This window comes from Nitrospirota bacterium (genome assembly GCA_016214845.1).
In the GTDB taxonomy this organism is placed as follows: domain Bacteria; phylum Nitrospirota; class Thermodesulfovibrionia; order UBA6902; family UBA6902; genus SURF-23.
In genome coordinates, this window is the sequence record JACRMS010000010.1 from 1 (window position 1) to 50,926 (window position 50,926).

General features: G+C 46.0%; 43 protein-coding genes, 6 tRNA genes and 1 other RNA gene. 16 read left to right on the forward strand and 34 right to left on the reverse strand.

What is annotated here, in order from left to right; all coding sequences use genetic code 11:
• The 7 genes from tuf to HZB61_02615 form a co-directional block, all read right to left on the reverse strand.
• Nucleotides 1-141 (reverse strand): elongation factor Tu (gene tuf / locus HZB61_02585; protein MBI5055496.1); only part of this gene is annotated, 141 nt, incomplete at its 3' end.
• 130 nt (nt 142-271) lie between these two features.
• Nucleotides 272-344, reverse strand: a tRNA-Thr gene (locus HZB61_02590).
• Nucleotides 345-439: 95 nt separating this feature from the next.
• Nucleotides 440-514: transfer RNA gene (locus tag HZB61_02595), tRNA-Gly, on the reverse strand.
• Nucleotides 515-622: 108 nt separating this feature from the next.
• Nucleotides 623-707: transfer RNA gene (locus tag HZB61_02600), tRNA-Tyr, on the reverse strand.
• Nucleotides 708-802: 95 nt separating this feature from the next.
• Nucleotides 803-878: transfer RNA gene (locus HZB61_02605), tRNA-Thr, on the reverse strand.
• Between the two features lie 306 nt (nt 879-1,184).
• Nucleotides 1,185-2,204 (reverse strand): flippase-like domain-containing protein, encoded by a 1,020-nt coding sequence (locus HZB61_02610; protein ID MBI5055497.1) that lies wholly within the window; start codon nt 2,202-2,204, stop codon nt 1,185-1,187.
• Between the two features lie 37 nt (nt 2,205-2,241).
• Complete coding sequence (locus HZB61_02615; protein ID MBI5055498.1) at nt 2,242-2,958, reverse strand: creatininase family protein; 717 nt, start codon at nt 2,956-2,958, stop codon at nt 2,242-2,244.
• A gap of 139 nt (nt 2,959-3,097) precedes the next feature.
• Between HZB61_02615 and HZB61_02620 the strand changes: the two genes are divergently transcribed.
• Together HZB61_02620 and HZB61_02625 are read left to right on the forward strand one after the other, a co-directional pair.
• Complete coding sequence (locus HZB61_02620) at nt 3,098-3,844, forward strand: MBL fold metallo-hydrolase (protein ID MBI5055499.1); 747 nt, start codon at nt 3,098-3,100, stop codon at nt 3,842-3,844.
• 81 nt (nt 3,845-3,925) lie between these two features.
• The gene (locus HZB61_02625) at nt 3,926-4,777 is read left to right on the forward strand and encodes a histone deacetylase (GenBank protein ID MBI5055500.1); all 852 of its coding nucleotides are present in this window, start codon (nt 3,926-3,928) and stop codon (nt 4,775-4,777) included.
• Nucleotides 4,778-4,879: 102 nt separating this feature from the next.
• Here the strand turns inward: HZB61_02625 and pyk are convergent, their stop codons facing one another.
• Together pyk and nadB are read right to left on the reverse strand one after the other, a co-directional pair.
• Complete coding sequence (gene pyk / locus HZB61_02630) at nt 4,880-6,292, reverse strand: pyruvate kinase (GenBank protein ID MBI5055501.1); 1,413 nt, start codon at nt 6,290-6,292, stop codon at nt 4,880-4,882.
• Nucleotides 6,293-6,467: 175 nt separating this feature from the next.
• Nucleotides 6,468-8,051, reverse strand: coding sequence for an L-aspartate oxidase (gene nadB, locus HZB61_02635; protein MBI5055502.1), 1,584 nt, complete (start codon nt 8,049-8,051; stop codon nt 6,468-6,470).
• Between the two features lie 100 nt (nt 8,052-8,151).
• Here nadB and HZB61_02640 point away from each other — a divergent pair, with 100 nt between their 5' ends.
• Nucleotides 8,152-10,986, forward strand: a complete 2,835-nt coding sequence (locus tag HZB61_02640) for a PAS domain S-box protein (protein ID MBI5055503.1) — start codon at nt 8,152-8,154, stop codon at nt 10,984-10,986.
• A 75-nt stretch (nt 10,987-11,061) separates the two neighbouring features.
• Nucleotides 11,062-11,523 (forward strand): hypothetical protein, encoded by a 462-nt coding sequence (locus HZB61_02645; protein ID MBI5055504.1) that lies wholly within the window; start codon nt 11,062-11,064, stop codon nt 11,521-11,523.
• On the opposite strand, the gene HZB61_02650 is transcribed toward HZB61_02645, so the two are convergent.
• The 4 genes from HZB61_02650 to HZB61_02665 all read right to left on the reverse strand — a co-directional run bounded on the left by HZB61_02650 (nt 11,506) and on the right by HZB61_02665 (nt 14,481).
• Nucleotides 11,506-12,708 carry a peptidoglycan DD-metalloendopeptidase family protein gene (locus HZB61_02650; GenBank protein ID MBI5055505.1) on the reverse strand — a complete coding sequence of 401 codons (1,203 nt, stop codon included), beginning with the start codon at nt 12,706-12,708 and terminating at the stop codon, nt 11,506-11,508. The genes HZB61_02645 and HZB61_02650 overlap by 18 nt on opposite strands.
• A 1-nt stretch (nt 12,709) precedes the next feature.
• On the reverse strand, nt 12,710-13,594 hold the full coding sequence (locus HZB61_02655; protein MBI5055506.1) for an ABC transporter permease: 885 nt from the start codon (nt 13,592-13,594) through the stop codon (nt 12,710-12,712).
• On the reverse strand, nt 13,591-14,253 hold the full coding sequence (ftsE, locus tag HZB61_02660; GenBank protein ID MBI5055507.1) for a cell division ATP-binding protein FtsE: 663 nt from the start codon (nt 14,251-14,253) through the stop codon (nt 13,591-13,593). The genes HZB61_02655 and ftsE overlap by 4 nt, the downstream gene beginning before the upstream one ends.
• 153 nt (nt 14,254-14,406) lie before the next feature.
• A tRNA-Val gene (locus HZB61_02665) sits at nt 14,407-14,481 on the reverse strand.
• 275 nt (nt 14,482-14,756) lie between these two features.
• Here HZB61_02665 and pilM point away from each other — a divergent pair.
• The 9 genes from pilM to HZB61_02710 all read left to right on the forward strand — a co-directional run bounded on the left by pilM (nt 14,757) and on the right by HZB61_02710 (nt 25,135).
• The gene (pilM, locus tag HZB61_02670) at nt 14,757-15,809 is read left to right on the forward strand and encodes a type IV pilus assembly protein PilM (protein MBI5055508.1); all 1,053 of its coding nucleotides are present in this window, start codon (nt 14,757-14,759) and stop codon (nt 15,807-15,809) included.
• A complete protein-coding gene (locus HZB61_02675) occupies nt 15,810-16,340 on the forward strand; it encodes a PilN domain-containing protein (protein ID MBI5055509.1) in 531 nt (176 codons plus the stop codon).
• 5 nt (nt 16,341-16,345) lie between these two features.
• Nucleotides 16,346-17,002, forward strand: a complete 657-nt coding sequence (gene pilO, locus HZB61_02680) for a type 4a pilus biogenesis protein PilO (protein ID MBI5055510.1) — start codon at nt 16,346-16,348, stop codon at nt 17,000-17,002.
• The gene (locus HZB61_02685) at nt 17,002-17,529 is read left to right on the forward strand and encodes a pilus assembly protein PilP (GenBank protein ID MBI5055511.1); all 528 of its coding nucleotides are present in this window, start codon (nt 17,002-17,004) and stop codon (nt 17,527-17,529) included. Before pilO ends, HZB61_02685 begins: the two co-directional genes overlap by 1 nt.
• A 3-nt stretch (nt 17,530-17,532) precedes the next feature.
• On the forward strand, nt 17,533-19,272 hold the full coding sequence (pilQ, locus tag HZB61_02690; GenBank protein ID MBI5055512.1) for a type IV pilus secretin PilQ: 1,740 nt from the start codon (nt 17,533-17,535) through the stop codon (nt 19,270-19,272).
• A gap of 91 nt (nt 19,273-19,363) precedes the next feature.
• Nucleotides 19,364-19,828, forward strand: a complete 465-nt coding sequence (locus HZB61_02695; GenBank protein ID MBI5055513.1) for a hypothetical protein — start codon at nt 19,364-19,366, stop codon at nt 19,826-19,828.
• 519 nt (nt 19,829-20,347) lie between these two features.
• The gene (locus tag HZB61_02700) at nt 20,348-22,099 is read left to right on the forward strand and encodes a hypothetical protein (protein ID MBI5055514.1); all 1,752 of its coding nucleotides are present in this window, start codon (nt 20,348-20,350) and stop codon (nt 22,097-22,099) included.
• Between the two features lie 144 nt (nt 22,100-22,243).
• The gene (aroC, locus tag HZB61_02705) at nt 22,244-23,500 is read left to right on the forward strand and encodes a chorismate synthase (protein MBI5055515.1); all 1,257 of its coding nucleotides are present in this window, start codon (nt 22,244-22,246) and stop codon (nt 23,498-23,500) included.
• Between the two features lie 63 nt (nt 23,501-23,563).
• Nucleotides 23,564-25,135, forward strand: coding sequence for a 3-dehydroquinate synthase (locus HZB61_02710; GenBank protein MBI5055516.1), 1,572 nt, complete (start codon nt 23,564-23,566; stop codon nt 25,133-25,135).
• A gap of 1 nt (nt 25,136) precedes the next feature.
• On the opposite strand, the gene HZB61_02715 is transcribed toward HZB61_02710, so the two are convergent.
• From HZB61_02715 to HZB61_02785, 15 genes are all read right to left on the reverse strand, one after another.
• Nucleotides 25,137-28,400 carry an efflux RND transporter permease subunit gene (locus HZB61_02715; protein ID MBI5055517.1) on the reverse strand — a complete coding sequence of 1,088 codons (3,264 nt, stop codon included), beginning with the start codon at nt 28,398-28,400 and terminating at the stop codon, nt 25,137-25,139.
• Complete coding sequence (locus tag HZB61_02720; GenBank protein MBI5055518.1) at nt 28,397-28,798, reverse strand: four helix bundle protein; 402 nt, start codon at nt 28,796-28,798, stop codon at nt 28,397-28,399. Before HZB61_02720 ends, HZB61_02715 begins: the two co-directional genes overlap by 4 nt.
• A 55-nt stretch (nt 28,799-28,853) precedes the next feature.
• Nucleotides 28,854-29,996, reverse strand: coding sequence for an efflux RND transporter periplasmic adaptor subunit (locus tag HZB61_02725; protein MBI5055519.1), 1,143 nt, complete (start codon nt 29,994-29,996; stop codon nt 28,854-28,856).
• A 25-nt stretch (nt 29,997-30,021) separates the two neighbouring features.
• Nucleotides 30,022-31,362: a TolC family protein gene (locus HZB61_02730; GenBank protein MBI5055520.1), complete on the reverse strand. Its 1,341-nt coding sequence runs from the start codon at nt 31,360-31,362 to the stop codon at nt 30,022-30,024.
• Nucleotides 31,352-31,750, reverse strand: a complete 399-nt coding sequence (locus HZB61_02735; protein MBI5055521.1) for a FixH family protein — start codon at nt 31,748-31,750, stop codon at nt 31,352-31,354. Before HZB61_02735 ends, HZB61_02730 begins: the two co-directional genes overlap by 11 nt.
• Nucleotides 31,751-31,856: 106 nt before the next feature.
• Nucleotides 31,857-32,450 carry a recombination protein RecR gene (recR, locus tag HZB61_02740; GenBank protein MBI5055522.1) on the reverse strand — a complete coding sequence of 198 codons (594 nt, stop codon included), beginning with the start codon at nt 32,448-32,450 and terminating at the stop codon, nt 31,857-31,859.
• A gap of 176 nt (nt 32,451-32,626) precedes the next feature.
• Entirely contained in the window at nt 32,627-32,956 is a 330-nt protein-coding gene (locus HZB61_02745) for a YbaB/EbfC family nucleoid-associated protein (GenBank protein ID MBI5055523.1), read from the reverse strand.
• A 59-nt stretch (nt 32,957-33,015) separates the two neighbouring features.
• Complete coding sequence (gene dnaX / locus HZB61_02750; GenBank protein ID MBI5055524.1) at nt 33,016-34,719, reverse strand: DNA polymerase III subunit gamma/tau; 1,704 nt, start codon at nt 34,717-34,719, stop codon at nt 33,016-33,018.
• A 121-nt stretch (nt 34,720-34,840) separates the two neighbouring features.
• Nucleotides 34,841-34,939, reverse strand: an RNA gene (gene ffs, locus HZB61_02755) — signal recognition particle sRNA small type.
• A gap of 90 nt (nt 34,940-35,029) precedes the next feature.
• Nucleotides 35,030-35,120, reverse strand: a tRNA-Ser gene (locus tag HZB61_02760).
• A gap of 161 nt (nt 35,121-35,281) precedes the next feature.
• Nucleotides 35,282-36,295: a tyrosine-type recombinase/integrase gene (locus HZB61_02765; protein ID MBI5055525.1), complete on the reverse strand. Its 1,014-nt coding sequence runs from the start codon at nt 36,293-36,295 to the stop codon at nt 35,282-35,284.
• A complete protein-coding gene (locus HZB61_02770) occupies nt 36,292-36,579 on the reverse strand; it encodes a helix-turn-helix domain-containing protein (protein ID MBI5055526.1) in 288 nt (95 codons plus the stop codon). The genes HZB61_02765 and HZB61_02770 overlap by 4 nt, the downstream gene beginning before the upstream one ends.
• A 282-nt stretch (nt 36,580-36,861) precedes the next feature.
• Nucleotides 36,862-39,129, reverse strand: coding sequence for a hypothetical protein (locus HZB61_02775; protein MBI5055527.1), 2,268 nt, complete (start codon nt 39,127-39,129; stop codon nt 36,862-36,864).
• A gap of 121 nt (nt 39,130-39,250) precedes the next feature.
• Nucleotides 39,251-39,529, reverse strand: coding sequence for a hypothetical protein (locus tag HZB61_02780; protein MBI5055528.1), 279 nt, complete (start codon nt 39,527-39,529; stop codon nt 39,251-39,253).
• A gap of 168 nt (nt 39,530-39,697) precedes the next feature.
• A complete protein-coding gene (locus tag HZB61_02785; GenBank protein ID MBI5055529.1) occupies nt 39,698-40,342 on the reverse strand; it encodes a hypothetical protein in 645 nt (214 codons plus the stop codon).
• Between the two features lie 1,302 nt (nt 40,343-41,644).
• Here HZB61_02785 and HZB61_02790 point away from each other — a divergent pair.
• Nucleotides 41,645-42,667 carry an HD domain-containing protein gene (locus tag HZB61_02790; GenBank protein ID MBI5055530.1) on the forward strand — a complete coding sequence of 341 codons (1,023 nt, stop codon included), beginning with the start codon at nt 41,645-41,647 and terminating at the stop codon, nt 42,665-42,667.
• Between the two features lie 315 nt (nt 42,668-42,982).
• Here the strand turns inward: HZB61_02790 and HZB61_02795 are convergent, their stop codons facing one another.
• Nucleotides 42,983-43,288 (reverse strand): hypothetical protein, encoded by a 306-nt coding sequence (locus HZB61_02795; GenBank protein ID MBI5055531.1) that lies wholly within the window; start codon nt 43,286-43,288, stop codon nt 42,983-42,985.
• A gap of 172 nt (nt 43,289-43,460) precedes the next feature.
• On the opposite strand from HZB61_02795, the gene HZB61_02800 reads away from it, so the two are divergent.
• Nucleotides 43,461-43,661, forward strand: a complete 201-nt coding sequence (locus tag HZB61_02800) for a helix-turn-helix transcriptional regulator (protein MBI5055532.1) — start codon at nt 43,461-43,463, stop codon at nt 43,659-43,661.
• 76 nt (nt 43,662-43,737) lie between these two features.
• Here the strand turns inward: HZB61_02800 and HZB61_02805 are convergent, their stop codons facing one another.
• From HZB61_02805 to HZB61_02820, 4 genes are all read right to left on the reverse strand, one after another.
• On the reverse strand, nt 43,738-44,583 hold the full coding sequence (locus tag HZB61_02805; GenBank protein MBI5055533.1) for a hypothetical protein: 846 nt from the start codon (nt 44,581-44,583) through the stop codon (nt 43,738-43,740).
• A 31-nt stretch (nt 44,584-44,614) separates the two neighbouring features.
• On the reverse strand, nt 44,615-45,676 hold the full coding sequence (locus HZB61_02810; GenBank protein MBI5055534.1) for a hypothetical protein: 1,062 nt from the start codon (nt 45,674-45,676) through the stop codon (nt 44,615-44,617).
• Between the two features lie 256 nt (nt 45,677-45,932).
• Nucleotides 45,933-47,417 carry a TM0106 family RecB-like putative nuclease gene (locus HZB61_02815; protein MBI5055535.1) on the reverse strand — a complete coding sequence of 495 codons (1,485 nt, stop codon included), beginning with the start codon at nt 47,415-47,417 and terminating at the stop codon, nt 45,933-45,935.
• Nucleotides 47,418-47,608: 191 nt separating this feature from the next.
• Nucleotides 47,609-48,472 (reverse strand): hypothetical protein, encoded by an 864-nt coding sequence (locus HZB61_02820; GenBank protein ID MBI5055536.1) that lies wholly within the window; start codon nt 48,470-48,472, stop codon nt 47,609-47,611.
• 407 nt (nt 48,473-48,879) lie between these two features.
• On the opposite strand from HZB61_02820, the gene typA reads away from it, so the two are divergent.
• Nucleotides 48,880-50,688 carry a translational GTPase TypA gene (gene typA / locus HZB61_02825; GenBank protein ID MBI5055537.1) on the forward strand — a complete coding sequence of 603 codons (1,809 nt, stop codon included), beginning with the start codon at nt 48,880-48,882 and terminating at the stop codon, nt 50,686-50,688.
• Between the two features lie 64 nt (nt 50,689-50,752).
• Here typA and HZB61_02830 read toward each other — a convergent pair.
• On the reverse strand, nt 50,753-50,926 hold a 174-nt coding region (locus HZB61_02830), incomplete at its 5' end, for a hypothetical protein (protein MBI5055538.1).

The following is a 50,926-nucleotide window of genomic DNA, read 5'->3' on the forward strand; positions in this document are numbered from 1 at the left end:
AAAGGCACGGTATGTTGCCTTGCCCTTCATCGCTAAATATTTTGTTATCGCCGCTGTCAAGGATGTCTTGCCATGGTCTACGTGACCGATCGTTCCTACGTTGATGTGCGGCTTCGTTCTTTCAAATTTTGCCTTTGCCATAAATCCTCCTGATTTTAGGTCATTAAAACATTTTTGTATATAAAATCAATGGGTCTTAAATTTCTTAAGTCCATTATACTATACGATTGCTTATGTATTACTCAATCAATTAATTTTTGCCTTTTGGCAAAGCCCATGACCGGGATTGAACCGGTGACCTCATCCTTACCAAGGATGTACTCTGCCAACTGAGCTACATGGGCACATAAAGCTGTAAGCTCTAAGCAATCAGCATTTAGCAAAAAAACCAAAGCCATCCAAGCTGATTGCTTAGAGCTTACAGCTTATTGCTGTCTTTTGGAGCGGGAAACGGGATTCGAACCCGCGACCCTCAGCTTGGAAGGCTGACGCTCTACCACTGAGCTACTCCCGCATCTCTCTATCCACAGATTTCACAGATTACACAGAATAAAATACATTCGACTTTTTTCTTCTCCCATCTGTGTCATCTGCGCAATCTGCGGATGATGCATTTATTCACTGGTGGAGAGGGGAGGATTCGAACCTCCGAAGGCTTCGCCGGCAGATTTACAGTCTGCTCCCTTTGGCCACTCGGGAACCTCTCCGTTTATAAGCTGTCAGCAATTAGCTTTCAGTTTTCAGCTAAAATTTTTTTCTTCTTTACTGACTGCTGACAGCTTATGGCTGTTCACTGTCTTTATGGAGCCGATGAAGGGATTCGAACCCCCGACCCTCTGATTACAAATCAGATGCTCTGCCAACTGAGCTACATCGGCGCTTTTATTAATTAATTTAATCTCAATTTTATTAGCGGCAGATGTGTATTGAGGCTTCCTTTATAACTTTTCTCGGCCGATCCCGACCTTCTATTCTATTAATAGAATAGATAATATAAATAATTAGTTCCTATTTGGTCAACCAGTAATCATAACATTTATTTTTTTTCTTTTACAATGCCCCATGTTAAGAGCTCCGGACCAAACCCAAGATGACTTCTTTTGTCGTTCTCCGGCTAAGCGATCTGCCGATTCATTACAGAGAAAAATCAATGTGAGGGACGCCGGGGTAATATTAAAGAAGGGTTAATCAGCCTTTTCTTTGCCTGCCGAAAATTCACCGAAAGAGACATTTTCTTTAATGGCAAAGATTGCTCCCAGGACGACGGTAGTGCCCATTGATACGAACCATGAAACAATGCCGTAACTGAAAGCGACCTCTTGAGGGATGCCGAATATCCCGTGCAGGGCTGCCACACAAGCCAAATGGTATGATCCAAGAAACCCTGGAGTGGGAGCCGCTGTAATAAAAATGGCTACCGTTAAACAAAGTATTACAAGCGAGGAGACAATGGGCAGATCCGCTTCAATGCCGAATGCCAGATAGAGAGGATAATAGGTAATGATAAATGAAGCCCATATTAAGATTGAAAGGAAGACCGTAGCCACAAATCCGCGTTTGTCTCTGATGATGCTAAGTCCGTCTGTAAATGAATGCACTAAACCGGTGATCTTTTCCTTCCACTTTTGCGGGAAAGGTTTAACGAAAAAACCCACAACCTTCATGGCCCAATCATTCTTAAACTGCAGAAAAGCGGAAAACAATAGGATCAATACAAACAAAATCAAACTTGCCGAGCCAAAATAAATCATTTTGTTATGAGTATCACCTGTTCCAAAGGCGTCTCCCATGAAAAGCAACACCCAGCACAGCAAAAAAAGTATAAGTGCAAGATCAAAAAGTCTCTCTATAACAATGGAGGCGAATGACGCGCTGAAGCTGATGTTTTCTTTTTTGGAAAGGAGATAAGGCCTGACAACCTCCCCTGCCCTGGCAGGGAGCATGTTTGCCATAAAGCCAATCATCAATGGAGACAAGAGGTCCATTGTTTTAACTTCTTTTATCGAACGGACAAGATAGCGCCATCTCATGGCCCTGAGCAGATAACTTATAATAACCAGGACAATCGCGGGGAAGATGTATAAATAATGCACCGATTTGAGGGCAGTTACCAGTTTATTAAACTCAATATCCTTTGTGGCGTAGTATAAAGAGAAGACAATGATGACAATGCCGATGAGCAGATGAAGAAGTTTTTTGTGCATGAATTGTTGATAGTATAGCCGTTAAATAAATTAACAATCAAGCCTTCTCCTTCGCCATATCGATAATTTCGATTACCCTGTCAACTATTAATTGGATGACCTGTTCGCCCTTTGCCCTGCTTGCCTTTGCCGGGTTTCCCCACACACCGCCGCGCCAGTATTTAAGTTTGTCTTTCACAATAAACGGTCCCGGCAGCTTCGGATATTCTTCTTTTGAGCTTCCCTTTACAAGCTCAGGCGCAAGGTAAAGAACAAGAGACGTCTCGATTTCCCCCGCGTGTGAATCATTCGGAGTTTCCGCGATCGCTGAAAGCTCTTTGCGGAGGACGTCATAAGGGCAGAGTACCGCAATCTTCATTCCCTTTAACTCCTCAATCAGCGTTTCTGCCGCTTCCTTCAGGGCGTACGAATGCAGGCCTCCTCCATGGCCCGTGACAAGATAAAAGTTCCTGAGACCTTTTTTATATGCGTCTCTTACAATATCGCAGGTAAGTCTCCTCAGGGTTTCTGGAGTAATGCTTATCGTCCCCGGATGCTGGCTTGTAGAGGTACACACTCCGTAATAAATCGGCGGCGCGAGAAACACTTTTCTCTTCTGGACAACACGCTTGAGCGCTTCATATACGATCAAAGTGTCCGTGTTTAAGGGGAGATGATTGCCGTGCTCTTCAACCGTGCCGAACGGGAAGATCATGGTTTTCGTTTTCTTCAGATATTTTTTAAATTCAGCCATGGTAATATTTTCGAGCAACATTGCCGCCTCCTGTTTGATAAATTGACTGGATTTATTATACTTGTTGTGAGGCATGAAATATCATTGCGGGTATTGTGGACCAATCCATTGTTCTGGCTTACAGCTGTTAGCTGATAGCTGCAAGCTTACTTTTTAATACATGAAACTTATTATTCTTGGAAGCGGCACCTGCGTGCCGTCCCTGAAAAGAAACGCCCCCGGATATTATCTGGAGGCAGAGGGTTTTCAAATTCTTGTCGAATGCGGCAGCGGCACACTGCTTCAGCTTGAGAGGGCGGGGAAGAGTTACAAAAACATTGACGCCGTATTTATCACCCACAGGCACCCTGACCATTTCGCGGATTTGATGCCCCTGATCCAGGCCCTTCTTGCCACTCCGAAATTTAAAAGGGAGAAGGACCTTTTTATCGTAGCGCCTCGCGGCTTCATCTCATATTATGAAAAGGCGATTGCCTCCATTTTGGGTAAACCGAAGGATTTCAACATTCAGCTTATAGAGATTGAGGACAAACTCGAACTCGGCCCCTTCAATATTTTTACCGCGGAAACCGTCCATTCATCAGACAGCATTTCCTTCAGGTTTGAACATGGAGACAAGGCCATCGTCTTTACAGGCGACGCGGATTATGATCAGGGGATTGTCGAGCTCTCAATCAAAGCCGACCTCTTGATCGCAGATTGTTCCTTCCCTGATTTAATGAAGGCAAAGGGGCATCTGACTTCAAAAGAATGCGGCCTTGTCGCAAAAAGGGCAGGCGTGAAAAAACTCCTCCTGTCTCACCTCTATCCCGCTGATGTACCCGATATTGAGAGAGTCAATGAAGCCCGGGAAGTCTTTGACGGGGATGTGTTACTGGCAGAGGACCTGATGGATATGGAGATTTAAATGAAAAAATACGATATAGATTTTTTATTTGAGATGTTGATAATAAACCTGGTCTTATTTAAAATTTGGTGAGGCTTAAGCATGAAAATATTTTATTCCCCTAAGTGTCTTGAATATTCCCAGCCCGGCCATCCTGAGTCCCCTGAAAGGGTGCGCGGCACTTATGAGTATTTAGAACAGAAAGGTTATGAATTCACAGGCCCCAAACCCTGCACGGATGAAGATATTCTTCTGGCCCACTCGCAAACGCTTCTTGACAGCGTCAGGAAAGAAAAATTCTTCGACTTTGACACCCCTTCATTTCCGGGCATCTTCGATATTGCCAAGCTGTCGGCGGGAAGCGCGATTGAAGCGGCCATGCATTGCCTGACAACGGGAGAAAACGCTTTCTCCCTTATGCGTCCGCCGGGGCACCACGCGACAAGGGGCAATCTCGGGGGGTTCTGTTATTTCAACAATATCGCCATTGCCTCATTGAAGGCAAAAGAAAAAGCTGGGAAAGTGGCCATCGTGGATTTTGACTGCCACCACGGAAACGGAACAGAAGACATCCTGCACGGCAAACAGGATTTCTTGTACCTCTCCCTGCATCAAAGCCCGCTGTATCCCGGCACTGGATTAAGGAGCAGGGAGAACTGCATTAACTATCCCATGCCTGCGGGCACAACGCCGAATGAATATCTCTCGGCATTTCAGGAAGGACTGCAGCAGGTTGAAGAATTCAGCCCCGATGTCCTGGCAATCTCCGCAGGTTTTGATACGTATAAACTCGACCCGATCACCAGCCTCACGCTTGAAAAAGATACTTACCGGAAAATAGGTACTTTGCTTGCAGATTTAAAGAAACCGGCCTTCGCTATACTTGAGGGCGGCTACAGCAAAGACCTTCCCGAATGCGTTTATCAGTTTTTAACCGGGCTGGGAGAAAGATAATTTTCATCCGCAGATTGCACAGATCAAAGAAAATTAATTTAAGAAATCTGCGTGCATCTGAGTCATCTGTGGATTAATTCCCTCTTGTTTCCCTCATTTATTTTACGCCCCCACCCTGTGCAGTTTCATGATGTTGCTTTTGCCGCCGAGGGCGAATGGAGAAGCGGCGATTATCGCGACCGTATCGCCTTTTTTTACGATGCCTTTTTTAAGAAGGGCCTTTTCCGACTCGGAGATCATTTCATCGGTGTTGTTCGGGAATTTCATGACAAGCGGAGTGACCCCCCAGTAAAGGTTCATCCTCCTGTAAATATTTTCCCTGTCGGTGAAACATATGATCGGAACACGGGGCTTGAACTTGGATACAAGCAATGCGGTAAATCCGCTCCTGCTGAAAGCAACTATTGTCTTCGCTTTTATGTTCATCGCGGATGAACATGCGGCCCCGGCGATAGCGTGCGCGAAAGAAGATAATCCCTCGCTCTCTTTCGGGAGAATAAAGGGATTGCTGTTTGCTTCGGTATAACTGATTATCCTGTCCATCATCTTCACTGCCTCTACGGGATACTTGCCGGCGGAGGTCTCTGCGGAAAGCATGAGCGCGTCAGCGCCGTCAAGCACACCGTTTGCAACGTCAGTCGCCTCAGCCCTTGTAGGACGCAAATGCCCTGTCATCGACTCCAGCATTTGGGTCGCAATGATCACAGGTTTCAGTGCGGAATTGCACATCGCTATCAGCCGCTTCTGGATTATCGGGACTTCCTCAGCCGGGACTTCCACCCCAAGGTCTCCCCTTGCGATCATAAGCCCATCCGAGGCGTCAATGATCTCCTCTATATTATCAAGCGCCTGCCTGGTTTCTATTTTTGCGATTACGGGAATGCCGGCGTTCTGCTTTTTCAGGTACTGTTTGACTTTTAAAACATCGCGTCCCGAACACACAAAAGAAAGCGCTGCATAGTCAACGCCGAGTTTTATCCCGTATGCGAGGTCAGCCATGTCTTTTTTGGTAAAAGTGCAGGTGGAAATTTTGACATCCGGAAGATTAACGCCTTTCTTCTCTTTCAACATCCCGCCCTCTATCACTTTTGTTATCAGCCTGTCTTTTTCCTTCCTGACGACTTTTAACTGGATCAATCCGTCGTCTATCAGGATTGCACTGCCGGTGTGTAAGTCCTTAATGAGATGCGGATACTGGACCTGTATTTGTTTGCTGTCGCCGGTGATATTCCTTGTAGTAACAGCAAGCGCGGAGCCCTTTTCGATTTTAACAGCGCCGCCTTCAACGGCCCCGATTCTTATCTTCAACCCTTTTAAATCCTGAAGTATCGTAACAGGGGATTTGTGCCGGCGCGCGCCTGCCTTAATGAGCTCAACCGCTTTTTTATGCGTCTCATAAGTCCCGTGCGAGAAATTGAGTCGCGCCACATTCATCCCTGATGCGATCATTTGATGAATAACTTGACTTGAACTGCTCGCCGGACCTATTGTGCAGACTATCTTTGCCTTGCGCATATTATTGCTCCTCTAAGAACAATCCGCAGATTACACAGAGATTAAAAAGAAGTTGAGAGGATAAGAAGATAGGAAGCTGAGAAAAAGCAACTATTCTTCCTCATCTTCTTAATTTCCCAACTTCTCATCTTCTATTCTTCTCCATGTCCTCTGTGGTTGTTTTTCGAAATTCCCCTCAATCGGTCCACTCTGGGATCTTGCCCCTCAAACATGCTGTATGCCTCTGCCAGTTTTCGCCTTTATTTTTGAAATCGGAGCGGAAGTGCGCGCCGACGCTTCCTTTTCTTAGAAGGGCCGAATCGGTAATTAGATTTGCTACGGTCAAAATGTTTTTCAGTTCAAATCCACGCCTGTCATTAAATTGCGTGTCCATGAGAGAATGCTTCTTATCAAGCCATTTTCTTGCAATGGAAAGCGATTCGTTACACCTGATGATCCCAACCTTGTTCCACATGATCTGCCTGATGGTGCTCCTTGTTTTTTCGATATCAATGGATGACAATGGCCGCGCCTCTTCATTAAACCCTTCATGCCCGACCTCGGCGGCGGCTGTATCAGTTTTTTCTTCCCCGACATACCTGATGGCCCTTTTCCCGGTCCTCGCACCGTACACAAGTCCCTCAAGCAGGCTGTTTGATGCGAGGCGGTTTGCCCCGTGAACTCCGGTGCAGGCGACCTCTCCCGCGGCAAAAAGCCCCTTGATGCTTGTTTCGCCTTCCGTATCGGTCTTGACGCCGCCCATGATGTAATGCGCAGCCGGGGACACGGGTATCATGTCCTCGGTAATATCAATGTCATACTGAAGGCACGTGGCGTAAATCAGGGGGAACCGGTTTTCCACAAAATCCTTCTCAAGATGCGTGAGGTCGAGATAAACGTGCCTTGAATTTGTCTTGACCATTTCAGAGACGATGGCCCTTGTCACCACATCCCTCGGGGCCAGTTCCGCCTTCTCATGATATTCGGGCATGAACCTTTTGCCGTGTATATTTTTTAATACCGCTCCTTCGCCCCTCATGGCCTCGCTTAGAAGGAACTGAGGTGCCGCAGGTGAATAAAGCGTGGTCGGATGGAATTGAATAAATTCCATATCGGAGATCAAAGCGCCAGCCCTGTAGGCTATCGCAATGCCGTCGCCTGTTGCGATCGTCGGATTTGTCGTCCTTGAAAAGACCTGGCCCGCGCCGCCCGTGGCGAGAATCACTGCCTTTGCGAAAATATTTATAAGCGCGTGGCCTCTCAGCACGGCAGCTCCGACACACCTGTTGCCTTCAATAATTAGATCGAGAGTAAACGCGTAGTCATATCTTGAGACGGAGCTGAAAGAACGGGCCTTGTTAATGAGTACGCGCTCGATCTCCTTGCCTGTTGCGTCACCATGGGAATGGAGGATCCTCCGCCTTGAGTGCGCGGCCTCCATTGTAAAAGCGAGTTTGCTCCCCTCTTTATCGAATTCAGCCCCCCACGATATAAGTTCAAGGATGAGGCCAGGGCCTTCCTCAACCAGGATCCTTACCGCATTCTCCCCGCAAAGCCCGTCGCCCGCTTTTATTGTGTCTTCATAGTGGATGCCGACTTCATCTTCATCGCTGAGGGCGACTGCGACTCCTCCCTGCGCATAGCCTGTGCTGCTTTCAGTTACTTTGTCTTTGGTGAGGACGATCACGCTTCCTCTTGGGGCAAGTTCTATAGCGGCCCTGAGACCTGCAACACCGCCGCCGATTACAAGGAAATCCACCGTTTTTACGGAAGGCTTCATGATGGAAAGAATATAAAGCATTTATGAGGTGAAGTCAAATAAGCAAACAGCATTTCAAATAACATGAAGTTGCTTGACAGTTTTGTGGTAAAATTCTTTTATGGTTGAAAAAGGGGATCCCTGCCGGAAGGTTTTAAACACTATTAAAAATTTCGATAAAGAGCTGGCGCGCCTGCGCTTTTCAGAGATCACCCCGAGTGCATTAAGTTTTATCCAGCGACGGCTTGGAATTGAACACGCCTCGGTCGCCCTCCTTCAGGAAGAAAAAAACGGCTTTTTGATCTATGACGCTGTAACCGGGACCAAGACGCTGGGGTCCGGAGAATTTCTGCGTTTTACAGATACCCCGATCACTGAAGCGGTCAAGCTTGCAAAACCGTTTTACTGCCCTGACATTAAAAAGCAGGACAGCAAATATGAGGTTGACAGGATACTTCTTCAGGCCGGCTTCAGGTCCTATTTCCTTGTCCCGCTCATTGTCAATGATAAATGCGCAGGCACTCTGAATACAGCATCTAAAAAAGTAAACGGTTTTTCTGATAGTAAACGCCAGGTCCTTCAGTTTCTCGCGCCCCGCCTTGCCCAGGCGATCCAGACCGCCTTATATATTGAGGAACTTGAGAAGAATAAGAATGCCCTGAAAGACTCCTTGTCCCAATGGCAGGCGACCTTTGACACCGTCACCGACAGCATTTGCCTGCTGGACAAAGAGCAGAAGATACAGCGCTGCAATAAGGCCATGCTGAATTTCCTGAATAAGAGCGAGGCAGAAGTAACAGGGCGGCCCTGCTGGGAGATCGTTCACGGCGTATCAAAACCGATACCTGAGTGTCCCTGCCTGCGGAAAACACGGCAGAGAGAATCTCTGGAGTTGAATGCCGGGGAGCGATGGCTTGAAATTACGGTTGACCCAATACTGGACAAATCCGGTTCCTTCACAGGGGCAGTTCATATTATCAGGGACATCACTAAACGCAAACGGGCGGAGGAGGCGCTGCTGGAAAGTGAGCAGCGATATAGAAAGCTCATCAGTTCAGTGACTGATTATATTTATACTGTAGAGGTCAAAGACGGCAGGCCCGTTTCGACAAGACACGGGTCTGCCTGCGTTGCCGTGACCGGCTATACATCGGAAGAATATGAATCCGATCCCTATCTCTGGTTCAGGATGGTGTATGAGGAAGACAGGGAACAAGTGATAAGGCAGGCGGAGAGAGTGCTTTCCGGCGAAGACATACAGCCTCTGGAACACAGGATCGTCCATAAAAACGGCCAGGTCAAATGGGTGAGAAATACGCCCGTGCCGCTCTATGACCAGGAGGGAAGGCTTGTTGCATATGACGGCCTTATTGTAGACATCACGGAACGCAAGAAGGCGGAAGAAGCGCTGCAGGCAAGTGAGAGAAAATTCCATTCCCTTTATAATTCCATGACCGAACTCATGGTGCTCCACGAGATAGTGTTTGACAGTTCAGGCAATGCCGTGGATTACCGCTTGCTGGACTGTAATCCGTCTTTCACGAAGATCACCGGGATCACACGGGAGAAGGCCGTCGGCGCTCTCGCATCACAACTTTACGGTTCAGGAGAAGCCCCTTACCTCGACATCTATGCGCATGTTGCTGAGACAGGCGAACCAGTGCATTTTGAGACCTATTTTCCCCCGATGAAAAAGCACTTCACGATCTCTGTTTTCTCCCCGGCTAAGGGATATTTCGCCACGGTTGCCAGCGATACCACCGAACGCAAGGAGGCCGAAGCAGAGAAGCTGAAACTGCAGGAGCAATTGATCCAGGCGCAAAAGATGGAAGCGATCGGAATGCTTGCGGGAGGGGTCGCCCATGACTTCAATAATATTCTTACGGCAATTATCGGTTACGGAAATCTTGTAAAAATGAAACTGGCAAAAGACGACCCGCTCAAAGTGAACCTGGACCACATCCTCGCTTCATCTGAGAGGGGCGCAAATCTGACGCAGAGCCTTCTCGCCTTCAGCCGGAAACAGCTCATCAGCCCGGCGCCCGTTGATCTGAACCAGGCCATGAGGAACATGCAGAAGCTTTTGGGCAGGCTGATCGGTGAAGATATTGAACTGAAATTGGTCCTTGACGAAAGGCCTTTGACAATACTTGCGGACAGCGGGCAGATAGAGCAGATATTGATGAACCTCGCTACCAATGCGAAAGACGCGATGCCGGACGGGGGCTCGCTGATCATAAAAACGGAGATGACGGTTATTGACGAGCAATTCATGAAAGAGCACGGGTTCGGTATCGAGGGGCCATACGCCATGCTATCAGTAACGGACAGCGGCACAGGGATGACGGAAAAGACCAGAGAGAGGATCTTTGAGCCTTTCTTTACGACAAAAGAAGTGGGCCGGGGCACAGGGCTTGGGCTGGCAATGGTGTACGGCGCAATAAAACAGAATAACGGTTATATCACCGCAGACAGCGAACTGGGGAAAGGCACGACGTTCAGGATTTACCTGCCGTTAATCAAAGCGGCCGGGAACGAGGAAAAAACCGCCGAACCTCTTGCCTTAATAAAAGGGGGCGCTGAAACCATACTGATGGCGGAGGATGATGAATCATTAAGAAAGCTTGTTAGCTCAGTGCTTCAGGAATTCGGTTATAGCGTTATAGAGGCGAAAGACGGCGCTGACGCAATAGAGAAATTCAAGGAACACAAAGAAGATATTAAACTTGCGGTCCTTGATGTAATAATGCCTAAAAAAAACGGAAGGGAAGTCTACGGAGAAATCAAAAAAATAAATCCCGGCATAAAGGCATTGTTCATCAGCGGCTATACCGCTGACTTGATGCATGTAAAAGGGATAATTGATCTAAATCTGAATTTCCTCGCAAAACCTGTTTTGCCAAGCGAGCTATTAAAAAAGATCCGGGAGATTCTCGATGAAGCTGCAAAAAATTAATTCTAAAACCATTTTTTTTGTTATATAATTTTCAATAGAAAAGATGTCCTTCTAATTTATAGAAAGGAGCAGAAGATGAAAACTTATGTATGCCGGGTTTGCAGTCACATTGCCTTTGATCAGGCGCCTGTTGATTGTCCTGTCTGCCGGATGCCGATAGAGAATTTTGAAAACGACCCCGACGCGGTCAAAAAACCGTCAGACCCCGAAAATCTCACTGAAGAAGACAGGAAACATCTTCCCGTGATACAAGTCAACAGGGAGTGCAGCTTGAACCCAGGCTCAGGATGCACGGACGTAAATATCAAGGTAGGCGAGATTGAACATGAAATGACCTCGGAACACCTTGTCAACTTTATAGATATATATTTAGATAAAAAATTCTTAATGAGGACGATGCTGACCCATCGCAGGGTCCATCCGGCAACGGCCCTGTGCTTAGCTGTAAATTCCGGGACACTTACGGTAATTGGAAATTGCACGATGCACGGAAGCTGGATGAAGAGGGTCAACCTTTCCTTACCCTTTACTGCCTAACCACTCCATGGGATCAACAGGCCTCCCTTTGTATCTGATCTCAAAGTATAGCGTGGGCGTGTTGAAGAGCTTGGATCTGTTTACCTTCCCTATATCCATTCCTTTAATAAGGATGTCGCCTGTCACAAGCTGGGTCTCGGCAAGATTTCCGTAAACACTGTTATAGCCATTACCGTGGTCAATGACCAATAACATGCCGAACCCCTCAAACTTGTCGGCGTATATCACCCTTCCCCCCGCTATTGCCTTGGGCGTATCTCCGGATTTTGCCTCGATCTCTATGCCGTTTTTGACGACAGGCTTATTGAATACAGGGTCCTCATATTTCCCGTACGGCACTAACACCTTGCCGTCAACAGGCCAGGGGAGGGTTTTCTTTAAAGAGCTGAACCCGGCGCCGAGAACTACCTGCGGGATATCTTTTGTCTTCAGTCCCGAGATCATGTCCTGGAGTTTCCTGGAAGACTCTTCGAGCTCTTTGACATTGTTTTCAGATGAAATCCGTTTGCCTCTTACCGAGGCAAGCATCTCGTCTTTCTTTTTCCGCTCCGCCTGCAATTCTTTTTCTTTACCCCGCGCATATTCCTTATCAGCATTCAGGTTTTCATGCAGGGCTTCAAGTTCCTTCTTTTTCAGGCTTATCTCCTGCAATTCCTTACTGTACTTATTCAATATCTTGCTGTCATGGTAAGCAACGAGGCTGAGATACCTGCTCCTCTTGATCAGGTCCTGGTAGTCCTCCGCGGATATGAGTGCAAGCGCGTTGCCGCCGTACTGCTGCTTATATAAAGCGTTTATGTGGTCTTCGAGGTATTGCTTCCTGTTTCCCAATTTGTTTTTAAGCATGTCTATTTCTTCCGAGAGATTATTGATCTCCGATTGTGTCTGCGATATGCGCCTTTCGTAAAGCCTCAGTTCCCCTTCCTTTTTTTTGATGCCGTTGTTGATTTCCTCGATTTTTGAAAGGATGGACCCTTCCCTCTTTTCAGCGTCCTTGACCTTGCCCAGTTCATCAATAAGCTTCTGCTGGATTTCTGAAAGTTTATTTATCGGATTTGCAGCGTGAATGGAGGCGGAGGGCAGAGGGCAGAGGGAAAAAATTAATATAGAGCACAGAGCACAGAGCACAGGATTAATCCTTTGCCCTTTGCCCTCTGCTTTACGCTTTTTGCCCTTTGCTCTCATTTTAATACTTTATCTTCCCTACTGCTATAAAACTTCCCGCCACGCTTAAAAAGGCCCCGGCAAGAGGGATTTCAATATAAGCGCTTAACGGCAAAGAAGTCAGGTTTGATTTCATCGACGGCATGAACTCAACTATCTTTAAAGAAGCAAAAGAAGACGCTGCGGATATCAGCGCCACGCTGATGATGCCCCCTATCAGGCCGATAAAAATACCTTCAATAAGAAATGGAAGCCTGATGAATATCTTTGTTGCGCCTAACAATTTAAGCGTCTCGATCTCGTCCTTCCTTCTATAAAAGAAGATCTTGATGGTGCTGAAAGTTATGAAGGTAATGGCCGCGAATACCGCGCACCCGAAAAATAAAGTGCCCACCTTCATGGCCTTTGAAATGGCGTACAGGGACGACAGCCATTTTTCTCCGTACTGGACTTCCTCAACACCCTGCATCTGTTTTATATGCGCCGCTTTTTTCCCGGCGAGCGCGGGGTCCAGCAAGTCGCTTTTTAATGTAAGTTCAAGAGAGGCCGGGAGCGGGTTTTCGTCAAGGCCTTCAAGGATGAGGGCGTCAGAACCCAAAGTATGTTTGACTTCATCAAGGGCCTTGTCCCTTGATATGTATTTTACTTCTACGATATCGGTGTCCCGCTGGAAGTGTTGTTTCAACGATTCTTCCCTTCCCGGGTCCACCTTTTTGTCCAAATATACGACCATGCCGAAGCTCTTGGCCCAGCGCTGCACCACCGAGTCCGTGTTCCTCGATACCATCACGAATGAGCAGAGTATTGACAGCCCTATGCTGACGGAAAGGACCGTGAGAAAGTTGATCCACTTTTCACGCCAGATGCTGTTAAATGCGGTCTTCAGAGCATACCTTAGGATTATCACGCCACCATCTCCTTCTCAATGTATTTATTGTTTATGTAAAAAACCCTGTTCCCGGTTTTGCGGAAGAGCCCCTCGTTATGCGTTGCGATAAGCACTGTTGTGCCCCTTGCGTTAATCTCCCTGAAAAGCTTCATGACCACCTCGGAATTGTCGTCGTCGAGATTGCCCGTGGGTTCGTCCGCAAGCAGGACGATCGGCTTTGCCACCATGGCCCTTGCAACCACGACCCTCTGTTGTTCACCCCCGGAAAGGTGCGGGGGAAAAATGTTTGCCTTGTGTATGAGGTTTATCTCCCTCAACACCGCATTCACGCGCTCTCTTATTTCATGGGGGTGTTTTTTGTGAATGGTCAATGCAAGGGCGATATTGTCAAACACTGTTTTGTTGTCCAGCAGCTTGAAGTCCTGAAAAACCACCCCGACATTTTGCCTCAGCGACGGGATGGCGTTTTGTTTCATCTTGCTAACTATCCAGTCCGAGACAACAATCTGCCCGGCGTCGGGGCGCTCCGCTCCGTAAATGAGTTTCAGCAGCGTTGTTTTTCCCGCCCCGCTCGGCCCCGTAAGAAATGCGAACTCTCCTCTTCCCATTGAAAAGGAAATATTTTTGAAGACGACTTCTTTATCGTATGTTTTTGTTACTTCGTCAAATAATATCATCTATATAAAACTCCTTTCTTCTGGCTCTATTTTAAAAATGAAAAAATTTTCTTAATGTGATTGCCATCACTACCTGTTATCGGGTTCTTGTGTAAAATACTAAAATGAATTTGCGGTATGGAAGAATGGATTTTCATAGAGAGGAACGGAGGATGGTAGGCGATGCTGGGATTGAACCAGCGGCCTCTTCCGTGTGAAGGAAGCGCTCTCCCACTGAGCTAATCGCCCTCAGGGGAAATTATAAAAAAAATATGTTTATTAAAGCAAATGATGTGATATAATGTTGCCAAATAAAAGGATGCATGCTTAATTTATTTAAGCAAAGCAGAACATGTGGATTAAAGTATGTTTTGATTTTTGCCGAATGTATCCATTATAAATGGCAACGCAAACCATTTATCAGACAGGCGGGCGGGAAAGGTTATAAGATTTATGATTACTCTGATGCTAAAAGCAGCGAATAAAATAAACCATATTATTTCAGCAGAGATAATTCATTGTCTATGATTTTTGGCAAAAAAGGCATAGTGGGTCTTGATATCGGCTCCAAGAATATCAAGGCCGTGCAGCTTAAAGAGTCAAAAAGCGGTTACCAGCTTGAACGCCTGGGCATAGCCCCCCTCGAACCGGAATTAATAGTAGACGGTTCCATCCTCGACTCTTCCCGTGTTGTCGGGGCAATTAAAGGACTGATTTCAAGCACCGACATTAATACCAGGGACGTCACCCTCTCAGTATCAGGCCACTCATCCGTTATCATCAAAAGAGTATCGCTCACCCAGATGTCAGAGGATGAATTGGGCGAATCAATAAAATTTGAGGCGGAGCAGTACATCCCCTTTGATATTGAAGACGTCAATCTCGACTTCCAGATACTTGGCCCGTCAGGGAAAGAAAACATGATGGACGTCCTCATCGTCGCAGTCAAAAAAGAGAAGATAAACGAGTACGTCACTGTTGTAAAAGATGCCGGGCTTAACCCGGTGATCGTCGACGTTGACGCCTTTGCCCTTGAAAACATGTACGAGCTTAACTATGAAATCAAGGAAAACGAGAATGTCGCGCTCGTTAACATCGGGGCGGGCATGATCAATATGAACATACTCAAAGGCGGAAGTTCGGTTTTCACCAGAGACAGCGCAGTAGGCGGGAATATGCATACCGAGGCCTTGCAAAAGGAATTTACCATTTCTTACGCAAACGCCGAAAAGCTGAAACTGGAAGGCTCCAAAGAAGGTATCTCGCCGGAGGACATGGCAGCGGCCCTTACCTCGGCCTCGGAAGACATCATCTCGGAGATCTCCAGGTCGTTTGACTATTTCAGGGACACTACAAATTATGAGAGCATTAATGAAATAATCATCAGCGGAGGCGTGGCCCTGACCGCCGGTTTCGTTTCTCTGTTATCTGAAAGGTCGGGGATAAATGTCCGGGTTGCTGAACCGTTCAAAAGCATCCGTGTCCCTGAGACGTTTGATAAGGAATATTTAAAGAAAGTCGAGCCTGTTATCGCCATTGCCGTAGGCCTGGCATTAAGAAGGGTGGGAGACAGATAAATGATAAGGATCAATCTGCTTCCCACAAAAAAGGCATTGAAGATACCTCCTGTTTTTATTTACGGCACAATGGCGACCGCTGCCCTGATCGTAGTGCTGATTATGTTTACATTTTATTTATTCGGCAAGGTCTCCGCGATGCAGACCGAAATATCCAAAAAGGAAAAAAGGCTGGAAGAGTTAAAAATAATGATAAAGGAAGTCCAGAACTACGAGAAGGACAACGAGGAATTCAGGAAAAAAACCGAGATCATTGAACAACTGAAAAAGAACCAGATCGTGCCCTTGCGGCTGCTCGACGAGGTAAGCGGAATGCTCCCCAAGGGCGTATGGCTGACCATCCTTAACGAAAAGAGCGGCGTTACAAATATAGAAGGCTACGCGCATACAAACAACGATCTTGTCACTTATGTCCAGAACCTGAAGGGTTCGAAATATTTGACAGACGTCATGCTGATCGAATCGCGGCAGACCACAATTGATGAGTTTGAGGTGTATAAATTTAAACTCACTTTTAAAATCAGGATATAGGATTTATGACAGCGACCAATATCATAAACAGGCTAAAAAATCTTTCATCACGCATGCAGCTTGTCATAGCGATACTGCCCTCTTTACTGCTGCTCATTTTATTTGTCTTCCTTGTGCTGCTCCCTAAAAACAGCGAAATAAAAATACTCGATACCAAACTTACGAAGCTGAACCAGGAAATACAGAGCAGCGAGGCAAAGGTCAAAAAGCTTGATATGCTGATAGCCGAAAATAAATTATTGAAGGCAAAGCTTGCAAAATTGCAGGAACAACTGCCTGAAGAAAAAGAGGTCTCCGTGCTGCTTAAACAGATATCCGATTCGGGACTGCAATCAGGACTTGAAATACTCTTGTGGAGACCGGAGGCAAAAAAGACAAGCCCCGATAACCTGTATGTCGAAATCCCGGTCAAAGTTGAGGTCCAGACAGGCTATCACAACCTCGGGGTATTTTTCAGCCATATCAGCCGGCTGCCGAGGCTTGTAAATATATCGGACATAGACCTTCGCGTTAAAGAAAAAAAGGGCAAGGAAGGCGCCGGTCTAATTGGCGCTACTTTTACGGCACGCACCTTCGCGTCCATGAGTCCTGAAGATGTAGCTGAGCCGAAAGAGGAAAAAGCAAAAGGACAAAAAGAGCAGCCGAAGGAGAAAAAAGAATAATGAAATTTTCAGCGTCTTTTTTTGCCGCGATAGCATTTATACTATTTGCCTTCTACGGCTGCAAGGAGCAGCCCGCTCCTCCCGCTAAGACAGCTAAGCCCAAGGCTGAGGCGGCCGCAAAAACAGAACCTGCCGCCGGGCAAACTCCGGTAGCTGCACAGGAGACCCCGCCGGAAGAAGGTTATGTGTACCAGCCGGGAGACAGGCGCGACCCTTTTGTGCCGCTCATAGTGACCACGAAAAAAACTGCGAGGAAGACTGCAGGGCGGCCCGGCACGCTTGAAAGCTATGATATAGGCGAATTCACGCTTCTGGCCGTTGCAAAAAAAGGAGACCAGTATTACGCGCTTCTTGTTACGCCTGACAACCGGTCCTTTTCAGTTAAAAGAGGGACCGTCATCGGTTATAACAATGGGAAGGTCGAAGAGATCACAAAAAATAAAGTAGTGTTAGTGGAATATTCGAAGGATTTTAAAGGTGACCTCCAGCCCAAGAGAATAACCTTAGAGTTTCAAAAGGAGAGATAGATAATGCTAATCAGAAAATTTTTTCTACTTCTAACGGTCTTTCTTATTTGCAGCCAGGCGCTCTATGCCCGGGCTGAAGAGCAGGCTTCGGCAAAACCGGAAATTACCGGGATAAATGTAACGGACAGGAACGGAACAACGGAGATCGAAATAAAATGCAGCGCCCCTTTCAATTATACAATCTACAAGCCGTCCGACCCGTATCAGCTTATAGTCGAACTGCAGAATACGGAGCCGGGCCAATTCAATACAAAGCTGACCATAGACAGGGCGGGAGTTCTGGATATAGTCCCTGTAAAGGAAAAAGGCGCTGTTGACGTTACGAAAATCATGATTGCGCTCACAGTGCCCGTTGACGTAACTCCCGAATACAAAGACAATGCCCTGATTATCGCCTTTAATAATCCCGAAGCAGGGGAAGCAGCCAAAGCAGAAGATAAAGCGACTGAAGAGGCCGCCCCCGAAGCTGCAAAATCCGACGCTGAACCGATTGCGCAAATGGAGTATTCAGGAGATAAAATATCCATCGATTTTCAGGACGCGGACCTTACACATATATTCAGGCTCATCTCAGACATAAGCGGATACAACATAGTCGTCAGCCCTGAAGTTAAGGGCAAGTTTTCAATGAAGCTCATTGACGTGCCGTGGGACCAGGCCCTCGATGTCATTCTAAGGAACTACGGTTTATCAAAATCCGTTGAAGGCAACATCATCCGCATAGCTCCGACCTCGGTGCTGGCCAAAGAAGAGGAGGACATTGCCAGGGCCAAAGAGTCCCAGGAAAAATCAGGAGACCTTGTTACAAGAGTTTATCCGATCAATTACGCCAAGGTTGATGAAATAAAAAAGGCGATTGACACTGCCAAGCTTCTAACAGCAAGGGGCTTCATCAGCGTTGATGAAAGGACCAGCTCTGTCATAATAAAAGACGTTGATAAAAAACATGAAGAATACACAAGCATCATAAAAGCGCTCGATGTGCCTACGCCTCAGGTGAATATTGACGCAAGAATAGTCGAGGTAACGACAAACTTTTCCAAAGAGCTCGGCATCCAGTGGGGCGCTCTTATAAAGCCTTCCCCTCAGACACAAATATCCGGCATCACTACTCCTTTGCCCGGCAATGTGGGCAGCGATGGCTTCTTTTCCAGTAACCCTTTGCTGGTAAATCTTCCCGCCGCTGTCGGCCAGGGGGCCGGAGGCTCATTAGGCATCGGCTATATAAGCGCCAAGACACTGAGGGCGCTCGATATCCAGCTTTCCGCCATGGAAGCCACAGGAAAAGGCAGGATAGTCTCCAACCCCAGGGTCATGACAATGGACCATCAAAAAGCAAAGATCCTGCAGGGCAAAAAGATACCTTACCAGACCACCTCTCAGGAAGGCACACAGACGGCCTTTGTTGATGCGGCCATTGAACTCACAGTAACACCGCATATTACTCCCGAAGGGACCATCCTTCTGACTATAGAGGCCAAGAAAAACGAGGCCGATTTCAGCCAGGTCTCTTTCAGCGGCGTGCCTACGATTAATACAAATGAGGTAACAACTCAGGTTTTGATAAAGGACGCTGATACCCTGGCGCTTGGAGGGATATTTAAAACTACCATTTCCAAAAATAATGCGGGCGTACCAGCTCTAAGCAGAATACCCGGCCTCGGATGGCTTTTTAAAACCCAGAAAGACGTTGAAGATACAACCGAACTGTTGATCTTCATAACGCCGAGGATCGTGAAGTAATAATATAGTTAAGAGTAAAGAGTGAAAGAAATAAAGTTGATGAAAGTTTATGACGATAAATAATCATACACGCCAAGACGCAGGAGGACTAATGAGAATTAATTTTTTCTTTCTAATGATAATAAGTCTGTTTTTTGTGTTGTCAGGCTGCGGAGGAGGCGACCCGCAGGGCGGTGGAAGCGTTGACGCGCCTGCAGATGGTACAATTACAGTTGGCCTGTCGAGCGCATCCATCACCGACACAAGCGCTGCAACTTCAACAGAAACATTTTGTTGTCTTACTGTAGTTGTGAAAGATGCAAACGGCATCCCCCTTAGAGATGTAAATGTATCCATTGCATTTCCTTTTGCTGTGCCTGATTCAACAGGACTGGTGCAGCTTCTTGACAGCAATACCCCAAAGGATTCTCCTTTGTCCGTGACAACGGATGAAAACGGAGCATATTACCTCAGCTTCCAGTATAAAAGAGGCGGCGGGGCAAGCTATAAAGGTGATTTCCTGGTTACGTCGGGCGCATTGTCCGCAACCGCGACATTTGAAGTAAAGGCCGAGTAACATATCGCCGTTTCCCCAAGCTGAAATAGATTTGCACTCTACTAAAGACTTCTTCTGAAATCTCTCTCAATTTCAGAAGAAGTCTTTTTCGTATTGCTTCATTCCTTAAATCATGATCTGCATTCCATTGTCACAAGCTAACGACCTATACAAAACAAAAGTCCTGCGCCACGACTGTCACTCCCGCTTGTCGGGAGTCCTTCCGCAATATAGATTCCGGACAAGCCGGAATCACAAGGTTACAGTTTACATAGGACATCTACGGTCTTCATTAATTCCGTGACGCAGGATACATAATTTTCTATGCCCTCATACAGCTATTATCACTGTATGAGGGCATGGAAAAATATCCTGCTGTTATTTAAGTTGCAGCCACATCCTGACGATAAGTAATCATGCAAAATGCAAGAAGCAAGAAAATGTATTAAGGACATTTAAGTTGAAGTGGGGTTTTGACGATAAGTAATCAACAAATAAATTTGGCAAGATGGCTGAATGGTATTTAAGGAGGATTGATTCATGAAAAAAAGTTTTTATCTGGTATTCGTAATAATTATTTTTTTAACATATGCATGCGGCGGGGGAGGCGGAGGCAGCAGCCTTCCGAAGAGCGGAGATACTGTAGGTGGCAGCACGGGTGACAGTACAGGCGGAGGCACAGGCGCAACTGCCCCGTCAAGCGTAAATGCCGTTGCTACACCGGCAACGATAACCGTACAAGGCACATCAAGCGTTTCCGTCACTGTTCTTGACAGCACCGGAGCAAATGTCCCTGATGGAACGGTGGTGACTTTTTCAACAACTTCCGGCTCTATTACACCTCAGGCAACTACTGCCAACGGCGTAGCTACCGCGACGTTTACAGCAGGAAGCACTGCGGGTAATATTACAATCACTGCAACCGCTGGAAGCAAAAGCGATCCTGTTACAATAACCATTTCAGCGCCGGACACAGGTAGTATTATGTTTACATCTGCCACTCCTTCGGTTATAGGAATCAAGGGGTCAGGGCAAACAGAGGTATCACTTATTAAATTTTCAGTAAAAGACATTAATGGCAACGCAGTTGTAGACGGGACGTCAGTTGATTTTGTCATGAGCGGCCCCGGAGGTGGCAGACTGCCTTCTAATGGAGGCGAATATATCGGCGATTCAGATACCTCGCCGACAACAGCAAGCGCGTCAACGGTAAGCGGCGTAGCGTCTGTATATTTAAACAGCGGCATGATTGCCGGTCCCGTTATTATCACAGCTACAGTTGCAGGGACAACCATGTCCTCTTCCTCTACTACTATATCTATAGGCGGCGGAGTCTCTAATGACGCTCACTTAACACTTGTTACAGACAAGTTCAACCTTGAGGGACTTGGATGGGCAAACATTCAGGCAAATATATCTGTGTTCATGGCTGACAGGTTTGGAAACTATAACGTGCTTCAGGGCACTACGGTTTCCTTCTATTCCGAATCAGGCGCTATTGATAGAAACGACATAACAGACGCAAACGGTTCCACATCTGTAGTATTCAGGACCCAGAACCCGATTCCATATGACGTTGCGCCGGTGGCTTGGGAAAATACATTGTGCAACAGTTTAGAAACTACTTACGGCATAGATGTATATGACGCCGGAACGTCCAAGTGTAAATCTGGACATCCCAGAGACGGATGGGCGACTATTATGGTCACAACGAGAGGAGAAGAAGCCTTCAATGATACAAATGGAAACGGTATGTACGGCACTGGTGAAAGTTTCACAGATACATCTCAGGAGGCATATCTTGATGCGAATGATAATGACGCATGGGATGACGGTAGCAGCGATCCTGAAGAATTGTATATAGATGACAATGGAAATAGCACTTGTCAGGATACAGGCAACAGCTCATGGGATTCCGACAAAACTATATTCAAGTCTCTCAACTTGCTGATCACAGGCAGTCCGTATTATATGGATATTGCTCCAAATACCATTACTGTTCCAAACGCCGGATCTCAATCATATAAATTCTTAGTGACAGATATAAACCTTAATTCTCCGATTGGCGGCACGAAGGTATCTATCTCAACAAGCAAAGGAACGCTTTCAGGAACTACTTCATACACCTTTCCCGATTTGCCTCCTGATACCAATGGTCCTATTGAACTTTCATTTACCCTTGAAGATTCAAACAAGACAGATACCGATCTGCCGGAGTTTACCACAATCACGATAAAGGTTACATACAAGGGCGTTGATTATTACCTGCCTGTTACCGGCACTGTAGATTAGCAGGTTAATTTTGATAAGACTCAACAATAAAGAACACCCCCGAAGTTTAGGGGGTGTTTTTTATTGTTTTATTTCTTTACTTCCCTTTCTTTTTTTAATAACATAGTAGCATGAAAAAACTGGATGTCGAAAGTTACATCAACAATGCTTGAAAAACTAAGATACCTCACATCAGGTGAATCACACGGACAGGCGCTGACATGCATTATTGACGGCGTTCCTTCAAATCTTTCGCTGTCTTCAAAAGACATTGATAACGACCTTGCCAGAAGACAGAAGGGCCACGGCAGGGGCGGCAGGATGAAGATAGAAACAGACCACGCGCAAATCCTCTCAGGAGTGCGGCACGGAAAAACCCTCGGCTCGCCGGTAACGCTTTTGATAGAGAACAAGGACTGGCAGAATTGGTGTGATGTTATGACCCCCGAACCTGCGGCACGGCGCGCCGTGTCCCTGCGTTCCCAATCCCCAATCCCCAATCCCCAATCCCTTTCTGTTACTCATCCGCGTCCGGGACATGCTGATCTCGCTGGCGCGATTAAATACAGCACGCACGATATACGGAATATCCTTGAACGTTCAAGCGCGCGGGAGACTGCCGCGAGGGTCGCCGCAGGCGCCGTGGCAAAGAAGTTCCTCTCTGAATTTAATATTCAAGTGATAAGTTATGTAACCGAGATAGGCGGGATCAGAAGACAGAACACAGAAGACAGAGCACAGAGCACAGACATAAAAACAATTTTATCCTTATTCAAAAAAGCTGAGGCATCGCCTGTGAGATGTCCGGATGAAAGCGCTGAAAAAAAGATGATCAACAAAATAACTAATGCGATGAAAAAGGGAGACACCCTCGGCGGAGTGTTTGAAGTCATTGTGCTTGGCGTGCCTGCCGGGCTTGGCAGTCACACCCAGTGGGACAAAAGACTCAATGCGAAACTCGCTTCTTCAATAATGGGAATTCAGGCTATAAAGGGAGTCGAAATAGGGCTTGGTTTTGAGATGAGCAAGAGGCACGGCTCGGAAGTGATGGATGAAATTTTCTACAACGCAAAGGGCAAAGGGCAAAGGGCAGAGAGCATGGGATTCTACAGGAGGACAAATAACGCCGGAGGCATTGAGGGCGGGATGAGCAACGGGATGCCAATTGTGGTCAGGGCTGCGATGAAGCCGATACCGACATTGAAAACACCCCTCGCCTCAGTTGATATTATCAGCAAAAAACCCTTTAAGGCGGCATATGAAAGGTCCGATGTGTGCGCAGTGCCTGCGGCATCGGTCATCGGCGAAGCGGTTACAGCCCTTGCAATCGCTGATTCTTTCCTTTCCAAGTTCGGCGGCGACAGCATGGAAGAAGTGAAGAGAAATTATAAGGGATACCTGAAGCAGATAAGTGAATTCTGAAATGTATTTCATGGCCAATGACGACTAACCAATAACCTGCTATAATTTAATTCAAGGTAACTAATGAAAATCGTACTTACAGGCTTTATGGGAACAGGCAAAACTTCTGTCGGCAAAGAGCTGAGCAGAAAGCTCGGATACCAGTTCATTGACACCGATGTGCTGATTGAGGAGCGTGAGAAAAAACCGGTCTCTCTCATCTTCAAGGAAAGCGGCGAGGAGTATTTCCGCAAGGTTGAACAGGCCGCGGTTGAAGAAGTCTCCCGGATGAACAATGTTGTAATCGCCACAGGCGGCGGCGTTATCAAGAATAAAAAAAATGTAGAGAACCTCGGCAGAATGGGTATTATCTTCTGGCTTCAGGCAGACCCGAAGATTATTCTCAAGAGAGTAATGCTTGAGGGAGGCAAAAGGCCGCTGCTTGATGTTGAGGAGCCCCTGCAGGAGATCAACAAACTGCTAACAGAGAGACTTCCGCTTTATCAGCAGGCTGATGCCTCAATTGATACAAATTATATTACGCCTGAAGAGACCGCACACGAAATAATTGAAATGTTAGGGCTTGACACGCAGGTCGTCACCGTTGATCTGAAAGAAAGAAGTTACGACATTGTCATCGGGAGCAAAGTCCTCCGGAGACTTGGCCTCAGGGTGAAAGAATTCAGGCCGTCCAAGGTCGCCATCGTCAGCAACAAAACGATCTTCCCTCTATATAAAGAAACGGTCCTTAAATCGCTGGAAGAGTGCGGCATAACGCCCACCGTCATTCTCATCCCCGACGGAGAGGAATACAAAGACTTCATGTGGACCTACCACATACACGGCAGGCTCCTAAAGGCAAAGTTTGACAGGGACGGACTGCTCATTGCCTTTGGCGGCGGGGTCATCGGAGACATTACCGGCTTTGTGGCGTCAACTTATATGAGGGGCATAAGGTGTATCCAGGTCCCGACTACCCTGCTTTCACAAGTCGACAGCTCGGTTGGCGGCAAGACCGGGGTGAACCATCCGCTGGGTAAAAACATGATAGGCACTTTTTATCAGCCGTCGCTGGTCATGATTGATATTGATACATTAAGGAGCCTCCCGAAAGGCGAGTTTTCATCCGGCCTTGCGGAGATTATCAAATACGGCGTTATCGCCGACAAGGAACTCTTTGACAGCCTCGAAAAAAACAGGGAGGACATCCTCACTCTCGGCGACAGCATTATAAAAACCATCAAACGTTCATGCGAGATCAAGGCCGGTATCGTATCAAAAGATGAAAGGGAATCCGGCCTGCGCGCGATCTTAAACTTCGGGCATACGATCGGCCACGCATTGGAAACCGCCACCGGCTATAAAAAATTTCTTCACGGAGAGGCGGTCGCAATCGGCATGTGCGCGGCAGCGGACCTTGCGGTAAAAATGGGTATCTTCAAAAAAAGAGAGGCGGGGCGGATCAAGGGCCTCGTTGAATTATACAAACTGCCGGGCGCAATACCCGATGGAATAAATGCCTCCGATCTCATCTCCGCCATGGAGCTTGATAAAAAGGCCAAGGCAGGCAATATCAGGTTTATCCTGCCGGAGTCCATAGGCAAAGTCAGGATAGTGGACAGTGTCGACATGGAATTGATTAAAGGTGTTTTGTAAATTACGCCTTAAACTTCCTTCTCTTCCAGATCAAATAAATAGCCGGATAAATTGTCAGTTCAAGTATCTCAGAGGTGACAACGCCGCCGATCATCGGGGCGGCTATCCTTTTCATTATGTCCGAACCAGCGCCGTGGCTGAACATGATGGGGACAAGTCCGGCGAGTATCACGCTGACAGTCATGAGTTTAGGCCTTATTCTCTTGACAGCGCCGTGCATGATGGCGTCCTTAAGGTCTTCAAGGTTATTCATCCTTCCTTCTTTTTTCCACTGCTCATAAGCCAGGTCCAGATACAGGAGCATAACCACGCCTGTCTCCGCGTCCAGCCCGGCAAGGGCTATCATCCCGACCCAGACCGCGATGCTCATGTTGTAATTGAGCATATACAGAAACCAAAAGGAGCCCACCAGGGAAAAAGGCACGGCAAGAAAGACGATCATAGTTTTTGTCGTGGATTTTGTATTTAAATACAGGAGCACGAATATTATTAGAAATGTAAGAGGGATTACGAGCTTGAGTCTTTCATGCATCTTGACGAGGTATTCATATTCCCCACTCCATACAAGACGGTAACCGGCAGGCAGCGTTACAGCGGATGCCACTTTTTTTCTGGCGGTCTCGACATAGCCGCCGAGATCGCTACCTGAATAATCGACATAAATATAATTTGTAAGAAGCCCCTCCTCGCTCCTGATAGTTGTGGGGCCTTTTGTAATATTAATGTCTGCAAGCTCGCCAAGAGGGACCTGAAGGGATTGGGGGTTAGGGGTTGGGGATTGGATAGACTGACCCATTCCTTCCTGCCCTTTGCCCTCTGCCCCTTGCCCCATCGCTACCGGGACCAGTATCCTCTTTATCTTTTCAATGTCATTTCTTAACTCTCTTGGATAGCGGATGTTGACAGTATACCGCTCCCTGCCTTCCACAGTGGAGGTAACATTCATCCCACCGATCGCAGTCTCTATCATGTCCTGCACGTCGTCCATTGACAGGCCGTAACGCGCTATCTCTGTTCGCCTGGGCTTAATATCAAGAAAGTATCCTGTCGTTACCCTTTCGGCATAAGCGCTTCTTGTGCCGGGGATGCTTTTGATCGCGTCCTCAACCTCCCTTGATATTTTCGCTATTTCTTCCAGGTGCGGGCCGATGACCTTCACCCCTACATTTGTTTTTATGCCTGTCGCATTCATGTCAATCCTTGCCTTGATAGGCATGGTTATGGAATTTGAAACTCCAGGGATGCTCAGCGCGTCGTTCATCTCGTTCCTGAGCTTAGTCATGTCCATCCCCTTCCGCCACTCTGATTCCGGCTTGAGATTTACAACGGTCTCAAACATTTCAAGAGGGGCCGGGTCCGTGGGGGTCTCCGCCCTTCCGGCCTTGCCGAAGACCTGGTACACTTCCGGGATACTCTTTAGAAGCTTGTCCTGGATCTGCAGGAGTTTTGAGGCCTCGGATACAGACGCGCCGGGCACGGTAACAGGCATATAAAAGAGCGACCCCTCATTTAATGGCGGCATGAATTCCGTGCCGAGCTTCATGGAAGGAAAAACTGTAATGTCGAACATCGGCAATATGAATATAACGGCGGTAATGAGGACAATTATCAAAGAAAACCCAATGATGGTCTTGCTGTATCTCAGGGAAAATGCCACTCGCGGCCTGTACAGTTTACCCAGGAAATGGACAATAGGATTCTTTTCCTCCGGCCTTATTTTTCCTCTTATAAAAAGAGTCATCAGGACAGGCGTAAGAGTAATCGCGAGGAAGGATGAAAAGAGCATCGCAAAGGTCTTCGTATATGCGAGGGGCTTAAACAGCCTGCCAGCCTGCGCCTGAAGTGTGAACACCGGAAGAAAGCCCACCGTGATCACGAGCAGCGAAAAGAACAATGACGGGCCGACTTCCTTAGCCGCCTCGATGATTACGTCGGCTCTTGTCTGTTTTCTGTCTTCTGTCTTCTGCCCTCTGCCCTCTGTCCTCTGTCCTTCATGTTCCCACTCCTCTAATTTCTTATGCGCGTTCTCAACCATTATTATTGACGCATCAACCATTGCTCCTATCGCAATAGCGATGCCGCCGAGGCTCATGATATTGGAGGTGACGCCGAGGTAATACATGCAGATGAATGAAATGATGATCGCAACAGGCAAGGTTAGAATTACGACAAGCGCGCTCGGAAGATGGAAGAGAAATACTATGCATACCGCGCTGACGGCGACGGAAAGCTTGATGATTTCCTCTTTGAGCGTGTCAATTGAGCGGTGGATGAGATCGGTCCTGTCATATGTTGTGATGATCTTCACTCCCTTTGGCAGGGAGGGCTGGATGTCCTTTTCTATCCGCTCCTTTACGCGCTCTATAACGCTAAGGACATTTTCTCCGAAGCGGACCACGACGATGCCGCCTGTTACCTCGCCTTTTCCGTCAAGCTCGGCAATGCCTCTCCGTATCTCAGGGCCTAATTGTATCTGAGCTACATCACGAAGGAGTATGGGCGTGCCGGTGTTGTTTGTTCCGACAGAAATATTTTTCAGGTCATCTATGCTCTTTATATAACCGCGCCCTCTTACCATGTATTCGGCACCGGAGAATTCAATAACTCTGCCTTCAACGTCTTTGTTGCTCTTTCTGACAGCATCGATGACCTTCATGAGAGACAGGTTGTAAGCAGCGAGACGGTTAGGGTCTGTTGTTATCTGGTATTGTTTGACAAACCCGCCGACACTGGCCACCTGTGAAACCCCGGGGACGCTCTCAAGGGCAAGTTTTATATTGTAGTCCTGCATAGTGCGGAGCTGCGAAAGATCGTGGCTTGCGGATTCATCAACGAGCGCGTAACTGAAACCCCATCCAAGACTGGTGGCATCAGGCCCGAGCACGGGGTTTGCTCCTGCCGGCAGTTTCCCTTTTACGATCTGAAGATATTCGAGCAGGCGGCTCCTGGCCCAGTAGATGTCCGTCCCCTCTTCAAAGATCACATATATGAAGGAGCTGCCGAGAAATGAAAACCCGCGCACTGCCTGGACCTTTGGCGCGGCGAGCAAAGATGATGTTATCGGGTATGTTATCTGGTCTTCCACAAGGTCAGGGCTTCTGCCTTCCCACGACGTGAAGACTATGACCTGCGTGTCGCTCAGATCAGGGATGGCGTCGAGCGGCGTATTTCTAAGCGCCCAGTATCCCCACGCGCAGAGGAAGAATATCATAAGAAATATGATGAACTTGTTCCTTGCGCTGTATTCGATAATTTTAGAAATCATGATTTCCTGGGGGTTGGGGATTGGGGGTTAGGGTTTAGTTTTGAGACAAGACTTCTGATTTGTCTGCCAATCACGGTTATACGTTCTATAATTTTCTCTTTTGATTCTTCATCCATGTAACCTAATTCGCTTGCTATTATCATCTGTGTTTCCAATTCTGCTAAAGAACCTAATGCGATAAATAAAAATTGTTTAAATTCTGCTCTATGGTTTCTAATATGTCCTTCAGCAATATTAGATGGTACTGAAACAGCAGCACGACGAATTTGACTGGTTAAACCATAGGTCTCTGCGCTTGGAAAAGTTTTCGTTGTTTCATAGATAACTTTTACAAGTTTTATTGCATCCTGCCAAATTGTTAAATCCCTAAAACTTTGTATTTTGCTGTTTGTTCCCATAACCAAGACCCAATCCTTTTTTTCTTTTCCGTCACCAACCCCTAACCCCCAACCTCTAATCCCTTTTTTTAATCGGCGTTATTCCTTTCAACTGCGCTTCCGAATCAATGAGGAATGTTCCTGATGAGGCGACTTTTTCTCCTGCCTTTAATCCGTCAATGACCTCTGCCATTCCGTCAGCTTTCAGCCCTAATGAAACTTCCCTCGGCTCAAAATAGCCCTCTCCTTTATCAACATAAATTATCTGCCTTGCCCCTGTATCAATTACTGCGCTGTCCGGGATTACGAGCCTCTTGCCCATGTCGATCCTGATTTCAACATTTGTGAACATCTGGGGCTTCAGTTGAGCTGACGGGTTGTTTATGGTGAATCTCACCTTGGCCGTACGTGTTTCACCTGCAAGTGAAGGATAGATGTAATCGACAGATGATGAAAAGACCTTGCCGGAGAAATAACTGAGGCTGATGTCAGCGGCCTGCCCTATCTTGATAAACGGTATTTCATATTCATAAATGTCCGATATGACCCAGACGCTTGATAAATCCGCAAGGTCAAAAAGTTTTTCACCCGGCATCACACGCATCCCCTGCAGCACGGCCTTCTGAACGACATACCCGTTTGCGGGGCTGTAAATCGTCAGGGTCCTTACCGGCTTTCCTGTTTCCTCTATCGTCTTTATCTGCTCATCGGTTATGTCCCATAATTTCAATCTCCGCCGGGCAGCATCAACCAAACTTCCAGCATCTTTTGACAGCATTGAGCTGATTGCTGACTGCTGACCGCTGACCGCTGATTGGTTCCACTTCAGCACATTTATAAATTCCTGCTGGGTCGCCACAAGCTCGGGGCTGTAGAGCTCCGCGAGCGGCTCGCCTTTCTTCACATACTTCCCGGTGTAATCAATGTAGAGTTTTTCTATCCATCCTTCAATTTTTGTATTTACAGTGGTAAGCATTTTTTCGTTATATTCAACGCGCCCCACGGTCCTGATGATCTTCTGCATCGGCTTCACAGCAGCCTCTGTTGTTTTAACGCCGATCAATTGCTGTTTTTCAGGCTCGATCTCAACAGCCGGGGCCTCCTCCTCTGCCTGCGGCGCTGCCGCTTCATGCTGGTGCTGGGAATATGATGGAGAGGTGCTGAGAAAGGCTAATAAAAAAATTATCAATCCGGGGATCATTAAGGCTTTTGTTTTCATTTTTCTTTTTCTCCTTTACTACCAACTACGGGCTACTAACTACCGGGCTAATTACCGCCGTCAATGCCTCCAGCCTTGCAATTGTCTTTTCCCTCTCCGTGTATTGTTTCCAGTAGAGCGCTTCATAGTCAATAAGTGATTTAAGTCTTGTTATGACGGTCAGGGCCTCAACTTTTCCGTTAGTGTATTCGGAAATGGCTGATTCAAAATCCTGGTAGGTCTTGGGTATCAAGCCGTTTTTATACAAGTCCATCAGTCTCTCCGAAGACTTGAGCATGGAGTAATTATCTCTTATGCCCGAGGAAAGCATGACTTTTGTGTCGGCAAGCTCATGCTCGGTCTCCTCAAATGACGCCTTCGCCTCAAGCACCGCCTGCCTTTGTTTCGTCTTATAAAAGATCGGGACATTGAACGTAGCGGTCAGGCTCCACATGTCTTCAAAATATTTGTTTTTTGCGAAATAGCCCGCGTTGACCGTGAAATCCGGGTAGTATTCTTTTTCAGCCATGCGGACTTTTGTCTTTGCCCCTTCGAGCATTTTCCCCCTGGCCTTTATGAACGGAGAATTTTCAAAAGCTGTTTCAATAAGTTCATTCATCTCACGGTTGAATAAAGTGGGGGCGGCATCAGACGGCCTTCCGAGCGGTGAATTAATGTCCCTGCCGATTGCGGCATTAAGCATCGCCTCAAGGGACTGTATCTTTTGCTTCAGCATCTCCTCCTGTTCAAGAAGCATATATTTTTCGGTCTGCGCCATTATCACTTCCTGCTGCGGCGCCATCCCGGTTGAATACCTGGCAAGGGCCGCGCTTTCTATCCTTGAAAAAAGCGCTGTCTTGTCCTTGATGAGGTCGATATTCTTGTATGAAAAAAACAGGTCGTAATAAAGTTCTTTGACCCTCTCTATTGTTTTTAAACGGGCTGAGTCCGTCAGGGCCTTCAGGCTTTCCGAGTCCCTTGCAGCCATTTGGCCTTTTAATGAGAGCTTGCCGGGATACGGGAACATCTGCGAGACAGAGAACATCCACATGGAATCCGAGGCCATCTCCTCGTCAAAGGTGTACGGGTCCCTGATTCCGTCATTCTGGTAGCCGAACATGAACATCGGGTCGGGAAGGCTCTCCGCCTGGGGTATCCTGAATCTTGAGGCGGATTCCCTCGCATTCAGCATGAGGACTTCATGATTGTTTTTCAGCGCCTCGTCGATCAGCGGCTGCAGTTGAAGCTCTTCGGCGAAGGCCTCAGGTAGAAGACAGAAGACAGATAACAGAAGACAGACAAAATTGCACACAAAGCAGATTGAGAAATCTGTGCTCTGTCTTCTGCCTTCTGACTTCTGTCTTCTGACTTCTGTTTTACTGTGCATCTACGCTGAATTTGACTTTTGATGTCTTGTCGCCGCGGGTTATCTTTACAACGACATTCCATGAGCCGGACATTGAAAGGTCCATGACCGCCTTATATTTATTTTCCTTCAGCTCAGCATCGGCCTTGTAATCCATAGCGGGCATTCCCGGCATTGCCGGCATGGAGTATTCAACCTTCACCTTTACGTCTGTCACAGGCTTACCTGAAGCGTCTTTGACTTCAATTTCTATATTGTTTTTGCCAACCACCGGTGGATTTTTATCTATCTTGATAGCCACATCAAGATCGCCGGCCTTCTTCGTTACCTCATAATCTTTGGCGTAAGCTATTCCAAAGAGGAACAGTCCTGCCATCATGACCAGCAAAGCTTTTCTAATATGTTTCATTGTGACCTCCTTTTGTTTACATGCCATTAATAGGCACTATTATACCTTGTAAATCTCTATCAATCTACATAAATTATATAGCCGGAAAGTGAATAAAATATGAAATTTACAGTTCTTTTCTGCCTTCGATGGATTTTGAGAGGGTGACCTCATCGGCAAATTCAATGTCTCCGCCGATGGGAAGCCCGTAGGCGATGCGGGATATTTTTACTCCAAGGGGTTTCAGAACCTGGGATATATACTGGGCTGTAGTTTCGCCTTTTGTGTTGGGGTTTGTCGCGATGATGACTTCTGTAATGCCGCCCTGCTTCACCCTTTCAACAAGCTCATTGATCTTGAGCCTGTCCGGGGTTATGCCGTCAATAGGGGAAAGCGCTCCGAGAAGCACATGATACAGCCCATTGAAGATTTTTGTATTTTCAATAACGATGAGGTTGCTCGGTTCTTCGACAACGCAGATCGTGCTTCTGTTCCTCTGCGGGTTTTTACAGATGGAGCATATCTCGTCTTCAGTGATGTTAAAGCAGGTCCGGCAGAAGCGCGCCTTTTTCTTTATTTCAATAATGGCGTTAGCTATCGAGACCGCTTCCTCCTCCGGCATACCCAATATAAAAAAGGAAAGCCGCTGCGCGGTCTTCCTGCCGATACCCGGAAGCTTTGAAAGTTCGTTTATGAGATTTTCAACAACGCCGTTATTCATAATTTAAAAATATGGTCCGCAGATTACACAGATTTTTTTGTCATTGCGGCCTGTCCGCAATCCTTCTTTCAATCACAAAGGCGATAAAGAAAGATTCCCGACAAGCGGGAATGACAGGCAGTGCACTTATTACCTTTCAATAATCTGCGTCATCTGCGAAATCTGTGGATAAAGCCTTACCCGAAGATATTTCCCAGGCCGGGAAGGTTCATGCCGCCTGTAATTTTTTTCATGTCTTCCGACACCAATTGCTGCGCCCCCCGGAGGGCCTCATTCACTGCTGCGACTATAAGGTCCTGAAGCATCTCAATATCGTCGGGGTTTACTACGTCGCGCTCGATCTTCAGGGAAACGATCTCCGTTGCGCCGTTGGCTGTAGCGACAACCATGCCTCCGCCTGCCGACGCCTCATATGTCTTCTTTTTTGATTCCTCCTGGACCCTTCCCATCTCCTCCTGCATCTTCTGCGCCTGCTTCATCAGGTCGCCTATCATCTTCTTATTCATAAGACCTCCGTAATTTACGATTATTTTCAGCCCGCATAATTTATAAACCTGCGGCCCTCTCAGTCACTGTTATCCGCCCCTTTGTCTTCTTCGAGCGATTTAACTTTTACCATGGAACCGTTAAAAATTCTCATCGCGTCCTGCACAATCGGCTCGGAGAAAACCTTTTCCTTCATTTTATTGATATCATTTTTTATTTCTTTCTTGGGCAATGCAAGGATCTTTAATTTAATGCTGTGGCCGCTCAGTTTTTGAAGGATCGGGTTAATAACAGGGGCGCTCTTCCTTATTGAATCCGCAAGCACGGACATCCCCCCGTTGAAGCCGATCGACAGTTCTGCCGTTGTCATATTGATAAGCGTGGCCTCTGCAAGCTTGCAGGCAAGCAGATGGTCCTGCGAATCGAGATGTGCGATCAATTTCTGCCAGAGTTCTTCCTTGTCCGCTGTTACCGTTATGATGTCCGGGGCGGGTTGTTTAACCGGTTCTGTTTTTTTTTCTGCCGGTGGGGCCTCGGAAATTTCGGGTTTAGGGTTTCGGATTTCGGATTTGACCGGTGAGGGACTTTCCTGAGTGTTTTTTAATTTGTCGTGTGCCGGTTGTGGCCCTGATTCCCGTACATAATCCGCACCCTGTGGACCGCTGAGCATTTTCATGACGTCCCCTATGGAAGTCATCCCCTTCACAAAAGAAGTCCTGAGAAGCCCGAGTTCAAGTGTATATCTCGGATTGACGGCGTTCCGGACCTCTCCCTCAAGCCTGAGGAGTTCGGTCAGGAGCAAAGTAAGTTCTTCAATGCTGACACCGGCTGCAAGCCCCCTCAGCCTTTCCGTGTCCTCTCTGGAAAATTCAAAGACGTCTTCAGCATCTTGTGTTATCTTCACGATGGTAATATTTCTGAATTGCTCGACAAGTTCCTTTGCTATCTGCCGCAGGTCGCTGCCCCTGTCAGTGAATTCCTTTATTATCGAAAGGGAGGAGGACGCGTCTCCCTTTAAAATAGCTTCCGAAAGATTGAAGATGACCTCCGCGTCAGGAAGGCCTAAAAGCGTCTGAAGCTCTTTTTCCGTTATGTCGTCGCTGAAAGAGCAGGCCTGATCAAGAAGGGTCAGGGCGTCTCTCATGCTGCCGTCAGCCGCCTTTGCTATCATCTCCAGAGCGGCCTCTTTGATATTTATCTGTTCCGCGTCGGTAATTTTCCCGAGCTGCTCTTTTATCCTGTTTTTGGTGACCCTGCGGAAAGAGTGGTGCTGACACCTGGAGAGAATAGTTGCCGGTATCTTTTTCGGTTCGGTTGTGGCAAAGATGAAGACCACGTGCGGCGGCGGCTCTTCGAGGGTTTTAAGTAGCGCGTTGAAGGCAGGCACGCTCAGCATATGCACTTCATCGATTATATAAATTTTATACTTACCGCCTGAAGGCGCGTATTTCACGGTCTCCCTCAGTTCACGCACCGCGTCAACGCCTGTGTTAGAGGCGCCGTCGATTTCAAACACGTCAACGGAATGGCCTTCGGTTATCGCCTTGCAGCTTTCGCATTGGCCGCATGGGTCGCTGCCGGTCCTTTGCAGACAGTTCAGCGCCTTGGCAAGGATGCGGGCGGAAGATGTTTTGCCAACGCCCCTGGGACCTGAAAACAAATAGGCGTGCACGATCTTCCCGCTTGACAGGGCATTCTTGAAGGTCTTAACAACCGTCTCCTGTCCAACAAGATCGTCAAAATTCTGGGGGCGCCATTTTCTTGCAAGTACAATGTAGCTCATAATTAAGTAGTTGGTCGTTAGGGGTTAGGGATTAGTAAAAAAACTACCGCTCAATCTTTACTACTTCTTTTGCTTCCTTTACTAACCCCCAATCCCTAATCCCCGTCTTTTTTTAAAGCCGGGCCTTCAGGTTATCCTGCGGCACACAGGATAACTGCTTACCGTTGCTTCCTTCCGGACCTGGCGGGATTCACAGCATACTGTTGCACAGGGCCCAAAGACCCGACCCAAAAATAGCTCTCGGCGATCAGCCTTCAGCAATCAGCTAACAGACCATAGCTGAAAGCTGACGGCTGATCGCTGTTCTTTCTGGCGGAGAGGGAGGGAGTCGAACCCTCGAGACGGTATTAGCGTCTACACGATTTCCAGTCGTGCTCCTTCGGCCACTCGGACACCTCTCCAGAAGCTTAAAAAAGCTAAATTAATATTATATATCAAATAGTTGTGCACATGAGGCCAATTTGTCAAAATTGTACAGAATCGCTCGAAATGCCTCTTTTTTGTCATCAATTTGCAGTCAAAATGCATACACAGAGACCTGTTGACTGCAAAAGTCGTGCTCCTAAAATTTAAGGGTATTGATCGCATCGCGTAAATGTTCCGCTATCAGTTTCGTATATATCTCGGTTGTCTTTACAGTGGTGTGTCCAAGAACCTCAGACACTATTTTTAACGGCACCCCCTTCAGCAGCATAAACGTTGCCGAGGTATGCCTCATGTCGTGTAGTTTAACATTTTTCAGTCCTGCATTATCAGCATACTTTCTGAATTTCTTGGATACTTCCTTGGGGTGATAGTAACAGGAAGGAAATACCGGACCTATATGCTTTTTCCGGTAGAAGAGCAGTTCCTTCAAGTTATCTGCAAGGGGAATAATCCTGGTCTTGGTTTTACTCTCCTTAATATGAACCATCCATATGTCGTTGTTTTCCTTGAAATCCTGCCACTGTAGTCTTGCGATCTCAGTCCTGCGTCCTGCGGTGTACAAATAGGTAAGGAGAAGCTCTCTATCTTCCTGTATGCTGATTGCAGACAGCAGCTTTTCGATCTCCTGCTTGTTGCAGGCCCTCGGAAGGCTGTCTTTGAGCTTGATTTGCTTTACATATTCCCATGGGGTCTTATCAATATACTCCCATTCAACTGCCTTTTTAAAAGCTGCCTTAAGGTGCCTTATAGCGATGTTGATGGTGGTGGGTTTCAGGGTATTTCCCCTGAGATGATTAATAAATTCCTCGCATTGTTTTCTGGTAATAGAATTGATCAGTGTAGCACCACCGAGGAAATCAGTCAATTTGTCAAAAGATTCTTTGTCTAACCTTGTAGTATTCGATGCCTTGTTTTCTTCTCTATGTGCTATATATTCTTTTGAGAAATCAGCAACAGAGCTATATGATTTTCGCTCCAACTGGATCAGTCTGCCGAGCAGAGCCTCTTTCTCTATCTGTTTAAGGAGCCTTTGGGCAAGAAGCTTGTCTTTTGTTTTCAGGCTCTTTGCTTGTCCTCGCCTGATTTCTACATAGTAGGTTCCATTTTTTCTTTTGAAAAGTCTCATGACAGGAAATTTTATTATATTCATCTTACAAATCGCAATGTTGACAAATGGATTTTTACCGGGTCTTGGAGCATGAAACTATCAATGCTTTCACGGTCAATATACCATTTGCCTCCGAGTCGTTTGGCATATATGCAGCCATCTTTTTTTATATACTCCATAAGAGTGTTTTTCGACATCGAGGTGTAGGCGCAAGCGGCTTTTACGTCCATCCAGCGGGGGTAGCTGTTCTGACCGGAAAGATTAATAACCCGGCGCACAAGCTCTTTAAGCTCGTGGACGTCACAGCACAATTCTTTTTGATCCATCTGTTATGTATTACTTCTGGGAAGAATCCGGGGATGTTGGGCTGGAAGGATCGGGATATAGAAGTTATTGAATAAGAAGATGCCGGTTTCTTGTAAAAACCAGATATTCTATCAGCTCTACGTTTTGCAACAAAGGCCGTGCTGGTTTTCTCAAAATTACAAATTTATTACTTCGAAGTAGGCAAGATAACCGAGGACAAGAAGTTCCTTAATTTCTGAGTTTCAGGCGCAAATTAAGCTGTAATATCAATACATTCCAAACATTATGCGCTGCTGGATGGCTCAAACATCATACTCAGTTAATAACCCGGCAAGGATTTCATCGACAACGTCACTTATCGGTTTCTTCCATTGGAGGTAAGGATTGTCCGATAATTTTTTCTTTACGGTTGCTTTTAATTCCTCAAGTCTGAGTTTTTCTTTAAACTTTGGGAATATCTGTTTCAGAATTTCCTCTGTGCGTTCTTCAATCTTTGCCTCCCTGATAAGTTTGTCTCTGACCTTATCCTTTATCTTCTGTTCACCTTTGCTTTCAAACTCATTGGACAAGATATGATCTGGTGGAATAAGCTTGCCGTTTGCATAATCCTCCATCTTTTTATCCAGCCACTTAATAAAGGTAGGGGTATCCATTGCGTTTAACTCAATCCGGTTGGATTTGTACCATTTCTGCCATCGAACGGATACATAATCCGCACAGTTCTTTGGCTGCTTTTTCTTTAGCGTTTCAACCTGAAGTCCCATGTCAAGACCTTCTTCTGCTTCTAATCCCAAATTTACAACTCTGACTTTTCGTTGGGGCCTTATCCTTGTTGCTTCAACAAGGGATTGATAAATGAGCGTTCCGTCAATATCCGCATCATGGATACAGAAAAAAAGAAGCTCTTCATCACTCTCCCCGATCAAATCCAATACATCTCTCGCAGCTCCGGTTGAGTAGCCTTTACTTGTCAGTAAAGCGCAATCATGCTTTTCAGGCCATTTTGCGCTCTTTAATATTTCAATAAAACCTTCCTTTTCACAGTAAATGATTTTGTTAAAGGTCCATTCAGGCGTTTTATAGTTTTCGACACTTAAGGTGCCCAGCGTGATGGTTTCCTTAAGATGCGGATGATACAGAACACCCCGGTCGTCTCTGTAAATATTCCGTAACTCAGAACCTTTCTCAGCCTCATGCCCGGTTATTATTTTTATGAAGTTTTTATACGTCAGATCTTTCCCCAATTCTCTGTTTACTATTGCTCTGGCAACGTAATAAATCTGCCTTTGAGAATATCTGTAGAGATAGTTATCGCTCGATTTAATCATTGCAACATCGAGATTATCCAGCACTACTTGTTTTTGAGATATTTTCTTTTGCTTGGGGTTGCTTTGCTTGGACTTTGATTTTTTTATAGCGGCTGTAATTGCTGCTCCGATCTTATCGTTCAGAGCGGAAAAGTCCGGCGCCTTACTGTCAGAAGTGATAGGCATATAGGGGGTTATTACATTTACCAATATCTCTTTTGGTGTTTTTACATTTGCCCTGCAGTCAATCCCGCAGCCAAACAGCCAAACATCCTGAGGATACACATGAGTGTTGACATTCCCGGTTACAGGAGTCCTGTTCACACAAAAGGTTGAACGAAACTTATCAGAGTTTTTTACCCATACCTCAAGAACATAAGGCACGATAGGCTGTGACATTTGCTCCTCTAATCTTATTTCAAAGTTGCCGTGAGTTTTATGATAAACATCAAAGCCTTCGATATCGCCGACAAGCCCTAATCTCTCGGTACTAACCGGCTTTGCCAGCTTTCTCATCCTGAGCTGCAATCTCTCGATATCCACTCTGTTTAACTTTTTGACTTTCTTTACGTTGAATTCTTCAGCAATCTTCCATTTGATATCCCCTGAGAGGGAATCAAACTCTTCAACGAATCTTGCAACCGTCAAGTCATCAGGAGACGACTTGACCAGTTCGTAGAAAAAGTCGAAATCATACCAATGAGGGGAAGTCTTGCCTTTATATCTATTGCCTCTGTTTAATTGAATCGCTTTATTGCTCCATTCAAAGACGTTGTTCAGATTAAAATTCGGAAGTGTCACTTCAATCCGGGTTCCGGTTTTATTATAATTTCCGGTCTGCCTGTAAAGGGTTTCACCGGCATCAAACTGCGGGAATAATTGAAGGCATCTTCCTCTCGTCATGACTTTTAAAGTGCCTTCGCTTACCAACACTGAAGCTGCTATTACTCTTGATCCATTGCCGACCGCGCCCCGTGTCGGCATCCTGTAATATTTTGTTGACCGTAATGGCCGATTGATTGAAAAGAGACTTGCTATTTCTTCATCAGTTCCGGAAATCCCTTTGCCGTAATCCTCAACAAAGAATCCATTCCCTTCCAATAAGCCGGTCTCGCAGTGTGAACTTGCATCTAATGCGTTGTCTGTCAGTTCTTTTGCGACTAACTTCGGTAATAGGTGGATATCAACCCCTATAACCTGCTTCAATCCTTGTAACGTTCTGAAAAGGGTCCAATGTTCTCTTTCATGAAAACTTGGGGCCATATTATTTACTTCTCCTGTTGGTAATCAGATTCAAGATGGCCATTGAACATCCTGTAATAAAATATCGGTTGTTTTTGCCGCTTAATTAAGTGAAGCCTTCTGCTCCTCGTTTAGAATGTTTTTATCGGTCGAATGCGTTTGCAAAGACAGTACCTAAATCGGGTGGTAAATCCGGGTCAGATGCCTGACCTGCATTTGTCTTCTGCTTACCATTAATCATATTTGCCACAGCCGGATTTTTATCAGTCCTGTTGTCTGCTGACGACAACTTCCCAAGGACATTGCAGTAGTGAAATGCCGCCATTTTCAGGTATGCGCTTCTGTTCTTAACGTCTTCGAGAATTTTCATTAGCTCGGCTTCAGCCGGATTCTTTGAATTCAGTGTCACTTTGATAATCATTTTCCCATTCATGACCTCCTGTCTATTTACTGCTGTATTACTTTCAGATGGTTCCGAATGAGATACCATGTGGTTTCCGATCCTGCAGAAAATGCTTAATCAAACGTCTTCGGTTACCGGCTGGTACTTAAACGGTTGCAATCCAAATAAAAAAGCCCAGAGGTAAAACTATGCCTCCGGGCTAATCCAAACTTTATATATCTTCCTGCGGGTATTTAGACGCAGGTCGGCCTTTATTAAAGCAACCTGATGTTTGCGGGCCTGTTTTGCTGTCCACAAGGCAAGTCGCTTTTTTTGTTCTACAATACCGCTGAAAGCTGGTATGCCGTTGATCAAATTAAAAGTCTTGATAATGTCCCACCTGTTTTTTGTTTTCACAACATCTGCCATTACTGCCTTAAAGCCTGCATAAGTCTCTTTCGTAAAACGAACAGAGCAGACTTCGTTATTGACGTATATGACGAGCGAAATATTATCGCTCACCTTTACCGTCATTGGCTTCTCGCAAACATCCGAAAACCTGTCATCATACAGCACATGATCCGTAGAGCCATGCGTATGCATGATGATAGCAGTAGATTCATATCTCAGATAGAAGAAATTTGCGACGCGTTTTTCTTTCAGCCTGCACCGCTGGAACTTGGACTTTTCCGTCTCGTATTTCCTGATCAGCTTCCGGTCAATTCCCAGCCATTTGTCGCGCTTCCTTTCGGGCAGATCTGTAACGTGATAGAACAGGTACCCTCGTCCGATCAAGTACACTATCTCCTGAATGAATCCCTGCCAGCTCCCTGTTAGATAGTTATAAGCCATAAAATTACCTCCCGGTTTTTTATTAAGCTCGGCCTCCCGGCCAGCAGCTTTCCTAATTGATATCACTTAAATAGCAGCATCAATAAGTAAAGCCACTCCCAAAAAGGTTCAGCAAGGTGTAGTCTTTTACGCGCCGTATTAAACGGGATGTCATTCCCGTCCGGCATCGGGTCACCACTGCCTTGCAGTGACCCTCAACGCTATTCAACTACGCTCCTGATCCTCGCACGATTTCTCGCCGTTCGGACCGTGCCGCCTTAGATAATTGTGTTAAGGAAATGGTCAGGTCGCTCACTTCGACGGTTGTGTGCATATGCACGACCCCGAATATGGAAGCAGGTCCTTACTCGCTCCAGAGGAGTTTTCGGATACCCGTCGAAGATCAAAGCAGTTCGGCCTCGCCTCTCCATTTCCTTTTACCCGGTCGCATCCTCCTGAAACGGATAGGATGCTTTCCCGCCAGGCATCATTGGCGGACTTTAAGGGTTCAGCTATACACCAACCGGAATTACTTCCAGTCAGTTCCCCCTCCGGGTCAGGTGTTACGTCATTACTGACGTCCCACTGGATGGATTTTCACCACTTCACAATTACCGTACCTTTCCCCTGAATGGCCGGGGAAAGATGATGTCGGCGTCGCCCATACTCAGCAAGGCAGTGGGTAGAAGACATCTTACAGCCAGCCCCCGTTACCACCGGACAAGCACGTCTCCATGCATCCGGCGATGCCTTATGTATCTGCATCACATGTGACTGTGTGAGTAGCTATACATAACCCTTCTCCTCTGCTGAATATTCAAAGTGAAGAGCCGCTGAACTTTCTTGGAAAAAAACTATCCTTTTGGATTTGATGTGGGAATGAAACAAAAGAAAATACTCGCTTTTGAAATCCTTTAATTTTCAATCGGTTTTCCCCTGCGCAACTTCCATATAGAATATGGGCGTATAGCAGAGCAAAAAAAATAATCAGGGTGCAAAACCCGTCTTGGAATCCGCTTCACCAGCGGAGATAAGGTAAGTGCCGGATGTCCCGCGCGTAACCCAGCAATTAGAAGTTCGACTATCGGGGTTGTCTACTCGAAGTTAATAGTTGTCTGTATATTACCTTTTGATTGTCTGAATATGGTTCTGAATTCATAATTCACCAGTGCTGTTATCTTTACCAGCATCATTTAGCTGCCCATGTTACGGGTAAGAGCATGTCTTTTTTCCCCATTTTGTGGCCATACAATAAATCCGACTGTTCGAAAGACATTTGACAGTTAAAAAGTAATACAGCTATATGATAAAAGAGGTCAAAATATGAAAGAAGAAACATCGCTTTCCGATTCTGTGAAACTGATCTTGGGCTGCTATATTTACCCATACCGCGACATTTACGAGTTTCAAAACGCACTTGATATCGTTGCGGAACTTATAAAGCTGCTTGAGAAATACGGGGATTGCCCTTCTGTTGTGGCTACAGGGAGCGGTCCTGAGGCGGATACTTCACCAGCGGTAAAAGACAGACTTGCTGGCGTCACCCTCAGGGAGCATTCCTATGGAGTGACATTGAATATGGTCAAGGCCCTTAAGAAGAGTATTACGGACTATGAAATGCACATGCCGAAGGCGGTAATCACCGGCCTCGCTCATGACATAGGAAAGATTCCCCATTTAATCTCGAATTCAGCCGGTGAGGTGTATGAACATCAGATAATTAGCGCCCGGTGGCTTGAGGGAATGTTTTATGGGAAAAATCAAACCCTCGCAAGCCAAGTGATAAACGCAGTAGGGAACCATCACATATGCCTGAGGAATGATTTGGCCTGCATGTTGAAAAAAGCTGATCAGGAAGCACGGCAATCAGAACTTGTGAGATTCTCACGGAATCCCAGGATAGCGTCCCTGGATACATGGTTTAGCATAGAGGATTTTTACTGGAGGATAAGGCCATATATCAATTTTCCAAAGTCAAACTGGCAGGCATTTACATTCAGGGACCTTGTCTACTGCAAACCACAATTGATTTATGAAACAGCAAAGGCCCTCTGCGAAGAGGCAAATATTATTGACCCGCTATTTCGGAGCAAGTTGTCATATGATAGAGCGTTGCACGGGATTATTAGTTTCCTCAGGAATTATGATTTTATTCCCGATCTGTTCGAAAAAGGGAAACCCCGGAGACTTTATGCAATCAAAACCGAATTGGGCTCAACTCACAAAACATATTTGATCCCTCTCAAACCAGTCGGCTTTTATCGATGGAATGAAATTGAAAGGAAAAAGACAGAGTTCTTTTTAAGAGATGTTAAATCTGTGTATCCGACCGGGAAAGGCGATTGAAGTAATTCGCTTATTTTCCAAAAAAGTTAAGGTTCCCGATTTGGTCGCAGGCTGTCACAAAAGCAGGAACCCCTGGTTCCTAATCTTGTTGCACGATGTTACAAAAGCAGGAACCTTGGTTCCATTTATTGTTTCACGTGTCACAAAATATAGAACCTGTGTTCCATTTATCGTTGCATATATTGCAAAACATGGAACTTGACTTCCCGCTTTTGTCGCATGTGCTAAAAAAGCGGGAAGTTAGATGAGGACATTTTGGCACATATTTTGGCCAGATGTATTTATTTCATAGCACATCACACTAAAAAAACAACCTTATAAGCCACCTGCAGCCTTAACCTCTTCAAATTGTTTTGCAATAGCATTGATGCGCTCTAATTCACCCGGCGCTTTTTCTTGTGCTTCATCCGGCGACATCCCGGAACGGACAAGGGCGTGGAAGATCTCAAGGAGTTCTTCCTCATAAGTCATGCCATCCTTCAAGGAGTAATAATAACAATCCACCGGCATTTCACAATGTTTGTCTTTATTTTTTTTCCTTGCATGGATAACAGCCTGATTTAATATCTTCAAGGCTCTTTCGGTTTGCCGTGAGTTTCTATTGTCTTTTGCTTCGCTCATTAAGCCTCCTTTTGCGTGTTACATTGTCATATTAAATAATAATTATGCTTCTTGAATAATATTATATCGTTCTGAATCACACATGTCAAGGCAAAATAACATTTAAAATGACATTTTTATATTTTGTTTGATAATATAGTATTACTTTTAAGCTTGTTCTGAACGTAACGATATGATTAAGTGCCATTTATCAAGAATAATGGGCGAGAGAAAACTGAAGATCGCTGACGTTGCCCGGGACATCGACGTTCATAGAAATACCATTACCCTTCTCTATTACGAAAAGGCTCAGAGGATAGACTTTGAAGTTCTCGATAAGCTCTGTAAGTATTTTAATTGTAAGGTTGAGGATATTCTGGAATATAGAGAATAATGTTCAGAAGTTAATACCCCAGTTCATGTTTTTTAGTAACACGCATGTAAACATCGAGAGTACATTTGGTAGTTTTTTATATCGATATCCCCAACTTACTGAGTAACGCATTCACCCGCTCGTAAGCATCTCTCTGTATGCGCTCCTGTTCATCGGGCCCGACTACTTCTTCAAAGTCTGCAACTGACTTCGGGCCGAAGGCTTTCTCTGAAGAGAACTTCCCAGCGATCTTCTGCAAGCCTTCCATAACGAGTCCATGATTCAGGTGTGGTTTAAATTCATCTACCAGCGCATCTATCCCGCCCGGATAATTCAGCAGGCAATAGTAAATGTCCCAGGCATCCTTTTCTTTCATGCGGGTTTCCATGGCCATCCCCTTCATCACAAAGAATGGCACAATAGAAGCAACGCGAACAGTAACTGAATCATGTGCTCCATTAGGAAGCGTCCCTTCGATCCTGATCTCTTTTGACATCTCAAAGGCGAGATCGCATCCTCTTACTTTACGAGCCTGTACTCCCTGTATTTTCTGGTGACGATGACCTTTTGAAGTCCCCTCATATTCACCAGCCAAGAGGTCGATTTGTACCTTGACCTGCTGGTCTCCCACTTTCACATCTCTAAAAAAGATAAATGGCTGCTCTCCCTGCTGATATCCTCTACTCATAAGAAGATCCTGAATTTTCTTGTATCCGGCTTCCTGAATCTTCTGATGGTTTAGGGCGATGTCTACATCCATGCTGCCAACATGTGGGCCGCTGAAATGGGGTAACAATACTTCAGGAATCCAGCCGCCGATGAGGACGATATCATCTTTATATTCACCCAGTAGATGAACCAGCTCTATGAGCACAGAGCGTGCAGCCTCTACCCCTTCGGCCGTATAATCTCTTCGAGTTACCATATTTAATTCTAATGTCAACTAACGTTCATACATTGAACACAACTTACGATCATTTGTTCATAGCTGTCCATTTTGTTTTTATTACATCTCTCAGCAAGACTTCCGCAGCTTCCTCGCCTCTGCCTTTATACCCTTTCAGGTCAAGATATGTCTGCAAAGGCGACACGATCCTGATATCTTCAATTATCTGATTCCCGTAAAAAACCCCTTCGTCATAAGGACCGAGGATAGTTATATTAGCCCCGCTCTCTACCTTTTTCAAATTCAGTAATGATGCCACATCCTCTCTGTCATTGTATACGTAAGCCATTGCACGTGAGTAGCGCACCGCAGGGGCATAGCGTGCTGCGCCGGAGAAACCTGTCAGCGCATACGCAACACCTTTCTCCTGGCAGATCTTTGAAATATCGGATTCTATTTCAGGAATGCTTTTCAGTGAATAATAATTGCACACTTCATTCTTCCGGTATGTATATACATTCGCCCATTCTTCAAGTAGCTTCCACGGGGCAGTCAGTGAGAATCCATCCTGCTTCGTGATCCACTCACGATCAAGAAGGAGTTTCTTCACGTTAGCGACCTGTCCTAAACTAACCATTGCTTCATCGGCGAGGTCCTGCGTCTTCCATACCCTTCCGGGATTGTTTAATAAGACCCGCAGCACGCGGGAAGACTTTGGAGAAAAGAGTGATACGAGGTCTCTTTTCGTCCGGAAGGGATTCGTCTTTCCTGTCTGCTCAATGTATACCTGTCCGAACGACATGAAACAGTTGCCGGCAAAGTCCAGATAACCAACACCATCTTTCATGCAGATCTCAGCTGACTGTGGAGATATGAAGGGAGCCATGAAAATAAAGTACGCATCCGGGAAGGTATCACGGTAGCGAATTAACTGATTGACTGCATTGCGAGCCATGCGCGGTTGTCCGTTACTCTTCACTTCAATGATGAGCACCTGCTTCTTGTCATCAAGAGTTAGAGTAACCAGAAGGTCCACGCCGTCTTTCTCGCGCTCAATAGATTCAATCTTCAAAAAAGGTATCCTATCAAGGATACTTTTTATGGTATCTTGTGCTTTAATTTCTATGTCCGGCAGTTCTGTTTTCATCATTTAAGCCTTTTTCAGCAATTGCTGAAAACTATTATTACACTGAAAAACGATGTTTGTCAAGGAGATGTTTTCACTGTTTGCGGCATTTTCAGCGTATGCTGAAAGTTTTAATTATAATGAAAATAATAATTAACTATTCAAAAAATAGAATTTTTAACTACAGTAGGTTGCGTTATGTGACTTTTTTTTGGGTGAGGGAACGTAAGAAAATTAATACATACGGTGCTCCGAGATCGTATAGTCACCGAAATTGTATTCAATGGCTCTTTTGCGACAGACTCCTGATTCCTTCCAAAAGCACCCTCGTTGCAATACAGTCATCCTCATTATATTCGAGTATACGTTGGTGGATGGCCTGGTCTCCCGACTCAATCCAGCGGTGATACCATTCAATTGATGCTGCACCCGACGGATCAGGGTCACGCCATTTGAATCCGAGATAGTATGCCAGGGTCTTGATGGAATGATCATTTGTCGGCCATTCAGTGCATGGTTTTATTACGTGGTTATAGAGATCAACTGCTGTTTCAGGTGAAAACAGTTCATGCAACTGTTCTTCGGTCATAACATGAGGATAACGTTCCCGCAATTTACGCCACACTGTTCTTTCATAGGGCGAATAATAATAAATGGCGCAGGGCCTTGATGATTGAATATATTCCCATGCCTGAGCAAATGCCTGCTCTTCATCTTCCGGGGTTGGAGAATCAGTAAAGAACGAGACGTATCGTTCTGAACTGCCCCGTCGTTCAATAAAGCCATGGAGGTAACAGATGTCCCTCATTGGGTCAGTTTCAATATCGAAGAACAATTCAGTTTCAGCATTCGGCAAAGTGAACTCTTTCTTGATATATGATCTACCGTCAGGTTGGATTAACAGCTTTGCCCGCGCCTGGAACTTCAGCAGGGAATCCGGTCCGATTCCCGGGAATAGAGTTTTTTTACCTTTGATAAGTCCGGAAATATCTGCGTTAGCCAGATCAGAAACCGTCCTGATGCTTGCAATCATAACATCCCTTTTTCCCCTCCCCAGTTCCGGAATCAGCGTCAAATCCTCGGATTCTTTCACTTCCTTCTTGCAAAGCGTTCTCCAACAGCATAACTTGCAGTTGGCTGCTAAAGCCGGGAGAGTCTTTATTGATTTCAGGCTTATGGCCCTTGCTTCCCCCATACAGGTTTCATAAAGGTCCCATAAGCTCTCCCTGTTTCTGACTCCCTGAGGATCGTTAAGATCATATGCAACCTCTTCACCGTGAATGTCCCATACAAAAGGACACCGTCCTCCTGAACCCCCAAGCCTCTCCAGGATATCTGTATATAATGCCAATTGTACTGCATAATGCTTCTTCGGTTTTCCCTCAGACTCTTCGCTTGCCCCCTCTTCACCAGCGCCGCTCTTTATGTCACCCGCTATGTAAAATTTGCCGTGGCGTCTTAAAATATCCGGCTCACCGACCAAATCACCAGCAGTTATTCGCCCGCTGTAAATCAAGTTATCACCCCGCTCCATCGCCTCCCGGGTCATGCGTTCTTTTTCTTCTCCTTTGAATTTGCTGAGGTCAGTAAAGGCTGTTTCCAGTCCTTCGATTACTTCTTTCTCAAAGGCACTACCTTTATCCCAGAGAAGTTGAACAAACGGGCTTACCGGATCACGGTCCTTATAATTACCAAAAAGATCCAGTGTGACCCTGTGAGGGCATTGGACGAGGTTGTATAACATTGAAGCGGTTATTTTGTTCATATTGAATTATTCGGTTTGAACAATGGGGGTGTCAAGTTAAAACAAGTGGTGTCGGGGCTACATTTTAGAGAAGTTTCTGAAGAATGTAGACCTGACACCACTCATTCCTTATTGCCGTCGTCTCGGGAATCAGGATTAGGATTCTCGACTTCTCCATATCTCTTTCAGCGATTTCATTTTAAGTGCATCTGTCAACTAAATACTCCATATTCTCGACCACCCTGCATTTCATAAAAAGTTTTTTGTGTTAATGAAATCTTTTTCCATCCTCTTATTTCTCTCTTGCTCCCAAGCTTCAATGAAAATGAACCATCTGTCTGCCGAGTAAATAACAGTGTTTTATTGCTATAGCTTAACGGCCCTTCTATCCCTGGCCTTGGAAGATTAAGTTTATCCATAAAGTTATTCCCAAAGCGCACACCACAATCAACAGACTTATTCTCATAATTTATTCGTACTCTACCCAGTGAAGTATTTGGCAAAACTTTACCAACAGCAAAACCGAAAAATACACGTGTTCCTCTCTGCATGTCTATCTGGTTACCTGGCAACCCTTTCCCCCTATTTTTGACAACATATTTGATATCAACCCAAAGGTTTAAGGCTGTGGCTAGTGCAACCGCTTTGGCAATCGGAACCTCTGACGCTCTTTGCTTGAGGCGTTTTACATGAAGGCTGTCATCTTCTGACGTAATTTGCTTTGGTTTAGGTCTTTTCTTTTCATAGCGATGGATCATTGCCTGATCTAATACAGTTGACATATCAAAAATGGAGTCAACTCGCTGAATTTCCTTAAAAAAAGAATGGAAGTACTTCCTGAAAGATAGAGGAGGCTGCTTTTTCCACATCATGGCCAACGAGTTTTCATATCCCATTGATAGCCCGCTCACGGTTAGATTAGCAGAACCTACAACCACTCCGAACGGCCCCTTATCATAATCGGAATTAGCGTCGAGAATTAATGTCTTTGCATGAAAACAAGTGATGGGACTAAAATTTCGCTCCATAACTTTTTCGAAGTAAGGAACACGTACCTCGGAATTTCTTAAAGACATTAATCCTATACCCGACAGCGCCTGTTTTTTTGCTTGTCCATAATTTCGGATAAAAAATCCGGCAAGCCAGCTTTATGACTGATTAGAGGACAGGTGGTATTTTACAATTATTATAATAGCAGAAGTGTCCCAGTGGAGGGATGTATTATCCCATGCGAATAGTTTATAATGAATCACACCGCCTTAGTTGTGAAACTTCCTGTTGTAGTTTCCCTGATAATTAACAAGGCAGCAGAGGATTGTCCGACAGCGGAATAAATTTAAGATTAACCACAGAGGACACTGAAAATAGAATAATTTTTCTATCCACAGATGTCGCAGATTGACACAGATTAAATAAAAACATTTATAAAAAATCTGTGTAATCTGCGGACAAGCTTTTCTCTGAGGTAAAAGAAAGAGGATTTATGAAAAGAGAAGATATAAGGAACATCGCTATTATCGCCCATGTCGACCACGGCAAGACAACCCTTGTGGACTGCATGCTGAAGCAGGCGGGAATTTACCGCGCCAATGAAAGGGTGCAGGAAAGGGTCATGGACAGTAATGACCTTGAGAGGGAAAAAGGCATCACCATAATGGCGAAGAACACGGCCGTTGAATACAAGGGCGTGAAAATAAATATCCTGGATACGCCGGGGCACGCGGATTTCGGCGGCGAGGTGGAGAGGATAATGAAGATGGTTGACGGGGTGCTGCTTCTGGTTGACTCATCTGAAGGCCCTTTGCCCCAGACAAGATTCGTTCTCAGAAAGGCGCTTGAGCTAAACCTGCCGCCTATCCTTGTGATAAACAAGATAGACAGGCCGGATGCAAGGATACAGGAAGTGCTGAATGAAGTGTATGACCTGTTCATTGACCTTGACGCAACTGAGGAGCAGCTTGATTTTCCCATTATCTATACAAACGCGAAGGTGGGAATCGCCAAGCTTGATATGAATGACGCGTCAGAGGACTTAATGCCGCTGTTTGACATTATTCTGAGAACAGTCACTGCGCCTGAGTGCGACAGCAGCGGCGTTCTTCAATACCTTGTCACAAACATTGACTACAACGATTATGTGGGCAGGCTTGCCATCGGCAGGATCTTTTCAGGGACCGTAAGGGTCGGAGATACGGTGGCCATGATAAACGCAAGCGGAGAGGCGCTGAAGAGAAAGATCTCAACCATTTATACCTTCCAGGGACTGGAGCGGATCGACGTAAAGGAAGTGGCTGCCGGCGATATTGTTGCGCTTGCGGGGATTGAAGGGATAAATATAGGCGACACGATCACTGACGTGGAGAACCCGAAACCCCTGCCGAGGATAAAGGTTGACGAGCCGACAATTTCAATTGTCTTTTCCATTAACAACTCGCCTTTTGCGGGCAAAGAAGGCAAATACGTGACCTCAAGAAATCTCAGGGAAAGGCTCGAAAAGGAACTCCTCTACAATGTCTCCATCAGGGTTGATTTTGACGGCGCGTCCGATTCATTCAATGTAATGGGGCGCGGCGAATTGCAGCTTGCGATCCTCATTGAGATGATGAGGCGCGAGGGATACGAGCTTTCCATTTCAATGCCTGAGACAATAACAAAGAAGATCAACGATGTTGTGCACGAGCCGATGGAGCAGCTCGTGATAGACGTGCCGGAGGATTTTGTCGGCGTGGTGACACAGCAGGTCGGGATGAGAAAGGGCCGGATGCAGAAGATGCAGAACAACGGAAACGGCAGGGTGAGGCTTGAATTCAGGATCCCGTCAAGGGGACTGATCGGCTTCAGGTCGCAGTTCCTCACTGACACAAGAGGCACAGGGCTTCTCAATCATTTATTTGATGGATACGAGCCATGGCACGGCCATATATCAAAACGGCAGACAGGCGTGCTTGTCTCCGACAGGCCCGGCAAATCAAACACGTACGCATTATTTCATCTTCAGCCGAGGGGGACTTTGTTAATAAAAGAAGGGACCCCTGTTTACGAAGGGATGATCATCGGCGAAAATTCGAGGGAGAGCGATCTGGACGTCAATGTCACAAAGGAGAAAAAGCAAACCAATATGCGCGCATCAGGTACGGACGAAGCGCTGCTTCTGATACCTCCAAAAATATTAAACCTCGAACAGGCGATAGAGTTCATCAAGGAAGACGAGCTTGTCGAAATAACTCCTCAGTCAATCAGGCTCCGTAAGAGAGTGCTTGAGGCGAACAAAAGGCCGAGGACTAAAGGGTAGAACTTTTCTATTGTAAAAAAAAGCCCGCCTTCTAAAGCAGAAGGCGGGCTTTTCAATAACTTTCCTACTGCCAGCGTTGTTCTGCCGTCAGATTGGATGACAGGGCTTTCTTAACGCCTGCTTTCAGTTCCTCTATCTCTTTATTCTGCTTTTCAATGGTCTTCTGCTGTTCCTTGACAGCCTCGATAAGAAGAGGGATCATCTCGGTATAGACAACACTCTTTTCTCCAGATGCACC

Bases quoted from the DNA above. Each gene is read 5' to 3' on its own strand.
- HZB61_02610 (MBI5055497.1), bottom strand. From the start codon at position 2,204: ATGCACAAAAAACTTCTTCATCTGCTCATCGGCATTGTCATCATTGTC.
- HZB61_02615 (MBI5055498.1), bottom strand. From the start codon at position 2,958: ATGTTGCTCGAAAATATTACCATGGCTGAATTTAAAAAATATCTGAAG.
- HZB61_02620 (MBI5055499.1), top strand. From the start codon at position 3,098: ATGAAACTTATTATTCTTGGAAGCGGCACCTGCGTGCCGTCCCTGAAA.
- HZB61_02625 (MBI5055500.1), top strand. From the start codon at position 3,926: ATGAAAATATTTTATTCCCCTAAGTGTCTTGAATATTCCCAGCCCGGC.
- pyk (MBI5055501.1), bottom strand. From the start codon at position 6,292: ATGCGCAAGGCAAAGATAGTCTGCACAATAGGTCCGGCGAGCAGTTCA.
- nadB (MBI5055502.1), bottom strand. From the start codon at position 8,051: ATGAAGCCTTCCGTAAAAACGGTGGATTTCCTTGTAATCGGCGGCGGT.
- HZB61_02640 (MBI5055503.1), top strand. From the start codon at position 8,152: ATGGTTGAAAAAGGGGATCCCTGCCGGAAGGTTTTAAACACTATTAAA.
- HZB61_02645 (MBI5055504.1), top strand. From the start codon at position 11,062: ATGAAAACTTATGTATGCCGGGTTTGCAGTCACATTGCCTTTGATCAG.
- HZB61_02650 (MBI5055505.1), bottom strand. From the start codon at position 12,708: ATGAGAGCAAAGGGCAAAAAGCGTAAAGCAGAGGGCAAAGGGCAAAGG.
- ftsE (MBI5055507.1), bottom strand. From the start codon at position 14,253: ATGATATTATTTGACGAAGTAACAAAAACATACGATAAAGAAGTCGTC.
- pilM (MBI5055508.1), top strand. From the start codon at position 14,757: ATGATTTTTGGCAAAAAAGGCATAGTGGGTCTTGATATCGGCTCCAAG.
- HZB61_02675 (MBI5055509.1), top strand. From the start codon at position 15,810: ATGATAAGGATCAATCTGCTTCCCACAAAAAAGGCATTGAAGATACCT.
- pilO (MBI5055510.1), top strand. From the start codon at position 16,346: ATGACAGCGACCAATATCATAAACAGGCTAAAAAATCTTTCATCACGC.
- HZB61_02685 (MBI5055511.1), top strand. From the start codon at position 17,002: ATGAAATTTTCAGCGTCTTTTTTTGCCGCGATAGCATTTATACTATTT.
- pilQ (MBI5055512.1), top strand. From the start codon at position 17,533: ATGCTAATCAGAAAATTTTTTCTACTTCTAACGGTCTTTCTTATTTGC.
- HZB61_02695 (MBI5055513.1), top strand. From the start codon at position 19,364: ATGAGAATTAATTTTTTCTTTCTAATGATAATAAGTCTGTTTTTTGTG.
- HZB61_02700 (MBI5055514.1), top strand. From the start codon at position 20,348: ATGAAAAAAAGTTTTTATCTGGTATTCGTAATAATTATTTTTTTAACA.
- aroC (MBI5055515.1), top strand. From the start codon at position 22,244: ATGCTTGAAAAACTAAGATACCTCACATCAGGTGAATCACACGGACAG.
- HZB61_02710 (MBI5055516.1), top strand. From the start codon at position 23,564: ATGAAAATCGTACTTACAGGCTTTATGGGAACAGGCAAAACTTCTGTC.
- HZB61_02715 (MBI5055517.1), bottom strand. From the start codon at position 28,400: ATGATTTCTAAAATTATCGAATACAGCGCAAGGAACAAGTTCATCATA.
- HZB61_02720 (MBI5055518.1), bottom strand. From the start codon at position 28,798: ATGGGAACAAACAGCAAAATACAAAGTTTTAGGGATTTAACAATTTGG.
- HZB61_02725 (MBI5055519.1), bottom strand. From the start codon at position 29,996: ATGAAAACAAAAGCCTTAATGATCCCCGGATTGATAATTTTTTTATTA.
- HZB61_02730 (MBI5055520.1), bottom strand. From the start codon at position 31,362: ATGCACAGTAAAACAGAAGTCAGAAGACAGAAGTCAGAAGGCAGAAGA.
- HZB61_02735 (MBI5055521.1), bottom strand. From the start codon at position 31,750: ATGAAACATATTAGAAAAGCTTTGCTGGTCATGATGGCAGGACTGTTC.
- recR (MBI5055522.1), bottom strand. From the start codon at position 32,450: ATGAATAACGGCGTTGTTGAAAATCTCATAAACGAACTTTCAAAGCTT.
- HZB61_02745 (MBI5055523.1), bottom strand. From the start codon at position 32,956: ATGAATAAGAAGATGATAGGCGACCTGATGAAGCAGGCGCAGAAGATG.
- dnaX (MBI5055524.1), bottom strand. From the start codon at position 34,719: ATGAGCTACATTGTACTTGCAAGAAAATGGCGCCCCCAGAATTTTGAC.
- HZB61_02765 (MBI5055525.1), bottom strand. From the start codon at position 36,295: ATGAATATAATAAAATTTCCTGTCATGAGACTTTTCAAAAGAAAAAAT.
- HZB61_02770 (MBI5055526.1), bottom strand. From the start codon at position 36,579: ATGGATCAAAAAGAATTGTGCTGTGACGTCCACGAGCTTAAAGAGCTT.
- HZB61_02775 (MBI5055527.1), bottom strand. From the start codon at position 39,129: ATGGCCCCAAGTTTTCATGAAAGAGAACATTGGACCCTTTTCAGAACG.
- HZB61_02780 (MBI5055528.1), bottom strand. From the start codon at position 39,529: ATGATTATCAAAGTGACACTGAATTCAAAGAATCCGGCTGAAGCCGAG.
- HZB61_02785 (MBI5055529.1), bottom strand. From the start codon at position 40,342: ATGGCTTATAACTATCTAACAGGGAGCTGGCAGGGATTCATTCAGGAG.
- HZB61_02790 (MBI5055530.1), top strand. From the start codon at position 41,645: ATGAAAGAAGAAACATCGCTTTCCGATTCTGTGAAACTGATCTTGGGC.
- HZB61_02795 (MBI5055531.1), bottom strand. From the start codon at position 43,288: ATGAGCGAAGCAAAAGACAATAGAAACTCACGGCAAACCGAAAGAGCC.
- HZB61_02800 (MBI5055532.1), top strand. From the start codon at position 43,461: ATGATTAAGTGCCATTTATCAAGAATAATGGGCGAGAGAAAACTGAAG.
- HZB61_02810 (MBI5055534.1), bottom strand. From the start codon at position 45,676: ATGATGAAAACAGAACTGCCGGACATAGAAATTAAAGCACAAGATACC.
- HZB61_02815 (MBI5055535.1), bottom strand. From the start codon at position 47,417: ATGAACAAAATAACCGCTTCAATGTTATACAACCTCGTCCAATGCCCT.
- HZB61_02820 (MBI5055536.1), bottom strand. From the start codon at position 48,472: ATGTCTTTAAGAAATTCCGAGGTACGTGTTCCTTACTTCGAAAAAGTT.
- typA (MBI5055537.1), top strand. From the start codon at position 48,880: ATGAAAAGAGAAGATATAAGGAACATCGCTATTATCGCCCATGTCGAC.